This window comes from Streptomyces sp. NPDC087428, assembly GCF_044744085.1.
GTDB lineage: Bacteria > Actinomycetota > Actinomycetes > Streptomycetales > Streptomycetaceae > Streptomyces.
The window spans coordinates 460169-503441 of sequence record NZ_JBIUXR010000004.1 but is presented as its reverse complement, the minus strand read 5'-3'; the positions used below and the strand labels follow the sequence as shown (position 1 = coordinate 503441).

At 70.8% G+C, this 43273-nt stretch carries 32 protein-coding genes, 1 pseudogene and 3 riboswitches (1 of these 36 only partly in view); of the genes and pseudogenes, 20 read left to right on the top strand and 13 right to left on the bottom strand.

Annotated features, from left to right (window positions below):
- The 4 genes from ACIO3R_RS11645 to ACIO3R_RS11630 all read right to left on the bottom strand — a co-directional run.
- Positions 1-1985, bottom strand: a 1985-nt coding sequence (locus ACIO3R_RS11645; protein ID WP_402105260.1) for a condensation domain-containing protein, incomplete at its 3' end; no start/stop codon positions are given.
- Between the two features lie 67 nt (positions 1986-2052).
- Entirely contained in the window at positions 2053-8787 is a 6735-nt protein-coding gene (locus tag ACIO3R_RS11640) for an amino acid adenylation domain-containing protein (RefSeq protein WP_402105259.1), read from the bottom strand.
- 188 nt (positions 8788-8975) lie between these two features.
- Positions 8976-10376 carry an MFS transporter gene (locus ACIO3R_RS11635; protein WP_385030594.1) on the bottom strand — a complete coding sequence of 467 codons (1401 nt, stop codon included), beginning with the start codon at positions 10374-10376 and terminating at the stop codon, positions 8976-8978.
- Positions 10377-10380: 4 nt separating this feature from the next.
- On the bottom strand, positions 10381-10995 hold the full coding sequence (locus ACIO3R_RS11630) for a helix-turn-helix domain-containing protein (protein ID WP_402105257.1): 615 nt from the start codon (positions 10993-10995) through the stop codon (positions 10381-10383).
- 315 nt (positions 10996-11310) lie between these two features.
- Here ACIO3R_RS11630 and ACIO3R_RS11625 point away from each other — a divergent pair, with 315 nt between their 5' ends.
- The 3 genes from ACIO3R_RS11625 to ACIO3R_RS11615 all read left to right on the top strand — a co-directional run bounded on the left by ACIO3R_RS11625 (position 11311) and on the right by ACIO3R_RS11615 (position 15491).
- Positions 11311-13527: an MMPL family transporter gene (locus ACIO3R_RS11625; RefSeq protein ID WP_402105255.1), complete on the top strand. Its 2217-nt coding sequence runs from the start codon at positions 11311-11313 to the stop codon at positions 13525-13527.
- Positions 13528-13623: 96 nt separating this feature from the next.
- Positions 13624-14802: a sensor histidine kinase gene (locus tag ACIO3R_RS11620; protein WP_402105254.1), complete on the top strand. Its 1179-nt coding sequence runs from the start codon at positions 13624-13626 to the stop codon at positions 14800-14802.
- Between the two features lie 8 nt (positions 14803-14810).
- The gene (locus ACIO3R_RS11615; protein ID WP_385030582.1) at positions 14811-15491 is read left to right on the top strand and encodes a response regulator; all 681 of its coding nucleotides are present in this window, start codon (positions 14811-14813) and stop codon (positions 15489-15491) included.
- A 63-nt stretch (positions 15492-15554) separates the two neighbouring features.
- On the opposite strand, the gene ACIO3R_RS11610 is transcribed toward ACIO3R_RS11615, so the two are convergent.
- The 3 genes from ACIO3R_RS11610 to ACIO3R_RS11600 form a co-directional block, all read right to left on the bottom strand.
- Entirely contained in the window at positions 15555-16373 is an 819-nt protein-coding gene (locus ACIO3R_RS11610; protein WP_385030579.1) for an SAM-dependent methyltransferase, read from the bottom strand.
- A gap of 82 nt (positions 16374-16455) precedes the next feature.
- Positions 16456-16707 (bottom strand): DUF397 domain-containing protein, encoded by a 252-nt coding sequence (locus tag ACIO3R_RS11605; protein ID WP_363022763.1) that lies wholly within the window; start codon positions 16705-16707, stop codon positions 16456-16458.
- Positions 16704-17570 carry a helix-turn-helix domain-containing protein gene (locus ACIO3R_RS11600; protein ID WP_385030576.1) on the bottom strand — a complete coding sequence of 289 codons (867 nt, stop codon included), beginning with the start codon at positions 17568-17570 and terminating at the stop codon, positions 16704-16706. The genes ACIO3R_RS11605 and ACIO3R_RS11600 overlap by 4 nt, the downstream gene beginning before the upstream one ends.
- Before the next feature lie 319 nt (positions 17571-17889).
- On the opposite strand from ACIO3R_RS11600, the gene ACIO3R_RS11595 reads away from it, so the two are divergent.
- The 4 genes from ACIO3R_RS11595 (at position 17890) to ACIO3R_RS11580 (ending at position 21639) form a co-directional block, all read left to right on the top strand.
- Complete coding sequence (locus tag ACIO3R_RS11595) at positions 17890-18348, top strand: ATP-binding protein (protein WP_385030572.1); 459 nt, start codon at positions 17890-17892, stop codon at positions 18346-18348.
- A 205-nt stretch (positions 18349-18553) separates the two neighbouring features.
- Positions 18554-18934 carry a recombinase family protein gene (locus ACIO3R_RS11590; protein WP_385030569.1) on the top strand — a complete coding sequence of 127 codons (381 nt, stop codon included), beginning with the start codon at positions 18554-18556 and terminating at the stop codon, positions 18932-18934.
- Between the two features lie 310 nt (positions 18935-19244).
- Positions 19245-19865 (top strand): TetR/AcrR family transcriptional regulator, encoded by a 621-nt coding sequence (locus ACIO3R_RS11585; RefSeq protein ID WP_385030566.1) that lies wholly within the window; start codon positions 19245-19247, stop codon positions 19863-19865.
- A 115-nt stretch (positions 19866-19980) separates the two neighbouring features.
- Positions 19981-21639, top strand: a complete 1659-nt coding sequence (locus ACIO3R_RS11580) for an acyl-CoA dehydrogenase family protein (RefSeq protein ID WP_385030563.1) — start codon at positions 19981-19983, stop codon at positions 21637-21639.
- Positions 21640-21873: 234 nt separating this feature from the next.
- Here ACIO3R_RS11580 and ACIO3R_RS11575 read toward each other — a convergent pair whose 3' ends face one another.
- Positions 21874-23076 carry an erythromycin esterase family protein gene (locus ACIO3R_RS11575; protein ID WP_402105251.1) on the bottom strand — a complete coding sequence of 401 codons (1203 nt, stop codon included), beginning with the start codon at positions 23074-23076 and terminating at the stop codon, positions 21874-21876.
- 58 nt (positions 23077-23134) lie between these two features.
- Here ACIO3R_RS11575 and ACIO3R_RS11570 point away from each other — a divergent pair, with 58 nt between their 5' ends.
- Positions 23135-23884, top strand: a complete 750-nt coding sequence (locus ACIO3R_RS11570; RefSeq protein ID WP_385030557.1) for a TioE family transcriptional regulator — start codon at positions 23135-23137, stop codon at positions 23882-23884.
- 45 nt (positions 23885-23929) lie between these two features.
- On the opposite strand, the gene ACIO3R_RS11565 is transcribed toward ACIO3R_RS11570, so the two are convergent.
- Positions 23930-25024, bottom strand: a complete 1095-nt coding sequence (locus ACIO3R_RS11565; RefSeq protein ID WP_402105249.1) for a Rieske 2Fe-2S domain-containing protein — start codon at positions 25022-25024, stop codon at positions 23930-23932.
- A 204-nt stretch (positions 25025-25228) separates the two neighbouring features.
- Positions 25229-26641, bottom strand: coding sequence for a hypothetical protein (locus tag ACIO3R_RS11560; RefSeq protein ID WP_402105247.1), 1413 nt, complete (start codon positions 26639-26641; stop codon positions 25229-25231).
- Between the two features lie 120 nt (positions 26642-26761).
- A riboswitch (cobalamin riboswitch) is annotated at positions 26762-26838 on the bottom strand.
- A gap of 140 nt (positions 26839-26978) precedes the next feature.
- Positions 26979-27048, top strand: a riboswitch (cobalamin riboswitch).
- Positions 27049-27241: 193 nt separating this feature from the next.
- Between ACIO3R_RS11560 and ACIO3R_RS11555 the strand changes: the two are divergent.
- The 5 genes and pseudogenes from ACIO3R_RS11555 to ACIO3R_RS11535 all read left to right on the top strand — a co-directional run.
- Positions 27242-29944: pseudogene (locus ACIO3R_RS11555) on the top strand (prenyltransferase/squalene oxidase repeat-containing protein); the annotation flags it as partial.
- Position 29945: 1 nt separating this feature from the next.
- The gene (locus ACIO3R_RS11550; protein ID WP_402105286.1) at positions 29946-30869 is read left to right on the top strand and encodes a hypothetical protein; all 924 of its coding nucleotides are present in this window, start codon (positions 29946-29948) and stop codon (positions 30867-30869) included.
- Between the two features lie 35 nt (positions 30870-30904).
- Positions 30905-32056, top strand: coding sequence for a CbiQ family ECF transporter T component (locus ACIO3R_RS11545; RefSeq protein ID WP_402105284.1), 1152 nt, complete (start codon positions 30905-30907; stop codon positions 32054-32056).
- Positions 32053-33717, top strand: a complete 1665-nt coding sequence (locus ACIO3R_RS11540) for an ABC transporter ATP-binding protein (protein WP_402105246.1) — start codon at positions 32053-32055, stop codon at positions 33715-33717. The genes ACIO3R_RS11545 and ACIO3R_RS11540 overlap by 4 nt, the downstream gene beginning before the upstream one ends.
- Complete coding sequence (locus ACIO3R_RS11535) at positions 33714-34538, top strand: ECF transporter S component (protein WP_402105244.1); 825 nt, start codon at positions 33714-33716, stop codon at positions 34536-34538. Before ACIO3R_RS11540 ends, ACIO3R_RS11535 begins: the two co-directional genes overlap by 4 nt.
- A gap of 69 nt (positions 34539-34607) precedes the next feature.
- Here the strand turns inward: ACIO3R_RS11535 and metE are convergent, their stop codons facing one another.
- Positions 34608-36926: a 5-methyltetrahydropteroyltriglutamate--homocysteine S-methyltransferase gene (metE, locus tag ACIO3R_RS11530; RefSeq protein WP_402105242.1), complete on the bottom strand. Its 2319-nt coding sequence runs from the start codon at positions 36924-36926 to the stop codon at positions 34608-34610.
- 162 nt (positions 36927-37088) lie between these two features.
- A riboswitch (cobalamin riboswitch) is annotated at positions 37089-37306 on the bottom strand.
- Positions 37307-37619: 313 nt separating this feature from the next.
- Here metE and ACIO3R_RS11525 point away from each other — a divergent pair.
- From ACIO3R_RS11525 to ACIO3R_RS11500, 6 genes are all read left to right on the top strand, one after another.
- Positions 37620-37868: a hypothetical protein gene (locus ACIO3R_RS11525; protein ID WP_385030530.1), complete on the top strand. Its 249-nt coding sequence runs from the start codon at positions 37620-37622 to the stop codon at positions 37866-37868.
- Between the two features lie 136 nt (positions 37869-38004).
- Positions 38005-38154, top strand: a complete 150-nt coding sequence (locus ACIO3R_RS11520; RefSeq protein ID WP_402105240.1) for a hypothetical protein — start codon at positions 38005-38007, stop codon at positions 38152-38154.
- Positions 38155-38268: 114 nt separating this feature from the next.
- Positions 38269-38607, top strand: a complete 339-nt coding sequence (locus ACIO3R_RS11515) for a YciI family protein (RefSeq protein ID WP_402105238.1) — start codon at positions 38269-38271, stop codon at positions 38605-38607.
- Positions 38608-38609: 2 nt separating this feature from the next.
- A complete protein-coding gene (locus ACIO3R_RS11510; RefSeq protein WP_402105237.1) occupies positions 38610-39767 on the top strand; it encodes an RNA polymerase sigma factor in 1158 nt (385 codons plus the stop codon).
- Between the two features lie 177 nt (positions 39768-39944).
- A complete protein-coding gene (locus ACIO3R_RS11505; RefSeq protein ID WP_402105236.1) occupies positions 39945-40502 on the top strand; it encodes a YceI family protein in 558 nt (185 codons plus the stop codon).
- Between the two features lie 96 nt (positions 40503-40598).
- Positions 40599-41042, top strand: coding sequence for an ester cyclase (locus tag ACIO3R_RS11500; RefSeq protein ID WP_402105234.1), 444 nt, complete (start codon positions 40599-40601; stop codon positions 41040-41042).
- A 50-nt stretch (positions 41043-41092) separates the two neighbouring features.
- Here ACIO3R_RS11500 and ACIO3R_RS11495 read toward each other — a convergent pair whose 3' ends face one another.
- Together ACIO3R_RS11495 and ACIO3R_RS11490 are read right to left on the bottom strand one after the other, a co-directional pair.
- On the bottom strand, positions 41093-41521 hold the full coding sequence (locus ACIO3R_RS11495) for a pyridoxamine 5'-phosphate oxidase family protein (RefSeq protein ID WP_363022734.1): 429 nt from the start codon (positions 41519-41521) through the stop codon (positions 41093-41095).
- A gap of 166 nt (positions 41522-41687) precedes the next feature.
- Complete coding sequence (locus tag ACIO3R_RS11490) at positions 41688-42647, bottom strand: zinc-binding alcohol dehydrogenase family protein (protein ID WP_402105232.1); 960 nt, start codon at positions 42645-42647, stop codon at positions 41688-41690.
- 262 nt (positions 42648-42909) lie between these two features.
- Here ACIO3R_RS11490 and ACIO3R_RS11485 point away from each other — a divergent pair, with 262 nt between their 5' ends.
- Positions 42910-43273, top strand: the 5' portion of a protein-coding gene (locus ACIO3R_RS11485) for a helix-turn-helix transcriptional regulator (protein ID WP_402105230.1). 131 nt of this gene lie beyond the right edge of the window; 364 of the gene's 495 nt are visible here — the first part of the coding sequence; its start codon is at positions 42910-42912; its stop codon lies off the right edge, out of view.

The following is a 43273-nucleotide window of genomic DNA, read 5'->3' as shown; positions in this document are numbered from 1 at the left end:
TGGAGGTAGTTGACGACGCCTCGGTGTTCGAGGGCGACGCCTTTGGGTCTGCCGGTGGAGCCTGAGGTGTAGATGATGTAGGCGAGGTCATCGGGTGAGGCCAGCGGTGGCAGGTCGTTGGTGGCTTCGTCGGGCCATTGGGTGTCGACGAGGAGGCGTGGGGTGTTGGCGGGGAGCCGGTTGGTGTGGTGGGTGCTGGTGATGATGAGTGGTGCTTGGGCGTCTTCGACCATGTAGGTGATGCGGTCGGTGGGGTATTCGGGGTCGAGGGGGACGAAGGCGGCGCCTGCTTTGAGGATGCCGAGGAGGGTGGCGATGAGGTCGGGGGAGCGGTCGAGGCAGACGGCGATGAGGGTGTCGGGGGTGATGCCGGTGTTGCGCAGGTGGTGGGCGAGCTGGTTGGCGCGGTTGTTGAGCTGTGTGTAGGTCCACTGTTCGTTGCCGTGGGTGAGGGCCACGTTGTCGGGGTCGGTGGTGACCCGGTTCTCGATGAGCTGGTGGATCGTCGCGGTGTCGGGGTAGGGGCCGGTCTTCCCGTTCCAGTCGACCAGGATCTCCTGCCGCTCCCGCACCGTCAGCATGTTCAGTTCGGACAGGTGGGCGTCGGGGGTGGCTGCCACGGAAGCGGCGAGGGTGCTGAGATGGCCGGCCATCCGCTCGATCCGCGCCCGATCGAACAAATCCGTCCGATACTCCAGCACAGCTCGCAGGCCGTCCGACGACTCGACCGCGGTCAGTGTCAGGTCGAACTTGGCCACGCCCCGCTCGATGTCGACCGGCTCGGTGGCCGTGTCCGCCAGCTCCCACCCGTTGCTGTCCGCGCTCCCCGGCGCCTGGAGGACGAACATGCTCTGGAACAACGGATTGCGCGACAGATCCCGCTCCGGCGCCAGCTCCTCCACCAGCCGCTCGAACGGCAGGTCCTGGTGGTCGTACGCGCCCAGCGCCGTGTCCTTGACCCGGTTGATCAGCTCGCCGAAGGTCGGGTCGCCGGACAGGTCCGTCCGCATCACCAGCGTATTGACGAAGAAACCGACGACGTCCTCGATCTCGGCCCGGTTGCGGCCCGCGATCGGGGTGCCCACCGCGATGTCGTCCTGGCGGCAATAGCGGGCCAGCACGACCTGGAACAGCGACAGCAGCGCCATGAAGAGACTGCCGCCCTGCCGCCCCGCAGCCTCCCTCAACCGCTCCGTCACCTCGCTGGGCACCTCGAAGGTGACCACCTCGCCGGCGCCGCTCGCGTGCGGCGGACGCTGGTGGTCCGTGGGCAGCTCCAACGGGGTGGAGCGGGCGAGGCGCTCGCGCCAGTACCCGAGCTGCCGCTCCAGCGCGGGGCCCGTGAGCCGGTCACGCTGCCAGACAGCGAAGTCCGCGTACTGCACCGGAAGTTCCGGGAGCGACACCTCGTGCTCGGCCAGCGCCGCGGCGTACAGCTCACGCAGCTCCCGCGCCAGAATGCCGGAGGACCAGCCGTCGGACACGATGTGATGCAGTGTCAGCAGCAGATACTGTTCGTCCTCGGCGATACGTACGACGTCCGCCCGCAGAGGCCGGCCCGTCGTGAGGTCGAAGGGGCGCTTCGCCTCAGTGCGCAGCACCTCACGCCCTCGCACCTCGGCGTCCGCGTCGCCCCGCAGATCGTGGACCGAAACGCCCACCCGCCAGGGCGCGTTGATCTCCTGCCGCGGTGTGCCGTCGTCGCCCGCGGTGAAGGCCGTCCGCAGCACCTCGTGCCGTGCCACCAGGCCGGACAGCGCCGTCTCCAGTGCTGCGACGTCCAGCGGGCCGCGTATGCGCAGTGCCGTCGGCACCAGGTAGTCGGGGCTCTCCGGGGTCAGACGGTCCAGGAACCAGAGCCGCTGCTGTGCGAACGACAGCGGCAGCGGTCCGGTGGCGTCCCTGTCGCTCCGTGCGATGCGGTCCGCGTCCGCACGCCGCCGCATGCGGGACAGCAGCCGCGCCTCGATCGAGTTCTCGCCCATGATGATGCCTGTCCTCTACTCTTCGTGTGGGCAACGGGTCTCTGCGTGTGGGCAGAAGCCGCTGAATTCAGGAAGCCTGGTCCTGCGCGTCGAACAATTCGATGAGCTGCTCTCTGACACCGGTGACCGTCGGCGCCTGGAAGAGCCGGCGCAGACCGATACGGACCCCGGTTGCCGCCTCGATGCGATTGACGAGCTGGATGGCGAGGAGGGAATGCCCGCCGATATCGAAGAAGCGGTCGTGGATTCCGACCTTTTCGAGTCCGAGCACCCCAGCCATGATCTCGGCGATCTCCGCCTCGATGTCGTCCCGGGGCGCCACGAACCCCGCCGTGATGTCAACGTCGTCGGGGGCCGGCAGCGCCGCGTGGTCGACCTTGCCGTTCCGGTTGAGCGGGAGCTCCGGCAGTTCCATGAACGCGGACGGCATCATGGCCCGGGGCAGTCGCTCGGCCGCCCATCCCCGCAGCGCGCCCGTGTCCGCCGTACTGCCCGGCCCGGGTACGTAATAGGCGACGAGCCGTTTGTCGCCCGGGGCGTCCTCGCGGACGGTCACCGCACACACCCCGACCGCGTCGTGGTTGAGCAACACCGCCTCGATCTCTGCGAGTTCGACCCGCACGCCTCGCAACTTCACCTGCCGGTCGATACGTCCCAGCAGGTCGAGCCCGCCGTCGGGGGTGAAGCGGCCGACGTCACCGGTGCGGTACATACGGCCGCCGGTGAACGGGTCCGGTACGAAGCGTTCCGCGGTGAGTTCGGGCCGCTCGTGGTAGCCGCGCCCCACGCTGTCGCCGCCGAGATACACCTCGCCCAGCACCCCCGCGGGTACGGGGCGGCGGTCCGGGTCGAGCACGTACACCGTCTGGTTCGCCATGGGCCGCCCCGCGAGGACCGGCCCGTGGGGGTCGGTGCGCGACGCCCGCCAGTACGTGGTGTCGACCGAGACCTCCGTGGCCCCGTACAGGTTGACCAGGTCTCCGGGGAAGCGGTCGAGGAAGCGCGCCACCAGGGCGGGCTGAAGGGGTTCGCCGCTCGCGAAGGCGTAGCGAAGGCCCACGCAGTCCTCGGGCCTCACCTCTGAGACGAACAGGTCCAGCAGGCTCGGGACGAAGTGCAGGCCGACCACCCGGTGGATCCGCATCAGGCGTGACACCTCGGCCATGTCCAGCCGGTCGGAGCCGGGTACGAGCACGACCTTCGCCCCCTGCCACAACGGCCAGAAGATCTCGTAGGCCGACACGTCGAAGGACAGTGGCGTCGCCTGGAGGAAACCCTCGCCCGGGGCGATCGGGAACGCGTGCTGCATCCCGGCCAGGTAGTTCACCACGCCCCGGTGCTCGATGCGGACGCCCTTGGGCCGTCCGGTCGAGCCGCTGGTGTAGATCAGGTAGGAAAGGTCCCCGGGCCCGGCGACGGGCTCGGGGGCGGTGACCGGGAGGGTGTCCGGCAGGTCCGCCGCGCGGTCGACGGTCAGCAGGCGCAGCCCCTCGGCCAGCAGGCCGGCGTGCGCGGTGTCGGTCACGACCAGTGGTGCACCGGAGTCCTCCACCAGGTACGCGAGCCGCTCCGCCGGATGTTCCGGGTCGAGCGGTACGTAGGCCGCACCGGCCTTCAGGATGCCCAGCAGCGTCCACACCAGGGCGGGGGAGCGCTCCAGGCAGACGCCCACCGGGACGTCCGGTCCGATCCCCGGCTCGGCGCGCAGTCGATGGGCCAACTGATTGGCCCGCTCGTCGAGTTCACGGTACGTCAGCTCGTCCGTGCCGCAGACGACGGCGACGGCGTCCGGGGTCAGCGCCGCGCGTTCCTCGAACAACTGGTGCAGGGTGGCCGCGGCCGGGACCGGCGCCGAGGTGGCGTTCCACTCGGTCACGATGCGGTGGCGCTCGTCCGGGCCCAGCATCTCCAGCTCGGACAGCGCGGCACCCGGACGCGCCGTGGCCGCGTCCAGCAGGTTGCCGAAGTGGTCCACGAGGCGTCGTGCGGTGGCCTCGGTGAACAGGTCGCCGGCGTAGACGATGGCGCCGTCCAGGGTGCCGTCGTCCGCCTCCGCGAGGTACATGGACAGGTCGAACTTCGCGTCGCGGACAGGGGACTCGATGGGCTCCGCCGTCAGCCCCGGCAGGCTCCACGCGTCCGCGCCGGGCGTGTTCTGGAGCGCGAACAAGGTCTGGAACAGTGGATTGCGGGACAGGTCGCGGTCGGGTGCCAGCTCTTCGACGAGGCGCTCGAAGGGCAGGTCCTGGTGGTCGTACGCGCCCAGTGCCGCGTCCTTGACGCGGGCCAGGAGCTCGGTGAACGCGGGATCGCCGGAGAGGTCGGTACGCAGGACGAGCGTGTTGACGAAGAAGCCGATCAGATCCTCGGTCTCGGCCCGGTTGCGGCCGGCGATCGGGGTGCCCACCGCGACGTCCCGTTGTCCGCTGTGGCGGGCCAGCAGCAGCTGGAACACCGACAGCAGGGTCATGAACAGGCTCGCGCCGCCCTCGGCTGCCACCGCCTTGGCACGCGCGGCGACGTCGGCGGGCACCGAGAACCGGACGACCTCGCCCTTGCCGGTACGCTCCGCGGGGCGGGCCTGGTCCGTCGGCAGCTCCAGCGGCTCCAGTCCCGCCAAACGCGTCCGCCAGTAGTCGAGTTGGCGCTCCAGTGGTTCGCCGGTCAGCCAGCCGCGCTGCCACAGCGCGTAGTCGGCGTACTGCACCGGCAACGGGGCCGGGCCCGGTCCCTTCTCCAGGGCCGTCGCGTACAGCGCGGACAGCTCACGCACCAGCACGCCGACCGACCAGCCGTCGAAGGCGATGTGATGCACGGTGACCGCCAGGACCGCTTCCTCGTCGGCCAGTCGCACCAGCACCACGCGCAGCACAGGGCCGACGGTGAGGTCCACCGGGCGCAGGGCGTCCTCGGCCAGGACCGCCGCACAGGCGTCGTCCCGGTCCTGGACGTCGGCGACGGCACGCAGGTCCCGGACCAGCACCGTCACCGGCTCCTCCGGCGAGATCGACTGGACCGGGGAGCCCGCATCGTCCGTGCCGAACCGGGTGCGCAGGATCTCGTGGCGGGAGACCAACGCGGTGAAGGCGGTGTCGAGGGCGTCCACATCGATCAGCCCGTGGACGCGGAAGGCGAAGGGAAGCAGGTATTCGGCCCTGCCCGGCTCCAACTGGTCCAGGAACCACAGACGTTGCTGGGCGAAGCTCAGCGGCAGCGGGTTGCCGTCGCGCGGCACGGCGGGGATGCGGGAGATCCCGACGTCATCGAGGTCCGCCACCGCCGCGGCCAGCAGCGCGGGGGTCGGCGCGCTGAACAGGGTCCGTACGGGGATGTCGACGCCCAGCCGCCGGCGCAGCCGCGACACGACCTGCGTGGCCAGCAGCGAGTGGCCGCCCAGCGCGAAGAAGTCGTCGTCGACGCCGACCGTGTCGATGCCGAGCACCTGTGCCCAGACCCCGGCCACCGTCCGTTCCGTCTCGGTGCGCGGGGCCGTGTACGCGGCGCCCAGCTCGGACCGGTCAGAGGCGGGCGCGGGCAGTGCACGGCGGTCCGTCTTGCCGTTCGGGGTGAGCGGGATGCGGTCCAGGGGCACGAACGCGGCGGGAATCATGTAGTCGGGCAGATCGCGCTGGAGGTGGGCGCGCAGCGTGCCCGCCTCGACGGGCGGGTCCGCGACGACGTACGCCACCAGCCGTGGGTCACCCGGTACGTCCTCGCGCAGCAGGACGGTGGCGAGCGTGACCGAGGGGTGGGTGAGCAGCGCCGCCTCGATCTCACCGGGCTCGATGCGGTAACCGCGCAGCTTGACCTGGCCGTCGCCCCGGCCGGTGAACTCCAGGTGCCCGTCCGGGTGCCACTTCGCGAGGTCACCGGTGCGGTACACGCGCCGAGGCGTGCCGTCCACGGTGACGACCGTGAACTTCTCGGCGGTCAGCTCGGGCCTGCCCAGATACCCTCGGGCCAGGCCGGGGCAACTGATCCACATCTCGCCCGGGACGCCCACCGGGACCGGCCGGCCGTGCCGGTCCACCACGAACACCTTCGCGTTGGCGACCGGGCGCCCGATCGGCACGTGGTCGCCGGGCCCGGTGATCCGCGCTGTCGCCGCCTCCTGTGCCGCCTCCGTCGGCCCGTAACCGTTGACGAGCGGCACCGAGGTGTGGCGGAACCACTGGCGTACCTGCTCCCGCGGGAGGGCCTCGCCGCCGAGACGCACCAGCCGCAGTTCCGGGCCGAGGGATTCCGGCCCGTCCAGCTGGGCGGCGAGCGCGCCGAACGCCGACGGAGTCAGCCAGGCCACCGTCACCTCGTTGGTGCGCAGCGCCTGCCCCAGCATCCCCGGGTCCCACGCCTCGTCGCGCAGCACCAGGGACGCACCCGAGACGAGCGGCGCGAACAACTGCCCCACCGAGGAGTCGAAGGAGATCGACGCGAACTGCAGTACCCGGTCCTCGCAGGTGAGGTCCAGCTGCCGCCGGGTCTCCCGCATCCGCGCGCGCAGGGCGCCGTGGGTGATCTGGACGCCCTTCGGGCGGCCCGTCGAACCGCTCGTGTAGATCACGTACGCCAGATCGTCCGGCCCCGCCTCTGCCGCGGCGCCGTCACCGGGGCCGGCGGGCGCATCCGACGGCCAGGAGTCCTCCAGCAGCAGGAGCGGCGTAGCGGCGGGCAGCCGCTCGGTGTGCGAGGACCGGGTGACGATCAGAGGGGCCCCGCTGTCCTCGACCATGTAGGCGAGCCGCTCGGTCGGATACGTCGGGTCCAACGGCACATACGCGGCACCTGACTTGAGGATTCCGAGCAGCGCGCTCACCATGTCGGTGCCCCGGTCGAGGCAGATGGCGACCAGTGTCCCGGGACCGGCACCGCGCTCGCGCAACCGGGCGGCGATCCACTCGGCCCGCTCGTCCAGCTCGCGGTAGGTCAGATGATCCGAGCCGCAGGTGACTGCGGGGGAGTCGGGGCGCTCGGCGGCCCGGTCCTCGAACAGCCGGTGCACGGTGACGGCGTCGGGGGCGTCGGTGTCCGCTCCGTTCCATGTGGTGAGGATGTCCCGCCGCTCCTGGGCCGTCAGCATCTCCAGGGCGGACAGCCGGGCGCCGGGAGCGTGAGCGGCCGCACCGAGCAGGGTCTCGAAGTGCCCGGCGAGCCGTATCATCGTGGCTTCGTCGAAGAGGTCGGTGGAGTAGACGATGGTGCCGTCCAGACCGCCGTCGGCGGCCTCCGTCGCGTAGAACGTGAAGTCGAACTTCGACTCCTGTGCGGCCACGTCCAGCTGACGGACACTGAGGCCGGGCAGTTCCCAGGAGTCGTTCTCGGGCGTGTTCTGGAGGACGAACATGGTCTGGAACAACGGGTTCCGGGAGAGGTCCCGCTGCGGCGCCAGTTCCTCCACCAGCCGCTCGAAGGGCAGGTCCTGGTGGTCGTAGGCGCCGAGTGCGGTGTCCTTGACGCGGTCGATGAGTTCGGTGAACGTCGGGTCCCCCGACAGGTCGGTACGCATGACCAGCGTATTGACGAAGAAGCCGACCATGTCCTCGATCTCGGCCCGGTTACGGCCCGCGATCGGGGTGCCCACCGCGATGTCCTCCTGGCCGCTGTAGCGCGACAGCACGGCCTGGAACACGGCGAGCAGCGTCATGAACAGGCTCGCGCCCGAGTCGTGCGCCAGTCTGCGGGCCCCGTCGGCGGTCGCGGCGGGGATACCGAAGGTGAGCATCGCCCCGTTGCCGCTGCGCCGCGCCGGGCGTCTGCGGTCGGTGGGCAGCTCCAGCGGTGCCGCGCCCGCCAACAGCGCACGCCAGTAGTCCAGTTGTTCGGACAGCACATCGCCGGTGAGCCAGGCGCGCTGCCAGACCGCGAAGTCGGCGTACTGGAGAGGAGGTTCGGGCAGGCCGGCGGCGACGCCCGTGACCCGTTCCGTGTACAGAGTGGTGAGCTCGCGCGAGAGCACCCCCGCCGACCACCCGTCGAAAGCGATGTGATGAATCGTCAAGGACAGGAGGTGATCCTCCTCGTCCAGCCGGACCAGCAAGGCGCGGACCATCGGTCCGGTGGCGAGATCCACCGGCCGGAACCCCTCGGTGTCCACGAACGCGATGGCGGCCTCTTCCCGGGCACCGGCGTCCGTGACGGACCGCAGGTCGTGCACGGCCAGCGGCAGCGGCCGGGGCTCGTCGATGATCTGGCCGGGAGTGCCGTCCCCGTCCGTGACGAAGCGGGTCCGCAGCACCTCGTGCCGCGCCACCAGTGCCGACAGCGACGCCTCCAGCGCCGGTACGTCCAGCTGACCGCTGATGCGCAGCCCCATGGGGATGAGGTATTCGGCACGGCCCGGCTCCAGTTGGTCCAGGAACCAGAGGCGGCGCTGCGCGAACGACAGCGGCAGCGGCCGCCCCTCCCTGGCGGCGACGGGGATCGAGGCCGCGTCGTCGGGAGCGGACGGTGAGGCCAGATCGACCGCGTCCTCATCCATGCCCTCGTCGATGGACTCGAACAGCCGACGGGCCCGTCGCATGGCTTCGTCGGCGAGGAACGACGCCACGGTCCGCACGGTCAAAGGCCCCGGTGCCGAAGGGGCCTGGAATTCCGAGCCGAATTCCACCGCCACCCGGCGGGCCATTTCCGCCGGCTGATCCCCGGTGCCGCCCAGCCGGAAGAAGTCGCAATCGGCCGTCGTCACCTCGGTGCCGAGAACGGACCGCCACACCTCGGCTATGCGGGCCTCGGCAGGCGAGAACGGCTCATGTCCCGCTTCCCGGCCGGGTGCCGGCGCCGGTGGCACCATCGGATTCGTAGTCATGCGTCCACCAGTTCCTCGTCGTCGACCCGTAACGGAAGGCCCTCGGATGCTCAGCCGAATCCGATGCTGGCAGAGCGATCTTGACGAGATAACTGGTTACTTCTGCCCCCGGAACGTGGACACTTCTGCCCGTGCGTGCGGCGGCCGGGGCGAGGTGCCCCGGCCGCCGCGCTCCGTGCCGCGCCGGTTCAGGCCCCGGCCGGGACCGAGGCCTCCTCCTGCGGCGCGGTCTGCGCCGTCGCGTTCGCGGGACCCGCCCCGCTCGCGTCGTCGGCGTCGCCCGAGGCGGGTTCCGACACCGTCCGCTTGCGCATCCCGGCCCATTCCCGGCTCATGCCGGGCACACCGATGGCGACCAGGTACATCCCGCCCACGATCCACAGCGCCGTCGACGTGCCGGTCAGGGTCACCAGTCCCGCCCCCAGCAGTCCGCCGAACGGGATGCCCGCCCAGGTCACCGCCTGCGCCAGTGTCTTGACCCGGCCCAGCAGCGGTGTCGGGATCAGCTCGTACGTCACCGCGCCCACGATCGGGTTGACGAAGCCGGACCCCAGGCCACCCACCGCGAGCACCGTCAGCACCAGCCACAGCGGCGCCCCCATCGCCATCGCGGCGAACCGGGGCAGGCCTCCCAGGGAGAAGCCGATCAGGTAGACGGTGCGCCGTGGCAGTCGCTCGGCCACGCCGGCGGCCACCAGCGCGGCGATGATCGACGTCGCGGCGAAGACGCTCACCACCAGGCCGATGGCCTCCGCGCCGTTCCCCGACTCCTTCGCCCACACCGGCAGCAGCACCGACATGAATGCCTGGTCCAGGAGGTTCGTTATCGCCAGCATGCCCACGATGGACCGCAGCAGCTTCGCGTCCCGCAGGAAGGCGGCACCCTGGCGCAGTTGAGAGAAGTAGCCGCCGCTCTCCTCGATCGGGGTTTCGTGCGGCTCGGGCACCGGGTCGGTGAGGGTGGTCGAGACGATCAGCGCCGACAGCGCGAACAGCGCGGCGGTGATCCACAGAGCGGACAGGCTGCCGAACGCGGTGACGACCACGCCCGCGAGGGCCGGCCCGACGGTGGTCGCGGTCCGTTCGACAGCGGCCGAGAGACCGGTGCCCCGCTCGATGGGTACGCGGGCGGCGCGGGTGGCCGACGGTACGAAGAGCCCCTTGGCGCCGTTGGCCGGCCCGTCGGCCGCGCCGACGACCGCGAGCAGGCCCAGCAGCAGGCCGAAGGGCAGGCTGCCCGTCAGGTAGAGCAGCGGGGCGGTGGCCATCGCGGCGGTGGACAGGAGGTCGCCGGCCACACTGATCCGCTTGGGGCCGATTCGGTCGATGAGTGGACCGGCCAGCGCCTGTGAGACCACGTACGGGACGATCTGGCAGAAGGCCACCAGACCGGTCTTGCCGACGCTGCCGGTGGTCGTCAGGACGAACCAGGGCAGGGCGATGGACAACACCCGGTTGGCCGACAGGGCCGCCGCGTTGGCCGACAGCATGCCGACCAGGCCGCGCAGGACTCTGGGGCCGGGGTCCGGCACCGTTGTCCGTGCGCCGTTGTCCGCCGCCGTCTCGGCGGCTGTGTGCTGAGTGGCCATCGGTCTACTCCATGTCGGTGGGCTGGGTGACGTGCCGGTCCTCGCTGGTCGGGAACAACTGGAACTGGAAGGAGACCCGTGCCGCGTCCGGCGGCGTCTGCGCGTCGGCGGCCGCGGCGGCGGACGTACGCCTGCGGAGCAGGGCGTGGATCTCTGCCGTCAACTCCGCGGCCTCGGCGGGGGTGAGGGTGAGCGCGTAGTCCCCGAAGTCCTGTGCGTCGCGCCACTCGGGCGTGAGCGAAGGGGTCGTCTCGATCGCGGCAGTCAGGGCGTCCGACCAGACCCGGCCGAGGGCCTGGAGGTAGGCGACGCCGAGCCCCTCGCTGCCGTCCAGCGCCTCGCTGTCGGGGGCGACGGTGTTCGCGTGCGACGCCTGCCACCACCGGTCACGTCGGCCGCCCCGTGAGGGTGCCTCCGTGATGAAGCCGTACTCCGCGAGCTGGCGCAGGTGGTAGCTGGTCGCCCCGGTGTTCAGATTCAGCCGGCGAGCCACCGTGGTGGCCGTGGCCGGGCCTTCTGTCCGCAGGCTGGTGAGGATCTGAACCCGCAGCGGGTGCGCGATTCCGCGCAGGTTGCGGGCGGTCAGATGTACCTGGGAGGGCTGCTGCGGTAGTTCCATGAGGTTCAAGCTAGACCACACAGGAGTCTGTGCATAGAAGTCTGTGCACACAAGTCTGTGCAATATTTCGGCGTGCGGCATCGCGCAACTCGTCCGGCGTTGCTGCGGAGTTGGATATGAACCGACGTCGCCGGCCGGACCCTGGCCTCCTACCAGCGCAGTACTCCCTCTCCTGCAGACGCAGGCAGGGGAACCGCGCTCTGCACCGAGCGCATCAGCGCATGGTCACGGCAGGCGTACGACGACGTGGAGGGGGCCCGGAGGCGAGGGTGGTGACCTACCCAAGACCTGACCTGACCTGGAGATACATTTCTCGTGGCTACCTTCCTGTACCGACTCGGCCGTGGTGCCTTTCGCCGGCGCTGGTTCGTGGTGCTTCTGTGGGCCGTAGTGCTGGGCGCGGCCGGTTTCGGCGCACTCAAGGCGCCGGCTGCCGATGACAGCGGTACGTCCTTCATGCCGGGGATCGAGGCGCAGAAGGCCTACGACCTGATCGGTGAGCGTTTCCCGGGCACCGACGCGAACGGCGCGAATGCCCGGATCGTCTTCGTCGCACCCGACGGCCAGAGGGTGACCGCGGCCGACACCCGTGCGGCCATCGACGCATTCGTCGCAGAGACCGGCAGGGGCACCCAGGTCGCGAGCGCCGTCAGCCCGTTCGCGGCAGACGCCGTCAGCGGGGACGGCTCCACGGCGTACGCGACAGTCACCTACAAGGTGGCGGCCGACGATCTGACCGACTCCAGCAAGAACGCTCTGGAGCACGCCATCGACGATGTCCGCGACAAGGGAGTCACCGTCGAGGTGGGCGGCACGGCTCTGGCCACTCAGCCGGCCGCGGGCGGATCGGCGGAGATGATCGGTATGGGCATCGCCGCAGTCGTTCTGCTGATCACCTTCGGCTCTCTGGCCGCCGCGGGCCTGCCGTTGCTCACCGCTGTCGTCGGGGTCGGCATATCCATGGCAGGAATCATCGCCCTGGGGAGCACCTTCGGTCTCTCGCTGACCACCGGCACCCTGGCCTCCATGCTCGGCCTGGCGGTAGGGATCGACTACGCGCTGTTCGTGGTCTCCCGGTACCGGGAGGAGCGCGCACGTGGCCGTGAGCCACGCGAGGCCACCGGGCTTGCCGTCGGCACGGCCGGCTCCGCGGTGGTGTTCGCAGGACTCACCGTGATCATCGCGCTGGGCGGACTGTCCGTCATCGGCGTGCCGATGCTCACCAAGATGGGACTGTGCGCCGCGGGTGCTGTCGCCGTGGGAGTGCTGGTAGCACTCACTCTCGTGCCCGCCCTCCTGGGCATGTGGCCGGACGCGGTGCTCTCACGTGGCGTCCGCAAGCGCCGGGCCGAGGCCCTGCGGAAGCAGAACGAGGAGAACAACGGCGGCTCGCGCTGGGCGCGGTTCGTGATGCGCCGCCCGATCGCCGTACTCCTGGTCGCTGTCGCCGCTCTCGGCGCGCTGGCCCTGCCTGCCGCCAGCCTGGAAATGGGCATGCCGGGCGACGAGTCCAAACCCACCTCGACAACGGAACGTCGTGCGTACGACGCACTCGCCGACGGCTTCGGAGCCGGATTCAACGGCCCCCTGACCATCGTCGTCGACGCCAGGAACTCCAACGACCCGGAAGCCGCCGCCGCCGCGATCACCAAGGAGATCAAGGACACGGACGGAGTCGTGTCGGTCTCTTCGCCCCGGTTCAACCCCGACGGTGACACCGCCCTCTTCTCGGCCGTACCGGCCACCGGCCCGAACGCGGAAACCACCAAGGACCTCGTGCATGCCATCCGGGCGGAGCGCGCCGGGCTGGAGGCCGGCGCGGGCGCGACGTTCGAGGTGACCGGGAGCACGGCGATGGACATCGACGTCGCCACGGCACTGCAAGAAGCCCTCGTTCCCTACCTGATCGTCATCGTCGTCCTCGCCCTGGTGCTGCTGCTGGTGGTCTTCCGGTCCGTCCTCGTTCCCGTCAAGGCCGCCCTCGGCTACCTGCTCTCCGTGCTGGCCTCCCTGGGCGCGGTCGTCGCTGTCTTCCAATGGGGCTGGGGCGCGGAGCTCCTGGGCGTCGAGCAGACAGGCCCGATCATGAGCCTGATGCCGATCTTCCTGGTGGGTATCGTTTTCGGCCTGGCCATGGACTACGAGGTGTTCCTCGTCGCCCGGATGCGGGAGGCCTACGTGCACGGTGACCGCCCGGCGCAGGCCGTCGTAGCGGGCTTCCGTCACAACGCACGCGTGGTGGTCGCCGCGGCGGTCATCATGATCGCCGTCTTCTCCGGGTTCGTCGGCTCCTCGGAATCAATGATCAAGACGGTCGGTTTCGGCCTGGCCATCGCGGTGCTGTTCGACGCGTTCTTCGTCCGCATGACCATCGTGCCGGCGGTCATGGCGCTCCTGGGCGACAAGGCCTGGTGGCTGCCGCGCCGACTGGACCGCCTTCTTCCCCGGGTGGACATCGAGGGGTCCGGCCTCACCGCCGCGCCCGCCGATCCCCTGAGCGGAGCGGTGGAGCGCGAGCCGGTACGCACCTGAGCCCGGTCGGCGCCGGGGGAGCGAGGCCGTCATCGACGGCGTTGCTCCCCCGGCGATCGCTATGTTGTCGTCTGTGTCTGTCGTGGAGAGATCAAGATGAGTACGAGATGGCGCGACAAGGCAGCACAGCGACCGCGCACGGTGCAGCTCGCGGCGTTGCTGCTGCTGTTCGGGGCGACCGCGACCGGCAGTTTCGTCACCGGTTGGGTGGCTGAGGAACCCCTCGCGCCATGGCCCGGGATCCTGCTCTCCGCCGTATGCTGCCTGGCGCTGTTCTGGCGTGACCGGCACCCTCTGCCGGTACTGGGAGTCATCACGGTACTGACCATGGCCGAGGGAGCCATCGGCTACCTCATCACACCGCTGCTGATGGGTCCCCTGATGGTGGCGCTGTACTCGGTCGGCCTGCGCGCCCACCGCATCACGGCCCGCAACGTCTCCCTGCTCGCCACCGTGTGCATCGCTGTCACCGGCCTGTTCCTCGACCCCTACAACCACCCAGTACTTCTCGGCGTCGTCAACCCGGCAGCCTATCTCCTGCTGTCGGCTCTCCTGGGCAGCTACGTCGGCGTACGGCGTACCTACGCCGCCGAACGTGCCGAGCGGGCCGCACGGACCCGTGAGGAGGAAGCCCGCCACCACGTGGTGCAGGAACGCATGCGCATCGCCCGTGAACTGCACGACATCGTCGCCCACCACCTCGCTCTTGCCAACGCTCAGGCGAGCACGGCAGCCCACCTCTACCGCACACATCCCGACGAAGCCTTCGAGATGCTCACCACCCTCTCGACGACCACAGCCAACGCCCTGCGGGAGCTCAAGGCCACCGTGGGAGTGCTGCGCCAGGACACCGAACCCGCCGACAGCCTCACCCCTGCCCCGGGGCTCGGCCAACTGCCCGACTTGACGGCCGCCTACGCCGGCACCGGGCTCGACGTCGACGTCACAGTCAGCGGCCGGCCCCAGCCGCTGTCCTCCGGAGCGGACCTGGCCGCTTTCCGTATCATTCAGGAAGCGCTCACCAACGTCACCAAGCACGCGGTTTCCGGGCGGGCAGACGTCCGGCTCGTGTATCTCTCCCGCTCGCTCAGCCTGACGGTCTCCAACGAAATGTCCGCAGGGCCCCCGGCCTCCGGCGCACCCACGGCCGACCGCGGGTTCGGGCTCATGGGCATGAAAGAGCGGGCCCAGTCCGCCGGCGGGAAACTCACCGCAGGCCCCCATGACGGTGAGTTCCGCGTGTCCTGCACTCTTCCTCTCCAGCCCACCGACTGAGGCATCACATGACGATCCGTGTCCTGCTCGCCGACGACCAGGCCCTCCTGCGCAGCACTTTCCGCATCCTGATCGACTCCGACCCCGGGATGACTGTCGTGGCCGAGGCCGCCAACGGCCAGGAGGCAGTTGATCTCGCCCGCGAACACCATCCCGACGTCATCGTGATGGACATCCGTATGCCCGGTACCGACGGCCTTGCCGCGACCTCGCTCATCGGCGCCGACGCCACGCTCTCCGCCACCCGCATCCTGATCCTCACGACCTTCGAGGACGACGAGAGCGTCGCGGCCGCCCTCCGCGCCGGCGCCGGCGGGTTCCTGGGCAAGGACGTCACCGCCGAAGCGCTCCTCGCGGGCATCCGGACCGTCGCAGCCGGCGACTCGCTTCTCTCCCCGGCCGCCACCAGATCCCTGATCAGCCGGTTCCTGTCCGCACCCGAGCCCCGGCTCTCCTCACCCCGCGAACTGGAACTCCTCACCGGCAGGGAGCGAGAAGTCATGGCATTGGCCGCCCACGGCATGAGCAATGACGCGATCGCGGACCAGCTGGTCCTCAGCCCCTTGACCATTCGCACGCACATCCACCGTGCGATGACCAAACTGCATGCCCGGGACCGAGCCCAGCTCGTCTACATCGCCTACCAAACCGGCCTCGTGAGTGCCCGCCCGCCGCGTTCGACTCCGTGACCAGCCCGTGCGGGGAAGCGCGGTGCCGGACGGGCGGGCCCGGCATGAACCGAACGAGCGGCCTCAGCGCTTGATGCCCACGCCCGCCAGCAGACTGATCTGTGCGTCCGGGATCTCCGCCCCGTGCGCCGCGGATTCGGTGGACCGCCAGCGGTGGCAGCAGCAGATGCCGGGGTCGACCAGGTCGAGTCCCTCGAAGAAGCGGCCGACGTCGCTGTGCGAACGGAACTGCACCGGAGAGCCGGACTTCGTGTAGACCTCCGCGACCTTGTTCCAGGTGGGGGGATCGAAATCGGGCGTGCAGTGGTTCATGGCGAGAGCGCTGCCCGCCGGAAGCGGGTCGAGCAGCCGGTGGACGATGGCGTACGGATCGTGCGGGTCGGTGATGAAGTGCATCAGCGCGTTGAGGGAGAGGGCGATGGGCTGGTCGAAGTCCAGGACCCCCGAGTCCTCCACGGAGTTCATCAGCGCATCGGGGTCGGTGATGTCGCCCTCGACATAGGCCGTGCGTCCCTGCGCTGTGCTGCGCATGAGGCGTTCGGCGTACTTGAGGACGAGCGGGTCGTTGTCCGCGTACACGACGCGGGCATCGCTCGCGACGGACTGGGCCACCTGGTGCAGGTTGGGCTCGGTCGGTATGCCCGTGCCGATGTCGAGCCACTGGCGGATGCCGTGCTCCTGCGCCAGGACCCGGGTGGCCCGGTGCATGAACGCCCGGTTCTCGCGCGCGGTCACATAGATGCCGGGGTGGGCCTGGGCGGCGACCAGGGCCGCTTCCTTGTCGATCTCGAAGTGGTCCTTGCCACCGAGGAAGTAGTCGTACATCCGGGCCGAGTGCGCCTTGCTCGTGTCGAGACCGCGGCCGGCCTGCCTGGTGGTCATGTGCTCCCCTTCGTACGCGTGTCTGTCGGCCCGCAGGCCAGGGACGGGACCGGTGCCGTCGTCCCTTCCGCTCGCCGTCGGATCACCCGGCGGCCAAGTGATCGGCCAGGCCCTCTTTGACCCCGCGGACGAACGCGGCGATCTCCTCCGGCGTGTAGATCAGCGCCGGCCCGGCCGGGTCCGTGGACTGGCGTACGGCCACGCGGCCGTCGGCGAGTTGTTTCGCCTCGACGCACTGACCGCCGTTCGGCCCGCTCCAGGGACGTTCCCAGCCCTGTTCCCCGAGATTGCAGGCCGGCATGCCGTTGTAGACGCCCTCGTCGATGATCGTCATGAGTACTCCTTGCGCATGCGGTTCAAGAGCGCCCTGCTGTCTTCGGACGACGTCAGCAGCGCCATGCGGGAATGTGCCTCAAGATGGGAGACGACGTCCGCGCGCTGGTCCAGATAGACCGAGGCGGACAGCAGCTCGCTGTACACGATGTCGGGTAGTTCGGGTTCCTCGAACCGGAAATATGTGAACGGGGCGCACGCTCCGACGTGCGCGCCGGCGTCGAAGGGGACGATGTCGACGCTGACGTGGGCGAGTTCGGAGAGGTCCAGGAGCCGTTCGAGCTGCTCCCGCATCACATGAGGGCCACCCACCACCCGGTGCAGTACGGCTTCCTCCATGACCACCCACAACGTGGGGGCGTCCTCCCGCTCCAGCAGGCTCTGGCGGCGCAGCCGCAGCTCCACCCGGCGAGCGACCTCCTCCTCGGTGCCGTTCGGTATCCCGCCGCGCAGCACGGCGTGCGCGTACTCGGGGGTCTGCAGGAGCCCGGTGACGTACTGGGGTTCATACGTGCGAAGGGTCTTGGCGTCGGACTCCAGGCTGACATAGGCCGTGAACCAGCTGGGGACCGCATCGCGGTAGGAGTGCCACCAGCCGGGCTTGTTGGCCTGTTCGGCCAGATCGACGAACTCGTCGATCTCCTGGCGGCCCGCGCCGAAGGTCTCCAGGAGCTTCTCCACGTAGAGAGGCTTCAGCGCGACCTCGGCCTTCTCCAGCCGGCGGACGGTCAGCGTCTGCACGCGCAGAGCCCTCGCCGCGTCCTCCAGCGAGGCACCGGCGCCCAGCCGCATGTCCTGCAACCGACGGCCGAGAATCATACGCAGAACTGTCGGAGCGCTGGTGCTGGAACGGGCTTCGCTCACGCCCAACCTCCTGAGGAACCGTCAACATCAGCATTCTTACAGTGATTTGATGTTGACGCCAGCGTGATAACCGCGCTGCTGAAATTATCAGGGAGTCGGTTGCAGCATGACCTCCATCACGCGCATAGTGGGCGTGTGAGAGGTCAAGTCACAGCAATGACGCAGGATCCGGTCCGGGGAAGGCGCGTGATGTCGATGGACGTCGTCGGCACCCCGCCGCCGGGCGCTTGCTTCGGCGAACGCCTCTCACCGCTCGAGTTGCAGCCCCGCATCCCCTCACCGCGCCCCGCCCCCCGGAAGGCGCTGGAAGGCGACATCCGTGACTCTGTCCACCCCCTCGGCCCCGTCCTCGCCCCCCGCCTTAGTCAGGACCGTGCCGCGCCGGGAGTACTGGTTCGGCCTGCCCGCTCTGCGTACCAGCGCGAGAGTGGCCCGCGACACCGTGCGCGACCGGCTCTGTGCCTGGAAGCTTCCCGGCGACACATGCTGTGACGCGGTGCTGCTGGTCTCCGAGCTGACCACGAACGCCGTACTGCACACCGCCAGCAGTCGCGTCCTGTGCGGCCTCATGCTGACCGCTGACGAGCGGCGCCTGCGCATCGAACTTCACGACGAGGGCAGCACCCCGGTCCGCCCGCCCGAGCATCGAGCCGGCCCCGGCGAGGAGAGCGGGCGAGGGCTTTTCCTCGTCCAGCAACTCGCGGACAGCTGGGGCTCCGCACGCTCGACGCGGGCCGAAGGCAAGCTCGTCTGGGCAGAGTTGACGGCCCACTCCTGAGCCGAAGAAGCCGAAGAAACCGGACGCTGCCGAACACGGCGCGGTCCCGGTCCCGGCAGCGACAGTCCGGATGAAGCGCGGCCAGAACCGGCCGGCTGAGAACCGGGCCAGTCGCGCCGGCCTGCGGCAGCGACCGCACAGCCCCCACTGCGTCCCTTCGCGGGGCGGGCTCCCCCTCCTCCTCGATCCGTCTACAGAGGCGCATATGACTCCCCACGGTGAAACCGCTTCTCCCGTCGTGCTGTACGTATGCGCGGACCGAGCACGGGGCACGGCCGGGGGAGCCACGGAGCGCGCGCAGGAGGAAGGCCGCGCGTTCGCCCAGGAGCGCGGACTGACGATCGCCGAGGTCGTGACCGACACGTTCGGCGAGCCCGACCCTGCCCAGCGCAGAGGGTGGCGGCGTGTGAGACAACTGGCCAAGACGGGCGACGTCACCGCGGTGCTCGTCCGTTGGCCCAGCGCCATCGCCCCGGAGTCCGCACGCGAACTCCGGCACCGCGAGGCCGCCTGGCTCCACGACCAGGGTGTGCACGTCCGGTACACCTGGGCGCCCTTGTCATCAAAGGGCTGCGAAGCGGGTTGATCCCGCTCTGTGCTTCGTCGTCCGTCTTGTCAAGTGGCTGGAGGGTCGCCCGTCCGGGGCCCGATGCCGCCTGCGGACCCGGCGATTCGCTGACCGCCTGACCGCCTGACCGCCTGACCGCCTGACCGCCGGTTCGATCCGTCGAGTCGCGCGCTTTCCGGTACCACCGCTTCGTTGTCGCCGGCCGACCGTGCCGCGCTGTCCGTCGAGCGGCGTTCTGAGGTGTATCGGGTTCTCCTGACGAGCCGTGCCGGTGGGACCGGCCATGGCGGCCGTGGCGCGAAACTCTGAATGGTGGTTCACTTCTTGTATGGCCTACCGCAAGACCCCAGGTGAAATCAGCCGGCTGGAAGCCGCCAGGGAGCACCTCGTCGCCTGTGCCACCTCGGTGGTCTCCGAAGTGGGCTGGGCTCAGACGTCCGTAACGGCCGTCGCCGACTCGGCGGGCATCGCCGCCGGTTCCGTCTACCAGCACTTCGCGTCGAAGACGGCACTGGCCGTCGAGGTGTTCCGGCGGGCCGCCGGACGCGAGGTCGACGTACTGGGCGAAGTGCTCCAAGGACCGGGAAACCCCGTCGAGCGGATCGGCCGCGGCGTCGAGGTCTTCGCCCGCCGCGCCCTGGAGAACCGCGGGCTGGCCCACGCACTGCTCGCCGCCCCGGCCGAGCCGGCGGTCGGCGCCGAACGCCTCGACTTCCGCCGCCGCTACCGGGCCCTGTTCGCCCAGGTCGTCCACGAGGGCATCGAGGACGGCCTGCTGCCCGCACAGAACGGTGAGATCACCGCCGCCGCGCTCACCGGGGCCATCGGCGAGGTGCTCGTCGAGCCGCTCGGCACCGGCGACGAGAGGGCCGCGGACGAACTCCTCGCCGAACTCGTCGCCATGGCGCTGCGCTGCGCGGGCGCCCCGCCCGCCGCCCGGCAGCCCTGACCCGGACCGTGCGTACCGGCCACTCGTCCCGTACCTCCGTTCCCGTCACTCGTCCCCGACCTCCCGTTCCCGGCCACTTCCCCGAATCCCGTCCCCTTCCACCCGGAGGAATCCCGTGCCCGCGACCGACTCGCCCCGCAGCCACCCCGCCGCCCTGACACACGAAGTGACCAACCAGCCGCCGCCCTTGACCGGCCATGACGTGGCCGAGGACGCGGTCCTGCTGGAGGGCGTGCACCGCGAGGGCGCGCAGTGGCACACCGAGGAACTCCACCGCCTCGGCCGTCTCGTCGGCGGCGAGGAGGCCCAGGAGTGGGCCGACCAGGCCAATCACCACGAACCCGTGCTGCGCACGCACGACCGCTACGGACACCGTGTCGACGAGGTCGACTTCCACCCCGCCTACCACCACCTCATGGACACCTCGGTGGGCGCGGGCCTGGCGGGCGCGGCATGGGCCGACGAGCGGCCGGGCGCCCACGTGGCCCGAGCCGCGGGCTTCATGCTGATGACGACGCTGGAACCGGGACACCTGTGCCCCGTCTCCATGACGTACGCGGTCGTCCCGGCACTGCGCCACTCACCCGACCTGGCCAAGACGTACGAACCCCTGCTCACGAGCCGGGTCTACGAGGCCGGGCTGCGCGCCCCCGCCGACAAGCGCGGGCTGCTCGCCGGGATGGGCATGACCGAGAAGCAGGGCGGCACCGACGTACGCGCCAACACCACCACGGCCACCGAGGCGGCCGACGGAACCTGGCGGCTGCGCGGACACAAGTGGTTCACCAGCGCACCGATGAACGACCTCTTCCTCGTGCTCGCCCAGGCGCCCGGCGGACTCTCCTGCTTCCTCGTTCCGCGCGTACTGCCGGACGGCAGCCGCAACACCTTCCGCATCCAGCGGCTCAAGGACAAGCTCGGCAACCGCGCCAACGCCAGCAGCGAACCCGAGTTCGACGACACGGTGGCCTGGCTCGTCGGCACCGAAGGCAAGGGCGTACGCACCATCATTGAAATGGTGACCATGACCCGGCTGGACTGCGTCCTCGGCTCCGCGGCCGGCACCCGCGCCGCACTCGCCCAAGCCGCCCACCACGTACGACACCGAGCGGTCTTCGGCGCCAAACTGATCGACCAGCCCCTGATGCGCAACGTGATCGGCGACCTGTCCGTGGAGTCCGAGGCCGCCACCACACTCGCGCTGCGTCTGGCCGGCGCCGCCGACCGGGCCCAGCGGGGCGACGCCGGGGAGCGTGCGTTCCTGCGGCTCGCCACGGCCGTCGGCAAGTACTGGGTGTGCAAACGCCAGCCCGCAGCGGTCGCCGAGGCGCTGGAATGCCTGGGCGGAAACGGCTATGACGAAGCATCAGGAATGCCCCGCCTCTACCGGGAGGCCCCGCTCAACGGAATCTGGGAGGGCTCGGGCAACGTGAACGCCCTCGACCTGCTGCGGGCGCTTGCGCGCGAACCCGAGTCCTTCGACGCCTTCCGCACCGAGATCGAGGCGGCCTCGGGCGCCGACCGGCGACTGGACACGGCCTGGCAGGAGCTGCGCGGTGAACTCGTCCTCACCGAGGACGCTCCGCTGCGCGCCCGCCGTCTCATCGAGCGCGCGGCGCTCGTGCTCCAGGGCTCCCTCCTCGTCCGGCACGCGCCGGCCGCCGTCTCCGACGCGTTCTGCGCGTCCCGGCTGGACGGGGACCGGGGGCTGGCGTTCGGCACCCTCGCGCCGGGCACGGATTTCGCCGGGCTGCTGGAGCGGCTCCCCGCCTGACTCCGCAACGGTGAGAGGCCGTTACGCGGCCTGTACCTCGTCGGACTTCTGCGGCGGCGGGTGCGCGGACGGGCTCAGCGCGCCGGTGCCGGAGAGGCGCGAGCGTCGGTGCCGGAGAGGCGCGAGCGTCGGTGCCGGAGAGGCGCGAGCGTCGGCCCCCGCCCCCGTGTCCCAGTAGAACGGACGGATCTCGGTGATCCTGGGCAGGGAAACGGCGAGGACGATCCGTTCCTCTCAGCTCTGCGGGACGTCCTTGACGAAGACGATCCCGTCGAATCCTGCCAGGTGGGCCGGGTCAAGTGGGGCGTAGCCGAAGTAAGGGGACACCCGAGGGTCGGGACCCGTGTCGCCGAGGGCGGTGGCCAGCCGGGGAGCGTCGACGACGCAGGGGTTGTCCGGGAGCGCGTACAGGAGCCCCTCGACCGTGTCCGGCGGCGGGGTGCCCACTCCCTGGTGCCGGATCGTACCGAGCGCCGTGGCCAGGAAGGCGTACTCCTCACCGAGGCTTGCGCTCACCAGCGCGCCGGCGCTCCACCACTCCAGCGGCAGGCCACCCATCCGCATCGTGCTCCTGGCCCGCTGGAGATGACCGTTGTGGGCGTGGACCAGTGCCGGGCCCTGTTCCGCGATGGCGAGCAGGTTGGCCGCCATCATCGAGTCCCGCAGGCTCACCAGCCACGCCAAGCGGCTCGGCGACGTATCGGCCATCCAGAAGTGGTACCGCAGCAGCCCGGTGGCGGTGCGCCCGTACAGGCGCGCCCGGTCCCAGGCGTGCCGCGAGGCCGCCGTGATCAGGTGCGGTGCCTGCGCGTCGAGCAGCGCCACCAGATCGTCGGCGAGCAGACGCAGCTCCCTGGCCTCGTCCGACTGTCCGACGGACCGGGCCGGGTCCCTCATCGCGGCGGGATCGGTCCACCGGGCGTCGGCGCCGAGCAGTCGGTCGAGCATCTCCGCGGTGCAGGGGAGCAGGCCCGCGTCCACCTGGGCCGAGAGACAGCCATGGAGCGCCGTGAGTGCTTCCCGGGGGCTCGCGGCGCCGGTGATCTCCAGCGGACCGTCGAAACCGGCGAAGCGGATCCGCTCGGCCGCGGGCAGGCCTTCGTTGTGGGCGCGCATCCAGCGCACGAGTTCGCGGTTGGCGGCCGAGGCGCCCCAGCCATGGCTGAATCCATTCTCCATGGCCTCGTCGAGAGTGCCCGTGCCCGAGGTGACATAGCCGTCCACGACCAGGCCCATCACACAGTCGCTCTCGAGCGCGACGGTCCGGTAGCCCTCCTGCTCGACGAGCTGACGGAAGAGCTTGTTGCGCACGTCGAGCAGAGCGTCCTCGCCATGGGTGGGCTCGCCCAGAGCGAGCAGCCGAGGCCGGGCCGGGAGCAGCTTCATGACGGCGGAGGCCTCGACGGCATGGGTGATGTCCTTGATGTCAGTAGCCATGCCTTCAACGGTATCGTTGAACCCTCGGTTGAGACTTTCCCGCGATATCGGCAGGACAATGAGGCAGAACCTTCAAAACAGTGAGCGGCTCAGGCCGGTTGACCTGGCGCGCGGGCACGGCCTGTCCACGCAGGCGGTCAGGAACTACGAGGAGGCCGGCATCCTTCCGGCCGCCGGCCGCACCCCCCACGGCTACCGCACCTACACCCCGCTGCACGCGAGCGCCCTGAGCGCATTTCTCGCCCTGGTGCCCGGCCACGGCCACCGGACGGCGACGTCGATCATGCGGGCGGTGAACGAGGGCGCGGTCGACGAGGCGTTCCACCTCATCGACGAGAGCCACGCACAGCTGCTCGACGACCGCCGGACCCTCCAGGCGGTGGAGAGCGCCCTCCGTGACCTGGAGCCCATGCCGGCGTCCGAGCCCGGTACGGGCGCCGGCATGGGCTCGGCCCCCGGGTCCGGCGGCACGTTCATCGGGCCCCTCGCGGGGAAGCTCGGAATCCGGCCCGCGACGCTGCGCAAATGGGAGGGAGCCGGGCTGGTGAGCCCGCGCCGCGACCCGCTGACCGGGTACCGCGTCTACGACGACGCCGATGTGCGGGACGCCCGGCTGGCTCACCAGCTGAGGCGGGGCGGCTACCTGCTGGAGCAGATCGCCCCGCTGATCGCCCAGGTACGGGCGGCCGGCGGGCTGGAGCCGCTGGAGGCCGCGCTGGTGGACTGGCGCGGCCGGCTGTCCACCCGGGGGCGGGCGATGCTGACCGGGGCCGCTGAGCTGGAGGCGTACCTCCGCCTCCGCGGATGAGCCGCCGGTCGCCGGTCGGAGAGGGCGAAGGGCGGGCCGGGGGCGTCAGGGCAGCATCGCTCCGTTCCCTCCCTCGCTGTGGTTGACCCGCGTCAGCGGGTCCGTGCCAGGTGGCTGCGGGTAGAACCGGCCGGCCCAGCGCCGGAACGGGCCGATCGGGCCGTCGCCGGAGGCCAGCCGGGGCGGTTGCAGGTACTGCTTGTGATGCCAGATCGGGAAGTCCGCCGCCGTGAACTCGCAACTGGACCGGAAGATGACGCGGTCCAGAACCCGGGCGGCAACGCGGCTGACCGCCCGCGCGAGCGGGGGCGGCAGCCGGCCCGGCTCGGTGAAGGCGATGCGGTTCAACTGCCGGAACTGCATCCGGTTGGGCGCGATCGCCGTCGGCATCACCATCGTGCACATCCGTAGCCCGAGGCGAGGCGTGTGCACGTCGGCGTGGAGACAGCCGAGCCCGTATCCGTCCACCTCCACATCGACGGTGAAGCTGCCCAGGAGCGGCGCCGACTCATGGGCTCGCATGGATACGTGGAACGCGGCGTCGTCGTACACCACCGGCCCGCCGATCTCCGCCTTCTCCCAGCCGTGCAGGGTGGCGAAGTGCCCGAGGTCCACCGAGTTCTCGATGACCTCCTGGACGTTTCCGGCCAGCTCCCAGGCGGCCGTGCGGGCCGGCCGGTGGCCGATCTCGTGCCAGCGGGGGATCAGCCAGTCGGGAGCACGGCCGTCGTGGTGGCGCCAGACGAAGACGGCACCGTTGACCTCGTGCACGGGTAACTGAGTCAAAGCGGAACGAGGCGGCGGCGTGCCGTATCCCGTGCGCACACACGTGCCGTCGGGGCCGAACGCGAAGAAGTGGAAGGGGCAGGTGAGCTCGTCCCCGTCGAGCTTCGCCAGACCGAGATGGGCACCGAGGTGCGGACAGTACGGGTGGATGGCCCGTACCGCTCCACTGCCGAGCCGGTACAGCACCACGTCCTGCCCCGCCAGCGGCCGGGTCAGCACTCTGCCCGGCCGCAGCTCGTGCGAGAAGGCCAGTGCGGACCAGCCGCTCGGGTATGGCAGGGCGGCCGCACCAGCGGCGTCCGCCGGGGTCGGACCCTCACTGATGGCGCGCCCGTACTCGGGTGGCACTTCCACGACTTCCCCTTCCACGATTCGTCGCCCGGAGGCTGCCCCGGACCCCCGCGCGATTCCCTCAACATGCCGGACGCCACCCGAACGGGATCCGGCGCAGGATGAGTTGACGACGCATGTATGTGCCTCACGTCGTCGGACCGAATCGTCGAGAAAGTCCCCCCGCACGACCGGGGACTCGTCGCGATGCCCACCCGCTGTGTGAGGTCAGGCGCCCCAGCGCAGAGCGACCGTGTCACCCGCGTTGATCACCTTCCCGCGGGCCGCTGCGGCGAAGGCCGAACCGTCGACGCTGACTTTCCATGTGTTCGAGCCGCTGTTCGCCTTGCCGTTGAGGGCGGTGACCGTGCCCGTTCCCGAGGAAGGGGTCACGCCGCTCACACAGCCCGACGGAGTGGCCGTGGTCGCGGCCGAGTCCAGCACCGCGCCGAGAGTGGACGTGGTGCCGGTGGGTGTCAACGCGACGGAGCAGACCTTCAGCCCTCCCGCGCCGTCGTCAACCGTCAGAGCCAGCTTCGTGGCGGTGCCGGAGGCGAAGGTGCTCTGTCCCACCCACCGGGGTGCGCCGCTGGTCACCGGGACCGGGGGAGTCGCGGTGAAGCCGCCGCCCGCGACGGCACGCAGTCCGTCGATGGAGGCGTAGGCGGAGGGGGCGGTGTCGCCGGGCAGGTACTTGAAGCCACCCCCGGGGTTGAACTGCTGGGCTATCAGGAAGTCGACGGGTGTCTTGCCCGCCGAGGTGAGGAAGTCGCCGGTCTGCGGGTTGATGCCGCAGGCGTTGAGTCCGGAGACGGCCCAGCCGTTCGAGTCGGTGTTGACGCCGAACATGGCGTTGAACGCGCCGCTGCCCGTCACCAGCTTGCTCTTGAGGAACGACTTGGCCTGGCCTATGACGGTGTCGGTGTTCGCGACCCCGGAGACGCAGAGCGCGGCCATCGCGGCGCCGGTCATGTCGATGTCGCTCGTGGCGGCGAGCGCGGCCGGGTCGCCCTCGGCCTTGCCGAAGTTCCAGCCACCGTCGTTGTGCTGGTTGGCACGAATGCGGGTGACGAGGGAATCACGCAAGGACTCGGGCACGCGCTGAGTCCCGGCCTGGGTCCTGGCGCCACCGAGGGCGAGCGCGGCGAACACCGTCCCGTTGAAGTTCGCCGAGGGGCCGAAGTAACCGGGTTCGGCCGTCTGCCAGTAGCCGTAGATGTCTCCGATCAGATTGCGGGATGCGGAGACCCGGGCCGGGTCGATACCGGCCGCGTACGCGTTGAGGGTGGCGCGTTCGTAATCGGTGACCACCGGTGCCGCGGACGGCCAGCCCGCCGTGGCGAGCAGGGTGCGGTAGACGGATCTCGCGTTCTTCGTGGTGTCGCCGCCGGGCGTGACATCGACCGCCGCGGTGCCGGCCGAGGCGAGTGCGCTGAACGCCCACTCGTTCGACAGCCCCGCCGAGGCATAGGAACCGTCCTCCCCCTGAAGGGACTTGAGATACGTGACACCGTTCGCCTTCGAAGTGGCGATCTGGGCCGGCGTGGCAGTGGCCGCGGCCGGCAGGACGCTCAGAGTGAGCGCCCCGACAGCGGCGGTCGCCGTGAACGCGAGGCGACGTGAAATCAAAAGTCGGGACATGGCCTGCTCCTGGGATGAGGGGCGCGCCGACCGGGCCCGCGGGCTCCTCGGGGAGGCAGCACAACGAGCAGGCTGGCCGCCCGAACGCGTGGACCGGCTTCCTGTGGTGCGTCGCCGCTCGGGCATTCGGGCTCGGAACGGCCCCCAGCCGCCCCACTACCGCTGCGCGTCAGCCCCGGATTCTCACCGGGTTCCCCCAAGTGGCAGCCCCGGACGCTACCGGAGACGGAACGGTCCCGCCAGACGCCCCCGCACGGCCGCTGCGCACCCCGCCCCCAGGTCTTGACGGCGTGTCACCCTGCGTGCTCCAATCCGCCTGATACGCACTGAGTTCCAGGGGAAGCCGGTCAGAATCCGGCGCTGACCCGCAACCGTAGGCCCGGTTCCACCGGGCGAGCCGGAATGCCTGGACCTGATCTTCAGCGAGAAACGCCGTCGCGGACTACGGCGTGGTCGACCAGCCCCGCCTGCGGCGAACCCGTGTGCGACGAGGCCGTCTCCACCACGTACAGGTCCCCGCGGAGACAGAACGAGGGGGCCGCGGTGGGGACCGCACAGCAAAGAGACCGGCGGGTGGGGGCCAGGGCGTTCCTGCCCCTGATGTCAGCGGCATTCCTGCTGATCGCCATGTCCGTGACACTCATCACGGTCACCACCCCGGCCGCGGCCGACCCGCTCGGGGACTGCACGCCCACCAAGGGCGCGATCGTCGCTGTCGACTTCGGCCCCTTCGCGGGCAAGGTCGAGCGCGGCTGCGACACGACGCCGACGACCGGCTACGAGCTCCTCCACGAGGCGGGCTTCACCACTGAGGGCACCCGGCACGACGGCCCGGCCTTCATCTGCCGCATCGGGCTCGGCTCCGGTACGCAGTACCCGACGACGGGCCAGGAATCGTGCGTACTCACCCCGCCGGCCACGGCGTACTGGTCGTACTGGATCGCCTCGCCGGGCCAGAGCAAGTGGACGTACAGCCAGTACGGCGCCATGGACCGCAAGCCGAAGGACGGTGACGTCGACGCCTGGGTGTTCGGTGGGACGGACATCGGCGGCACCACGGGCAAGCCGACGTTCACACCGGACGAGGTGCGCGCCGGGGGCGGCGGTGAGAGCCCTGATCCCGGAGGCACGCCGACGGCTGCGCCCGGTGAGATCGACGTGGCTGCTGCGGCCGGCTGGGTGGAGGGCACGCTCAAGGACGGCGAACGCGTCGTCGACGAAGGTGCCGAGGCCCCGAACTACCTGCTGACCACCGAGGCCGCCTACGCTCTCGCGGCCGCGGACAGCGACAGCGCGAACCTTGGCAAGATCAGCGCGTTCCTCGCCGCCCACGCCGACGACTACGCCTACGCCGCCGGCAAGGACCAGGCACCCGACGCCACCGCGGCAGCCAGGCTCGCACTCGTTGCCGAGGCCACCGAAGGCGACCCGCACCACTTCGGCGGACACGACCTGATCGCCGGCCTCCTGGACAACGTCTGCACCGCAGGCCCCGAGTCGGGCACCCATACCCCCGGTTGCACAGCGAAGGGCGACTTCCGCAACGCCTCGTACGCCGACGGCCAGGCGCTCGCGCTGCTCGCCGTGCTGCGCTCCGGCGCTGTTCCCCCGGCCGCGACGGCCGAGCGGCTGACCCAGCTGCAGTGCGACGGCGGCGGCGTCACCAGCATCCTGATCCGACCCGGCGAGTACTGCGACGGCGACCCCGCCACCACCGGACTCGTGGCCCTGGCCCTGCACGCGGCAGGTGGCCAGGATGCCGCTGTGGCCGAGGCCCGGACGTATCTGAAGAAGGCGCAGCGTGAGGACGGGGCGTTCCCCGGCTACACGGGCTCCACGACCGGCAGCGTCCACGCCACCGCCTACGCGGCCCAGGCACTGCGCGCGCTCGACGACACCGCACCGGCCGACGCGGCCGTGTCCTGGCTCTCGCGTGAACAACTGGACGGTGGCGGCTTCGGATTCGAGGAGGCGGCCACCGACCCGGCCCTCTACGCGACCGGCCCGGCGGTCCTGGCCGGCGCGGACACCGACCTCGCACGCCTGACGACGAAGAAGCCGGACCCGACGGACCCACCGACCTCCGCCTCCCCGCCGACCGAACCGCCGACGACCGACCCGACCCTCCCGGCCGGTGAAGGCCCCGACCTCAAGAAGGGCGTCGCCTACCTCACCAGGGCGGCCAACCTCAGGCAGGGGCAGTACTACGGTGACGGAACGGGCCGTGCGGACTTCGGCCTCACCATCGACGGCGCCTACGCCCTCGCCGCCACCGGCCTGAACAACGACAAGCTGCGCGGCATCGTCGACTTCCTCGACAAGGGCGGCAAGGACACGAGCGGCAGGACCCTCCAGGACTGGACCGGAACCGGCACGAAGTACGCGCTCGGCGGCTCCATCGGCAAGGCCGCCCTGCTCGCCGAGGCTGTCGGCCGCGACCCGCGCTCCTTCGGCGGCAAGGACCTCGTCGCCGCACTGAACAAGGCGGTGTGCGCGGGGCCGAGCACCGCCCCGGACCGCAGCTGCCCCGCCAAGGGGGCCTACGCCTACGCCCCTTCGGTCTTCGCCCAGTCACTCGCGGTCATGGCCCAGGTGCGTGCCGGCGAGAAGACAGCGGCACAGGAGCCGATCGCCTACCTGAGAAGCCTGCAACACGGAAGCGGGGCGTGGCCCAGCCTGATCCCCGCCACCGGCGACTTTGATGTCGACTCCACCGCCATCGCGGCCATGGCACTGGACCTGGCCGGAGGCGACAAGGCGGAGACGGCGGTCGGCAAGGCGCTGACGTGGATCGCGGGCAAGCAGCTTCCCGACGGCGGCTTCCCCGGCGCGGCGGGCGACTCCGTCAACTCCGCAGCCCTCGCCGTCCAGGGGCTCTCGCTGGACGCGAAGCAGTACGCCGCCGAGATCGCCAGGGCCCGCACCTTCCTCGCGGGCCAGCAGAACACCGACGGCGGGTTCAGCGTGGCCAAGGAAGGACAGCGCGGATCCGACCTGCGCGCGTCCACGCAGGCGGTCGGCGGGGCGACCGGTATCTCCTTCGGCAGACTGGAGCGGAGTCTGACCGGCACCACGGCGCAGCCCACGCCCGGTCCCAGCTCCTCCACTCCCTTGATCGTCACGCCCGATGACTCTTCCGGGGGCGCGGGCGGGATCGTCGACACCGGCGGCGGCTCCGGTGGGGGAGCACTGGCCTCGACCGGTGTGCAGGTCGGTGCGCTCGTCGGTTTCGCGGCCCTGCTCGTCGGGGCCGGGTGGCGCGTGGTGGTCGTGGCCCGGCGCCGGGCCGCGACGGGGGGCGGATATGAGCACCCCCCGGTGGCGCAGGGCCGTGCAGGCGGCCGTCGCCCTCCTGCTGTCGGCTGCCGCACTGACGGCCACCGCACCATCAGCGGGCGCGGATCCGCAGCCCATGGGGAGGTGCACCACCACATCCGGAGCCGTTCTCGCCGTCGACTTCAGCCACTGGGGCGGCCCGGTCTACCGCTCCTGCGGCACGACACCCACGACCGGATACGAACTCCTCAACCAGGGCGGCTGGCGGACCACGGGTACCGGGCACGACGGGCCGGCCTTCATCTGCCGCATCGGCTACAGCGGTCAGCAGGGCGGCAAGCAGTACCCGACACCTCAGCAGGACGACTGCGTGCTGACACCGCCCGCTTCCGCCTACTGGTCGTACTGGCACGCGGACCCCGGCGCCAACTCCTGGGAGTACAGCCGGCTCGGCGCCATGCTCTACAAGCCGACGCCCGGCAGCGTCGACCTGTGGATCTTCGGCGGCACGAACATCCAGGGCACCGAAGGACGCCCGAAGATCACTCCGGACCAGCTGCGCGCCCACAACACCAAGGCGACGGGCAACGTCGGCAAGCCGGCATCGACCGAACGCGCCCCGGAGCTGCCGCCCGGCACCGACACCGGCCCGAAGGCGCCCGAGCAGAAGAAGCCGACCCCGCCGACGTCCGCTTCCGCCACGGCGAAGCCGTCCAAGAGCCCGTCGCCCAGCGCATCGGAGCCCGCCTCACCGAGCCCTTCGCCCACCGTCCCCGTCAGTCCCGCCGAGAGCGCTTCGGCCACCGGGACCGGGGTGGTCGACGCGGCCCCGGCAGCCGACGCGAAGGTCGACTCCGGATCCCTCGTGCCCGTCGTGGTGGGCGGTTCGCTGATCGTGCTCGTCGGCGGAGCGGCCGTGTTCGCGGCCAAGCGCCGACGCCGCACGGAGTGACCGGCGTGCCTCACACCACCGTGGCGGCCCAGCCGATGTTCGGTCACACACCGGACATCGGCGGCCGTCGCCTGCCCCGCATACTGCATCCGGTCGCCTGGTGGATCTGGGCACTCGCCCTGGCCACGGCCGTCAGCCGCACCAACAACCCGCTCCTGCTCCTCCTCGTGCTCGCGGTCCTCGGCTACGTCGTCACCACGCGCCGCACCGAGGCTCCCTGGGCACGTGGCTTCACCTACTACCTCTACCTCGCGCTCACCGTCGTCGCGATCCGTGTCCTGTTCCGGGCCGTGTTCGCCACCGGAATCACCCCGCGCGACCACTTCCTCTTCTCCCTCCCGCACATCCCGACCCCCGACTGGTACGCGGGCATCCAGCTCGGCGGCCCCGTCTCGCTGGAGGCACTGCTCTCGGCCGCCACCGACGGGCTGCGCCTGGCCTGCATGCTCTGCTGCATCGGCGCGGCCAACACCCTCGCCAACCCCAAGCGCGCCCTGCGGATCCTGCCCGGCGCACTCCACGAACTCGGTGTCGCCGTCACCGTCGCGATCAGCGTCGCCCCCCAACTCGTGCAGAGCGTCCAACGGGTGGCTCGCGCGCGCAGGCTCAGGGCTGGACGCAGCAAGGGGCTCAAGGCGCTGCGAGGCATCGTCGTTCCCGTCCTGGAGGACGCCCTCGAACGTTCCCTGCGCCTGGCAGCCGGCATGGACTCCCGGGGCTACGGCCGTGCGGGCACGGCCACCCGCCGCTCCCGCCGCGTCACCGGGGCGCTCATGCTCCTGGGGATGTGCGGCCTGTGCGCCGGGGCCTACGGGCTGCTCGACGCGACCACCCCCGCCTTCCTCGGCCTCCCCGCCATGGCGGTGGGCGCCCTGCTGTGCGTGGCGGGCCTGCGTCTGGGCGGACGGAGGGTGACCCGGACCACGTACCGGCCCGATCCCTGGCTGCTGCCCGAATGGGCTGTAGCCGGAGCGGGCGTACTCTCCGCGGTCCTGCTCCTCGCCAACGTGGGCTACAACGCGGCCGAGCTCAACCCCTCCATCTATCCGCTCAGTTGGCCGACGCTTCCGCTGGTGCCGACGTTCGCGATCCTGCTCGCCGGGACCGCCGGATTCCTCGCGCCGCCACCGGCGCCGCCCCACCCGGTCGTTCCACCGCAGCGCACCGAGAAAGCCGAAGCCACGTGATCACCTTCGACCAGGTCACCATCCAGTACGACGGCACGGCCGAACCCGCCCTTCGCGAGGTCGACCTCACCATCGAGGAGGGCGAGCTCTGCCTCGTCGTCGGACACACCGGCGTCGGCAAGTCCACCCTCCTGGGCGCCGTCAACGGCCTCGTGCCCCACTTCACCGGCGGCACCCTCCACGGCCGTGTCACCGTCGACGGCCGGGACACCGCTCACCATCCGCCCAGGGAACTCGCGGACGTGGTCGGCGTGGTGGGACAGGACCCGCTCGACGGATTCGTCACCGACACCGTCGAGGAAGAACTCGCCTACACGATGGAGCAGTTGGCCATCGCGCCGAAGGTCATGCGCAAACGGGTCGAGGAGACCCTCGACCTGCTGGGTCTCGCCGACCTCCGCCACCGCCCCCTGCACGAACTGTCCGGGGGACAGCAGCAGCGGGTGGCCATCGGGTCCGTTCTCACAGCGCACCCCCGCGTCCTCGTCCTCGACGAACCCACCTCGGCCCTCGACCCGACCGCCGCCGAGGAGGTGCTCGCTGCCGTCACCCGGCTCGTCCACGACCTCGGGGTCACCGTCCTCATGGCCGAGCACCGCCTCGAACGGGTCGTCCAGTACGCCGACCGCGTGGTTCACCTGCCGGGCGACGGGCGCGTCGTGCACGGTCCCCCGGCAGAGATACTCCTGTCGTCCTCCATCGCCCCGCCGATCGTGGAACTGGCTCGTGCCGCCCACTGGACCCCCCTGCCGCTGTCCGTCCGTGACGCCCGCCGCGCCGCCGCCCCGCTCCGGTCCGGGCTGGCAGGCGTCACGCCCGTTCCGGTGCGTCCCGCCCCGGCACCCGTACGGTCCGTGCTGCTGACCGCGCACGGCATCACCGTCAGCTACCACGGCGTTCCCGCCGTCCGCGCGGTCGACCTCGACCTCTGCGGCGGCGAGATCACGGCGCTGATGGGGCGCAACGGCTCGGGGAAGTCCTCCCTGCTGTGGGCGTTGCAGGGATCCGGCCCGCGCAGGGCCGGCCGTGTCCGCGTCACCGGAGACGGGGGACCGTGCGATCCGCACGCCCTGTCGGCGGCAGAAGCGCGCCACCTCGTGGGGCTCGTCCCGCAGACACCGGCCGACCTCCTCTACCTCGAAAGCGTCAAGCAGGAACTCGACCAGGCCGAAAGCGAGTCCGCCCACGGCAGCGAGACCTCCGGGGCACGGGGCATCCTCGACCGGCTGGCCCCGGGCATCGCCGGCGCCACCCATCCGCGGGACCTGTCCGAAGGGCAGAAGCTGGCCCTCGTCCTGGCGATCCAGCTGGCCGCCGCACCCCGGATCGTGCTGCTCGACGAGCCGACCCGTGGGCTCGACTACCGGGCCAAGGCCGAACTGACCCGCATCGTCACCGCACTCGCCGCCGAAGGCCGTTCCGTCGTCATCTCCACGCACGACGTCGAGTTCGTCGCACGGACGGCGGACCGGGTCGTCGTCATGGCCGAGGGCGACATCGTCGCGGACGGCTCCACATCCGAAGTCATCCTCGCCTCGCCGGTGTTCGCACCGCAGACCGCCAAGATCCTCGCACCGCTGCCGTTCCTCACCGTCGACCAGGTGACCTCGGCACTCGCAGCGGACGCCCGCACACCCCGTGACACGGAGGACCCGGCATGAGCGCGGGCACCGCGACAGCCATCCGGCTCAACACCCGCGTCTCACTGGTCATCACCCTGGCCGCCTTCCTCGGTGCGGTCGCCTTCTTCTGGCCCTTCGTCGTCGCGCCCGGCACATTCGGCTCGAACTACGCCCCGCCCCTCATCTTCGGTGTCCTCCTCGTCCTCGTCCTGTGCGTGGTGCTCTCCGAGATGGCCGAGGGCGGCATCAGCTCCAAGGCCCTGGCCATGCTCGGCGTCCTGTCCGCGGTCAACGCCGCCCTGCGCCCCCTGGGCGCCGGAACAGCCGGTATCGAGACGGTCTTCTTCGTCCTCGTCCTGGCCGGGCGGGTCTACGGACCGGGCTTCGGCTTCACCCTCGGCTGCACTTCACTCTTCACCTCCGCGCTGATAACGGGCGGCGTCGGGCCGTGGATGCCGTACCAGATGTTCGGCTGCGCGTTCGTGGGCATGCTCGCCGGCTTCCTGCCCCGCGCCACCGGCCGCCGCGAAGTCGTCATGCTCGCTGGCTACGGATCGCTCTCGGGCTATCTCTTCGGCTTCCTGCTGAACCTGTCCTTCTGGCCGTTCTCCCTCGACCCGAACAGCTCCATCGCCTACCTTCCCGGGCTGCCCTTCACCGAGCAGTGGCACCGCTACCTCGCCTTCGACCTCGCCACTTCCCTCGGCTGGGACACCGGGCGGGCCGTCACCAACTTCGTCTGCATCGTGCTGGCCGGGCCGGCCGTGCTCACCACGTTCCGCCGGGCCGCCCGACGCGCCCGCTTCCAGGCCCCGGTGCGCTTCACCCCCTCCGGACCGGCGGCCCCCGACGGGAAGTGAGGGCCGGACGGCCGGGGTACCCGCGCCACGCTCGCACGCGGACACCCCGGCCCTCCGGCCCTTCCCGGGTCAGGAGGCGGGCAGCTCGCCGCGGACGGTACGGGCCGCGGCGACCAGGTTCTCCAGGGCCGCCCTGGTCTCGGGCCAGCCGCGGGTCTTCAGACCGCAGTCGGGGTTGACCCAGAGCCGTTCGGCGGGGATGGCCTCCAGCCCCTTGCGCAGCAGGGCGGCGGCCTCTGCGGCGTCGGGTACCCGCGGGGAGTGGATGTCGTACACCCCGGGGCCGGCCTCGCGGGGGTAGCCGTGTGCGGCGAGTTCGCGGGCGACCTGCATGTGGGAGCGGGCGGCCTCCAGGCTGATGACGTCGGCGTCGAGGTCGTCGATGGCTTGGACGATGTCACCGAACTCGGCGTAACACATGTGGGTGTGGATCTGGGTGTCAGGGCGTACGCCACTGGTGGTGAGCCGGAAGGACTCGGTGGCCCATTCCAGATACGCGGCGTGGTCCGCCGCCCGCAGCGGCAGCGTCTCGCGCAGCGCGGGTTCGTCGACCTGGATGACCGAAGTGCCCGCGTTCTCAAGGTCGTTGACCTCGTCGCGCAGTGCGAGGGCGACCTGTCGTGCGGTGTCCCCGAGGGGCTGGTCGTCGCGGACGAAGGACCAGGCCAGCATGGTGACGGGCCCGGTCAGCATCCCCTTGACCGGACGGTCGGTCAGGGACTGGGCGTACGAGGTCCAGCGCACTGTCATCGGTTCGGGCCGGGAGATGTCGCCGGCCAGGACCGGCGGGCGGACGTAGCGGGTGCCGTAGGACTGGACCCAGCCGTGCTGGGTGGCGAGGTAACCGGTGAGCTGTTCGGCGAAGTACTGCACCATGTCGTTGCGTTCGGGTTCGCCGTGCACCAGGACGTCGAGGCCGGTCTTCTCCTGGAAGGAGATGACCTCACCGATCTCGGCCTTGATCCGTTCCTCGTATCCGGCCGTGTCGACGCGGCCCTTGCGCAGGTCGGCGCGGGCCGTGCGCAGTTCGTCGGTCTGCGGGAACGAGCCGATGGTGGTCGTCGGCAGCAACGGCAGCCCGAGGTGCGCCCGTTGGGCGGCGGCCCGCTCGGTGTAGGGCTGGGAGCGGCGGCCGTCGGCGTCGGTGACGGCGGCGGTCCTGGCCCGGACCGCGGGGTCGCGGGTGATCGGGGAGCCGGCGCGGGAGGCGAGGTCGGCGCGGTTGGCGGAGATCTCGGCGGCGACGGCGCCCGTGCCCCGGGTGAGTCCCTTGGCCAGGGTGACGACCTCGGCGGTCTTCTGCTCGGCGAAGGCGAGCCAGCGCAGGATCTGGGGGTCGATGTCCCGCTCGGGTGCCGTGTCGAGGGGGACGTGCAGGAGGGAGCAGGAGGCGGCCACGTCGACGCTGTCGGCGAGGCCCAGGAGGGTGGCGAGGGTGGCGAGGGACTTCTCGTGGTCGTTGATCCAGATGTTGCGGCCGTTGACGACACCGGCGACGAGCCGCTTGCCGGGCAGTCCGCCGACGGCGGCGAGGTCTTCGAGGTTGGCGGCGGCCGGGCCGGTGAAGTCCAGGGCGAGGCCCTCCACCGGGGCCTTCGCCAGGACGGGCAGGGCGTCGCCGAGCCGGTCGAAGTAGGAGGCGACGAGCAGCTTGGGGCGGTCGGTGAGGCCGCCGAGGTCACGGTAGGCGCGGGCCGCCGCGTTCAGCTCGGCCGGGGAGCGGTCCTGGACGAGCGCCGGTTCGTCGAGCTGCACCCACTCCGCGCCTGCGGCACGCAGGTCGGCGAGCACCTCGGCGTAGACCGGCAGCAGCCGGTCCAGCAGGGTGAGCGGTTCGAAGCCGGCTGCCGCTCCGGGGGCGGGCTTGGCGAGCAGGAGGTAGGTGAGGGGGCCGACGAGTACCGGCCGGGCGGTGTGCCCGAGCGCGAGGGCTTCCCCGAGCTCGGTGACCTGCTTGGTGGAGTCGGCGGTGAAGACGGTGTCCGGGCCGAGCTCGGGGACGAGGTAGTGGTAGTTGGTGTCGAACCACTTGGTCATCTCCAGCGGCGCCACGTCCTGGGTGCCGCGGGCCATCGCGAAGCAGCCGTCGAGCGCGTCGGCGTCGACGGCCGCACGGTGGCGCCGGGGGACCGCACCGACCATGACGCTGGTGTCGAGGACGTGGTCGTAGTACGAGAAGTCGCCGGTGGGCACTTCGTGGATGCCGGCGTCCGCCAGCCGCTTCCAGTTGGAGCGGCGCAGTCCTGCCGTCGTCTCCCGGAGGGCGTCGGCGGTGACGCGGCCCTTCCAGTACCCCTCGATGACCTTCTTCAGTTCCCGGTTCGGGCCCTGGCGGGGGTAGCCGTACACGGTTGCTCGTGCTGCCGCGGCTGCGGGCTTGGGTGTCACGGAAATCTCCTTCGCGAGATGACTCCTGAACATCCCGGGGACGGGACACGGACGCGAAGGGATGACGTACCGGACGGATCTCGCGCACGCCTTCGGCGCGGACTCCTGTCTGGTATGTACGCCGACCCGCCCACGAGGTCACCGGGATTTCCGCACACGAGGGGTCGCGTGCGGGCAACGGGCAGGTCTTCGGACTCGCGGGCACATCTGCCGGGGGCAGACTCCTACTGGCCGTCGCTTCCCAGATCCGACCGGATCCAGTGCGTATGACGGCGGTCGTTCCCACTCACCGCTGCGGGGCAGTCCCGGAATTCCACCGGGTTCCCTCTTACGACGCGCCTGCCTGGCGGACAGGGCGAACCAGCTGCACCGGTCAGCCTAGACGGTCGTCCACCGCCCAGGCGCCTCTGTTCACATTCCGGAACGTGAAACGGGACCCCGGCCCCACGTTCTCGGTGAGCGTGATCCGCGCTCCTGTGGGACGAATGTATTGCCCAACCTGGAGCGGGCCGTGCTCCGTCGGAGCCGGGCGGCGGCCGAGGACGGACCGGGACGGACCGGCCGAGGCAACCGGCCAGGAGCGCGCGACCGCTCACCGTGGTAACCATCCGTCACCGCGGTGGCCATGCATCAGCGCCGGTTGACCGGGTACCCGCACCGGGCACGACGCCTATGGGAGGAAGCGAGAACACCGTGAACGACCTTCACCCGAAAGACCCCGGAACGAGCGGGGACCCGATTCCGCGTGACCCGCCCGATCAGCAGGCCACGGCCGACGAGGACCCCTTGGACGTGGTCGGCGGCTCGATGCGGCCGACGGCCGACGAGCACCCGGACCTGGAGATTCCCGATACGGACGAGGCAGGCACCGGCCGGCGCGGCGCTCCGCCCGCGGCCCCTCGCCATCCCGACCACCCCGTGCCCGACGAACCGTCCGGCTGACCCGGTCCCCGAAGGCACGCGCCGGACGAAAGCGTCTTCACCCTTGTGCCGACGGCGGAGGCCGCGGGCGTGGATCATAGACGCATGACCCACGTGGGGAGCGCCCCGTCGCTGTCCTCCCCGGCCCCGCCGGGAAGTGGAAGCCGTCCGGAACCAGGCGCGCGTCCTCCGGCTCAGCCAGATCCGGTGGCAGACCCCCTCGTGGGACGCGGACGCGATCAGGTTCTACGACCGGCTGGGCGCCCGCGCCAAGGAGAAGCGGCGCTTCTTCCTGTCCGCGGACTGACCCCCCTTCTGCTGCCCGCCTGCCGCTGTTTCGGCATCGGTGACCCCGTCGGTGTCCCCTGCGCCGCTGCTCGTTCGTCGTGAGGGTGAGAGCCCGCTGATTCCGGAGGCCGTGATGCAGTACGCCCTGATGATCTACACCGAGCCCGGCCAGGAGGAGACGCTGTCGGAGGAGGAATGCGAGGCGGCGTACGCCGAGTACCTGGCGCTGGCCGACGATCCGCGGTGCGTCGGCGCCGGGCAGCTGCAGTCCGCCGAGACGGCGACGAGCGTGCGCGTGGTCGGCGGCCGGACACTGATGACCGACGGCCCGTTCGCGGACACCAAGGAAGTACTCGGGGGCTTCTGCCTGATCGAGGCGGCGGATCTGGACGAAGCGATCGAGCTGGCGTCGCGCGTCCCGGCCGCCCGGCTCGGCGGCGCCGTCGAGATCAGGCCGGTGGTGCGGCGCTGAACGTGCTGGAGGAGGTCTTCCGGGACGAGTGGGGCCGGGTGCTGGCGTCACTCGTCGGGTACCTCGGTGACTTCGACAGGGCGGAGGACGCCGCGCAGGAGGCGTTCGCCGTCGCGGCGCGGAGCTGGCCCGCCTCGGGCGTACCGGCCAACCCGGGCGCGTGGCTGGTGACGACGGCGCGCCACCGGGCGATCGACCGGATCCGCCGGGAGCACATCCTTGCCGAGAAGATCCACCTGCTGCCCGCACCCGAGGCCGTCATGGACGAGTTCGACGACACCGTGATCAAGGACGAACGCCTTGAGCTGATCTTCACCTGCTGCCACCCCGCCCTGCCGCTGGAGGGACAGGTGGCACTGACCCTGCGCGCCCTCGGCGGGCTGGAGACCGCTGAGATCGCGCGGGCCTTCCTCGTCTCCGAGGAGACCATGAAGCGGCGCCTGACACGCGCCAAGAACAAGATCAGGGCGACCGGGATCCCGTTCGCGGTTCCGGGCGCGCACCTGCTGCCGGAACGCATCGACGCGGTCCTCGCCGTCATCTACCTGATCTGCAACGAGGGCTACCGCGACCGGGTCGGCCTCGGTGCAGAGGCCATCCGCCTGGGACGGGTGCTCGTCGCGCTCATGCCGGACGAGCCGGAGGCGCACGGGCTGCTGGCACTGATGATGATCCACGACGCCCGGCGGCGGGCCAGGTTCTCCGGCGAGGACCTCGTGCTGCTCGGCGACCAGGACCGGTCGCTGTGGGACGCCCGCCGGATCGCGGAGGGACGGGTGGTGCTCGACCGGGCACTCGCGCTGGGCGGGCGCGGCGCCTACGTCGTCCAGGCGCTGATCGCGTCGATGCAGACGCGGGAGCGGATCGACTGGCCCCGGGTCGCCGCGTTGTACCGGCGGCTGGTCGAACTCACCGGGTCCCCGGTGGTCCGGCTCAACCACGCGGTGGCGGTCTGCCAGGCCGGCGACCCCGCCGAGGCGCTGCGCACCGTAGACGGTCTCGACCTGGACGGGTACCTCTACTTCCACTCGACCCGCGGCGAGTTGTTGCGGCGTCTCGGACGCGCCGCCGAGGCCCGGGACGCGTACCGGCGGGCGCTCGAACTGGCCACCTCGATCCCCGAGCGACGGTTCCTGACCAGACGGATCGAAGAAATCTGACCCGGACTGTCCCCTGGACGGGTCCTCGTTCGTCGCTTCGGCAGGAGGACGTACCAGCGGTCATGCCCACGGCGGTTCGTGGCGGCCGCGCGGCGGGGCCCGCGTACGGGCAGGCTCCGCCGGGGGTGTCCCCGCCCGCGCCGCCCGGCAGCGGCACCACCTACCACGGAGGAAGCCATGAGTTCCGCACCGGCGACCGGCACGATCCCCGGCTACACGGCCGGCACCTGGAAGGCCGACCCGGCGCACTCCGAGATCGCCTTCACCGTCCGGCAACTCATGGTCAGCAAGGTGTGCGGCCTGTTCACCGGCTCCGATGTCACGATCGTCACGAGCGAGGACCCACTCGCCTCGTCGGTCACCGCGACGATCGACACCGCGTCCCTCGGCACCGGCAACGAACGGCGTGACGGCCACCTCCGCTCCACCGACTACTTCGACGTCGGGAAGTACCCGACGATGGGCTACCGCTCCACCGGCATCCGCCGGAGCGGCGACGGCTGGGTCATCGACGGTGAACTGACCTGTCGCGGTGTCACCCGGAAGGTGTCACTGGCCGTCGGGTCGAACGGGTTCGGCCCGGCCGAGTCCGGTGCGCGGCGGGCCCGCTTCTCCGCGACCACGCGGATCAGCCGCCGTGACTTCGGCCTCCGCATCCCGATGGACGGCATCGGCGGCGTGGTCGGCGACGAGGTGTCGATCACCCTCGCCGTCGAGGCCGTCCTCCAGAAGTGATCCGGCCCGGACGCGCTGCCGCACACCGGCGGCCACGCCCTCGCCGCGATCCGCGGCAACCACCCGAATGCTCGTCACGACCCGAGGTGAAACCAGATGTCCACAGCCCGGTCAACCGACAACAGAGCGGCGCTCGGCCGACTGCACGAGGCCGTCAACCGCGGAGACGCGGAGCTCATCGAGAAGACGATCGACGAGCTGTTCGAGCCGGACGTGCTGATCCGCACGCCCCTGCCGGTCGAAGCGACGGGCGCGCAGGCGCTGAAGGAGGTGTTCACGACCCTCTGCCGGGCCTTCCCCGACCTCCACATCGAGGTCGACGACATGATCGCGGAAGGCGACAGAATGGTCTCCAGGAACACGGTCACCGGGACCCACCTGGGCGATTACATGGGCCTGCGGCCCACCGGAAGACCGGTCACCTACAACGAGATCTTCATCTTCCGCTTCGTCGGCGACCGGATCGCCGAGACCTGGGGAGTCGTCGACGTCCTCGCGCAGATGCGACAGCTCGGCGTGGCTCCCGGAGGGACCTCATGAGCACAGCGGCATGACCGGGGCGACGGACGTCCCGGTGCGCCCCGCTCTCCTCAGACCTCGCCGAGGTCCGAGGAGAGCCAGCGCTGCGGCCGCATGTGGATGACCACCTGCTCGCCGTGCTCCTTCCAGGCGAAGTCGACATAGCCGTCGACCTTCTCGGCGGCGAGGTAGCGCGACGACATCTCCACCAGGCGTTCCCGTGTGGCCGCGACCGTCGAGATGACGGGGCCCTCGACCGAGACGTAGCGGATGGTCGGTGAGACACGGTCGACCATCAGACAGAACCGGCCCGCCGCGGCGATCGCTTTCCCCTTGCGGGAGTTGAGCCCCGTCATGATCCAGACATCGCCGCCCGGCCGGTACTGGTACCAGATCGGGACCGTCAGCGGTGACCGGTCCTGCTCGGCGGCGTTCACGGCCAGCGCGGCGATGTGCGGCTCCGTCAGAAACTGCTCGCGCTCTTCACGGGTCAAAGCCACAGGGGGACTCCTTCGTGGGGGGTGTCGTGAGTTCTCAATGTTGCATTATGTAATGCCTGTGCCGGTTCGTCCTTCGTGTCGCGACGCGGGCGGTTCGTCAATCGCCCTGCTGCCGGAGCGAGGAGCGAGGAGCGAGGACCTGGGACGGGGGATCGGGGATCGGACGTCAGGGGGTCAGGACGATCCGCTGGCCCGGCGCGGTCGTGGTGTTCCACGCCTGTTCGACCTGGCTCAGCGGGATGAGCAGCGGGTCCACGGTCAGGGTTCCGGCGACGATCTGCTCGGCGAGGGATGGCAGTTCGGCGACGATGCCCGCGGTCGTCACGGCCCCCTGGCCGCTGCCCATGATGTGCAGGTTCGCCGCGCGCAGCAGGGACGAGGGCAGCGTGATGTTCTGGCCGGCCATGGACCCGATCTGGATCCAGGTCAGCGCCTTCGCGCGGTCGGCGCGGGCTGTCAGCAGTGCGGGCATGGCCTGCTGGGTGACCGGGCCCCACAGGTAGTCGATGACGACATCCACGTCCGCGGCGGCCTGCCCGAGCCGGTCGGCCACCGCCTTGTCGTCGCCGGCCAGGCTCACCGTCCCGTCGGCTCCGATGCCCTCCAGCAGACGGAGGCGCTCCGGGTCGCGGCCCGCGCCGATCACCCGGTCGGCCCCGAGGTGCCGGGCGATCTGGACGGCCAGTTGTCCGGCGTTGCCCGTGGCGCCCAGGACCAGGACGGAGCTGCCGGGCTCGAAGGAGATACGGGAGCGCAGCGCCACCCAGGAGGACATGCCGGGGTTCATGGCCGCGGCCACATCGGCCGGGTCGGTTCCGGGCGGCAGGGGGATGGCCCGGCGGCGGTCGACGACCGCCTGCTCCGCCATGGTGCCCAGGGCCGTGTCGGTGGCGACGAAGTAGAGCAGTTCGCCCTCCTGGGTGCGGCCGACCGCGTCGAAACCGGGGATCAGCGGCAGCGTGCCGTCGGAGGTGTAGTGGCTGCCGTTCGCGGCCGAGCGCACCCGGGGGTGCAGACCGGCGGCCAGGACGTCGACCAGGACCTCGTGGTCCCCTGAGGCGCTGGGGGTCGGGAAGCTCTCGAACCGGGGCGGGGCTCCGAAGGACCGTACGACTGCGGCGTGCATGGGGTTCTCCCGTTCCGATCGGGCTGCCGCCACCATGCGGATTGCGGGCATGGGGCGTGCGGCACGTACTGGATTCGACCAGATCAGGCTAGATTCGACCAGTTCAGGCTGCTCGGCATCCCGCGCGCCCGGCGGGGCGGGGCCGGTCGAACTCGACCGCCCGGTGGACGCGCTCACCGAAGAGGCGCCCGCCGGTCAGCGCACCCGGCTCACCGAGCTCGCCACAGCGGGGCGGCCGCAGGGGCGGAGGTACCCTCGGCGCATGGACGATCAGCATCTTGCCAACCTCGCGCACCTGCGCCGGGCGCGGGATCTTGTCGACCGGGAGTACGCGCGGCCGCTCGACGTGCAGGCCATGGCGAGCCGCGCGCTGATGTCGCCGGGTCACTTCTCCCGTGCGTTCCGCGCCGCCTACGGCGAGACGCCGTACAGCTACCTGATGACCCGGCGGGTCGAGCGGGCGATGGCGCTGCTCCGCGCGGGCATGAACGTGACCGACGCCTGCATGGCCGTCGGCTGTACCTCCCTCGGCTCGTTCAGTTCACGGTTCACCGAACTCGTGGGGATGACCCCGAGCGCGTACCGGGCCGGAGACCACACCGCAGTGCTGGCGATGCCCGCCTGTC

What these genes read in the sequence shown, in the direction of transcription:
- ACIO3R_RS11640 (WP_402105259.1), bottom strand. Translation starts at nt 8,787, where the DNA reads ATGACTACGAATCCGATGGTGCCACCGGCGCCGGCACCCGGCCGGGAA.
- ACIO3R_RS11635 (WP_385030594.1), bottom strand. Translation starts at nt 10,376, where the DNA reads ATGGCCACTCAGCACACAGCCGCCGAGACGGCGGCGGACAACGGCGCA.
- ACIO3R_RS11630 (WP_402105257.1), bottom strand. Translation starts at nt 10,995, where the DNA reads ATGGAACTACCGCAGCAGCCCTCCCAGGTACATCTGACCGCCCGCAAC.
- ACIO3R_RS11620 (WP_402105254.1), top strand. Translation starts at nt 13,624, where the DNA reads ATGAGTACGAGATGGCGCGACAAGGCAGCACAGCGACCGCGCACGGTG.
- ACIO3R_RS11615 (WP_385030582.1), top strand. Translation starts at nt 14,811, where the DNA reads ATGACGATCCGTGTCCTGCTCGCCGACGACCAGGCCCTCCTGCGCAGC.
- ACIO3R_RS11610 (WP_385030579.1), bottom strand. Translation starts at nt 16,373, where the DNA reads ATGACCACCAGGCAGGCCGGCCGCGGTCTCGACACGAGCAAGGCGCAC.
- ACIO3R_RS11605 (WP_363022763.1), bottom strand. Translation starts at nt 16,707, where the DNA reads ATGACGATCATCGACGAGGGCGTCTACAACGGCATGCCGGCCTGCAAT.
- ACIO3R_RS11590 (WP_385030569.1), top strand. Translation starts at nt 18,554, where the DNA reads ATGACTCCCCACGGTGAAACCGCTTCTCCCGTCGTGCTGTACGTATGC.
- ACIO3R_RS11585 (WP_385030566.1), top strand. Translation starts at nt 19,245, where the DNA reads ATGGCCTACCGCAAGACCCCAGGTGAAATCAGCCGGCTGGAAGCCGCC.
- ACIO3R_RS11575 (WP_402105251.1), bottom strand. Translation starts at nt 23,076, where the DNA reads ATGGCTACTGACATCAAGGACATCACCCATGCCGTCGAGGCCTCCGCC.
- ACIO3R_RS11570 (WP_385030557.1), top strand. Translation starts at nt 23,135, where the DNA reads ATGAGGCAGAACCTTCAAAACAGTGAGCGGCTCAGGCCGGTTGACCTG.
- ACIO3R_RS11560 (WP_402105247.1), bottom strand. Translation starts at nt 26,641, where the DNA reads ATGTCCCGACTTTTGATTTCACGTCGCCTCGCGTTCACGGCGACCGCC.
- ACIO3R_RS11550 (WP_402105286.1), top strand. Translation starts at nt 29,946, where the DNA reads ATGAGCACCCCCCGGTGGCGCAGGGCCGTGCAGGCGGCCGTCGCCCTC.
- ACIO3R_RS11545 (WP_402105284.1), top strand. Translation starts at nt 30,905, where the DNA reads ATGTTCGGTCACACACCGGACATCGGCGGCCGTCGCCTGCCCCGCATA.
- ACIO3R_RS11535 (WP_402105244.1), top strand. Translation starts at nt 33,714, where the DNA reads ATGAGCGCGGGCACCGCGACAGCCATCCGGCTCAACACCCGCGTCTCA.
- ACIO3R_RS11515 (WP_402105238.1), top strand. Translation starts at nt 38,269, where the DNA reads ATGCAGTACGCCCTGATGATCTACACCGAGCCCGGCCAGGAGGAGACG.
- ACIO3R_RS11505 (WP_402105236.1), top strand. Translation starts at nt 39,945, where the DNA reads ATGAGTTCCGCACCGGCGACCGGCACGATCCCCGGCTACACGGCCGGC.
- ACIO3R_RS11500 (WP_402105234.1), top strand. Translation starts at nt 40,599, where the DNA reads ATGTCCACAGCCCGGTCAACCGACAACAGAGCGGCGCTCGGCCGACTG.
- ACIO3R_RS11490 (WP_402105232.1), bottom strand. Translation starts at nt 42,647, where the DNA reads ATGCACGCCGCAGTCGTACGGTCCTTCGGAGCCCCGCCCCGGTTCGAG.